This is a genomic window from Nocardioides sp. cx-169 (genome assembly GCF_021083605.1).
Lineage (GTDB): Bacteria > Actinomycetota > Actinomycetes > Propionibacteriales > Nocardioidaceae > Nocardioides.
In genome coordinates this window covers 168168-223386 of the sequence record NZ_JAJNRO010000002.1, presented here as the reverse complement: position 1 = coordinate 223386, position 55219 = coordinate 168168, and the positions used below count along the sequence as shown (strand labels likewise).

General features: G+C 72.6%; 56 protein-coding genes and 5 pseudogenes (2 of these 61 only partly in view). 34 read left to right on the top strand and 27 right to left on the bottom strand.

Translation table 11 applies throughout. The features are described 5' to 3' along the window. The 5 genes from LRP67_RS02240 to LRP67_RS02220 form a co-directional block, all read left to right on the top strand. Window positions 1-629, top strand: partial view of an ABC transporter substrate-binding protein gene (locus LRP67_RS02240; RefSeq protein WP_231268529.1) — the 3' portion only. It extends 475 nt beyond the left edge of the window; only the last 629 of its 1104 coding nucleotides appear in the window; the start codon falls outside the window, past its left edge; it ends in the stop codon at window positions 627-629. Continuing rightward, window positions 626-1423, top strand: a complete 798-nt coding sequence (locus LRP67_RS02235) for an ABC transporter ATP-binding protein (RefSeq protein ID WP_231268528.1) — start codon at window positions 626-628, stop codon at window positions 1421-1423. Before LRP67_RS02240 ends, LRP67_RS02235 begins: the two co-directional genes overlap by 4 nt. Window positions 1424-1434: 11 nt before the next feature. Further along, a complete protein-coding gene (locus tag LRP67_RS02230; RefSeq protein WP_231268527.1) occupies window positions 1435-2295 on the top strand; it encodes an ABC transporter permease in 861 nt (286 codons plus the stop codon). A 73-nt stretch (window positions 2296-2368) separates the two neighbouring features. Beyond that, window positions 2369-3697 (top strand): NtaA/DmoA family FMN-dependent monooxygenase, encoded by a 1329-nt coding sequence (locus LRP67_RS02225; protein ID WP_231268526.1) that lies wholly within the window; start codon window positions 2369-2371, stop codon window positions 3695-3697. 195 nt (window positions 3698-3892) lie between these two features. After that, entirely contained in the window at window positions 3893-5347 is a 1455-nt protein-coding gene (locus tag LRP67_RS02220; protein WP_231268525.1) for an MFS transporter, read from the top strand. Window positions 5348-5469: 122 nt separating this feature from the next. Here the strand turns inward: LRP67_RS02220 and LRP67_RS02215 are convergent, their stop codons facing one another. Both LRP67_RS02215 and LRP67_RS02210 read right to left on the bottom strand, forming a co-directional pair. Next, entirely contained in the window at window positions 5470-6009 is a 540-nt protein-coding gene (locus LRP67_RS02215) for a flavin reductase family protein (RefSeq protein ID WP_231268524.1), read from the bottom strand. Continuing rightward, a complete protein-coding gene (locus LRP67_RS02210; RefSeq protein ID WP_231268523.1) occupies window positions 6006-6569 on the bottom strand; it encodes an NADPH-dependent FMN reductase in 564 nt (187 codons plus the stop codon). The genes LRP67_RS02215 and LRP67_RS02210 overlap by 4 nt, the downstream gene beginning before the upstream one ends. Window positions 6570-6922: 353 nt before the next feature. Here LRP67_RS02210 and LRP67_RS02205 point away from each other — a divergent pair, with 353 nt between their 5' ends. Next, window positions 6923-7402 (top strand): nuclear transport factor 2 family protein, encoded by a 480-nt coding sequence (locus LRP67_RS02205; RefSeq protein ID WP_231268522.1) that lies wholly within the window; start codon window positions 6923-6925, stop codon window positions 7400-7402. Here the strand turns inward: LRP67_RS02205 and LRP67_RS02200 are convergent. Continuing rightward, window positions 7399-7899: a nuclear transport factor 2 family protein gene (locus LRP67_RS02200; protein WP_231268521.1), complete on the bottom strand. Its 501-nt coding sequence runs from the start codon at window positions 7897-7899 to the stop codon at window positions 7399-7401. The genes LRP67_RS02205 and LRP67_RS02200 overlap by 4 nt on opposite strands. Continuing rightward, window positions 7896-8750: an LLM class F420-dependent oxidoreductase gene (locus LRP67_RS02195; protein WP_231268520.1), complete on the bottom strand. Its 855-nt coding sequence runs from the start codon at window positions 8748-8750 to the stop codon at window positions 7896-7898. The genes LRP67_RS02200 and LRP67_RS02195 overlap by 4 nt, the downstream gene beginning before the upstream one ends. Window positions 8751-8904: 154 nt before the next feature. Between LRP67_RS02195 and LRP67_RS02190 the strand changes: the two genes are divergently transcribed. Beyond that, complete coding sequence (locus LRP67_RS02190; RefSeq protein WP_231268986.1) at window positions 8905-9714, top strand: IclR family transcriptional regulator; 810 nt, start codon at window positions 8905-8907, stop codon at window positions 9712-9714. Here the strand turns inward: LRP67_RS02190 and LRP67_RS02185 are convergent. From LRP67_RS02185 to LRP67_RS02175, 3 genes are read right to left on the bottom strand one after another with little or no spacing between them, the layout of a single operon-like run. Beyond that, the gene (locus tag LRP67_RS02185) at window positions 9686-10477 is read right to left on the bottom strand and encodes an SDR family oxidoreductase (protein ID WP_231268519.1); all 792 of its coding nucleotides are present in this window, start codon (window positions 10475-10477) and stop codon (window positions 9686-9688) included. The genes LRP67_RS02190 and LRP67_RS02185 overlap by 29 nt on opposite strands. Continuing rightward, a complete protein-coding gene (locus tag LRP67_RS02180) occupies window positions 10474-10821 on the bottom strand; it encodes a hypothetical protein (RefSeq protein ID WP_231268518.1) in 348 nt (115 codons plus the stop codon). The genes LRP67_RS02185 and LRP67_RS02180 overlap by 4 nt, the downstream gene beginning before the upstream one ends. Further along, window positions 10821-11966 (bottom strand): Rieske 2Fe-2S domain-containing protein, encoded by a 1146-nt coding sequence (locus LRP67_RS02175; protein ID WP_231268517.1) that lies wholly within the window; start codon window positions 11964-11966, stop codon window positions 10821-10823. Before LRP67_RS02175 ends, LRP67_RS02180 begins: the two co-directional genes overlap by 1 nt. Before the next feature lie 203 nt (window positions 11967-12169). Between LRP67_RS02175 and LRP67_RS02170 the strand changes: the two genes are divergently transcribed. From LRP67_RS02170 to LRP67_RS02130, 9 genes are all read left to right on the top strand, one after another. Beyond that, window positions 12170-12802: a TetR family transcriptional regulator gene (locus tag LRP67_RS02170; RefSeq protein WP_231268516.1), complete on the top strand. Its 633-nt coding sequence runs from the start codon at window positions 12170-12172 to the stop codon at window positions 12800-12802. Beyond that, on the top strand, window positions 12799-13569 hold the full coding sequence (locus tag LRP67_RS02165) for an SDR family oxidoreductase (protein ID WP_231268515.1): 771 nt from the start codon (window positions 12799-12801) through the stop codon (window positions 13567-13569). Before LRP67_RS02170 ends, LRP67_RS02165 begins: the two co-directional genes overlap by 4 nt. A gap of 99 nt (window positions 13570-13668) precedes the next feature. After that, window positions 13669-15342 (top strand): class I adenylate-forming enzyme family protein, encoded by a 1674-nt coding sequence (locus tag LRP67_RS02160; protein ID WP_231268514.1) that lies wholly within the window; start codon window positions 13669-13671, stop codon window positions 15340-15342. Beyond that, window positions 15339-16619, top strand: a complete 1281-nt coding sequence (locus LRP67_RS02155; RefSeq protein WP_231268513.1) for an NADH:flavin oxidoreductase — start codon at window positions 15339-15341, stop codon at window positions 16617-16619. Before LRP67_RS02160 ends, LRP67_RS02155 begins: the two co-directional genes overlap by 4 nt. A 38-nt stretch (window positions 16620-16657) precedes the next feature. Beyond that, entirely contained in the window at window positions 16658-17611 is a 954-nt protein-coding gene (locus LRP67_RS02150; protein WP_231268512.1) for an ABC transporter permease, read from the top strand. Further along, complete coding sequence (locus LRP67_RS02145; protein ID WP_231268511.1) at window positions 17598-18680, top strand: ABC transporter permease; 1083 nt, start codon at window positions 17598-17600, stop codon at window positions 18678-18680. The genes LRP67_RS02150 and LRP67_RS02145 overlap by 14 nt, the downstream gene beginning before the upstream one ends. Beyond that, window positions 18677-19684, top strand: a complete 1008-nt coding sequence (locus LRP67_RS02140) for an ABC transporter ATP-binding protein (RefSeq protein WP_231268510.1) — start codon at window positions 18677-18679, stop codon at window positions 19682-19684. The genes LRP67_RS02145 and LRP67_RS02140 overlap by 4 nt, the downstream gene beginning before the upstream one ends. Next, a complete protein-coding gene (locus LRP67_RS02135) occupies window positions 19674-20669 on the top strand; it encodes an oligopeptide/dipeptide ABC transporter ATP-binding protein (RefSeq protein ID WP_231268509.1) in 996 nt (331 codons plus the stop codon). The genes LRP67_RS02140 and LRP67_RS02135 overlap by 11 nt, the downstream gene beginning before the upstream one ends. Next, on the top strand, window positions 20666-22081 hold the full coding sequence (locus LRP67_RS02130; RefSeq protein WP_231268507.1) for an amidase: 1416 nt from the start codon (window positions 20666-20668) through the stop codon (window positions 22079-22081). The genes LRP67_RS02135 and LRP67_RS02130 overlap by 4 nt, the downstream gene beginning before the upstream one ends. 73 nt (window positions 22082-22154) lie before the next feature. On the opposite strand, the gene LRP67_RS02125 is transcribed toward LRP67_RS02130, so the two are convergent. From LRP67_RS02125 to LRP67_RS22025, 3 genes and pseudogenes are all read right to left on the bottom strand, one after another. Continuing rightward, window positions 22155-23780 carry an ABC transporter substrate-binding protein gene (locus LRP67_RS02125; protein ID WP_231268505.1) on the bottom strand — a complete coding sequence of 542 codons (1626 nt, stop codon included), beginning with the start codon at window positions 23778-23780 and terminating at the stop codon, window positions 22155-22157. Between the two features lie 208 nt (window positions 23781-23988). Then, complete coding sequence (locus tag LRP67_RS02120; protein ID WP_231268503.1) at window positions 23989-24351, bottom strand: hypothetical protein; 363 nt, start codon at window positions 24349-24351, stop codon at window positions 23989-23991. 74 nt (window positions 24352-24425) lie between these two features. Then, window positions 24426-24509, bottom strand: a pseudogene (locus LRP67_RS22025) (TetR/AcrR family transcriptional regulator); the annotation flags it as partial. Window positions 24510-24557: 48 nt separating this feature from the next. On the opposite strand from LRP67_RS22025, the gene LRP67_RS02115 reads away from it, so the two are divergent. From LRP67_RS02115 to LRP67_RS21735, 4 genes are all read left to right on the top strand, one after another. Beyond that, window positions 24558-24773 carry an ATP-binding protein gene (locus tag LRP67_RS02115; RefSeq protein ID WP_269210965.1) on the top strand — a complete coding sequence of 72 codons (216 nt, stop codon included), beginning with the start codon at window positions 24558-24560 and terminating at the stop codon, window positions 24771-24773. Between the two features lie 78 nt (window positions 24774-24851). Then, window positions 24852-26429, top strand: coding sequence for a methylenetetrahydrofolate reductase C-terminal domain-containing protein (locus LRP67_RS02105; protein WP_308189682.1), 1578 nt, complete (start codon window positions 24852-24854; stop codon window positions 26427-26429). Continuing rightward, on the top strand, window positions 26426-27193 hold the full coding sequence (locus LRP67_RS02100; RefSeq protein ID WP_231268501.1) for a class I SAM-dependent methyltransferase: 768 nt from the start codon (window positions 26426-26428) through the stop codon (window positions 27191-27193). Before LRP67_RS02105 ends, LRP67_RS02100 begins: the two co-directional genes overlap by 4 nt. A gap of 97 nt (window positions 27194-27290) precedes the next feature. After that, window positions 27291-28391 carry a phosphatase PAP2 family protein gene (locus tag LRP67_RS21735; protein ID WP_231268499.1) on the top strand — a complete coding sequence of 367 codons (1101 nt, stop codon included), beginning with the start codon at window positions 27291-27293 and terminating at the stop codon, window positions 28389-28391. Between the two features lie 279 nt (window positions 28392-28670). On the opposite strand, the gene LRP67_RS02090 is transcribed toward LRP67_RS21735, so the two are convergent. The 5 genes from LRP67_RS02090 to LRP67_RS02070 form a co-directional block, all read right to left on the bottom strand. Further along, window positions 28671-29807 carry a CapA family protein gene (locus tag LRP67_RS02090; RefSeq protein ID WP_231268497.1) on the bottom strand — a complete coding sequence of 379 codons (1137 nt, stop codon included), beginning with the start codon at window positions 29805-29807 and terminating at the stop codon, window positions 28671-28673. 18 nt (window positions 29808-29825) lie between these two features. Then, window positions 29826-30620, bottom strand: coding sequence for an SDR family oxidoreductase (locus tag LRP67_RS02085; protein ID WP_231268495.1), 795 nt, complete (start codon window positions 30618-30620; stop codon window positions 29826-29828). 92 nt (window positions 30621-30712) lie between these two features. Then, window positions 30713-31279 carry a cysteine hydrolase family protein gene (locus tag LRP67_RS02080; RefSeq protein ID WP_231268493.1) on the bottom strand — a complete coding sequence of 189 codons (567 nt, stop codon included), beginning with the start codon at window positions 31277-31279 and terminating at the stop codon, window positions 30713-30715. A 78-nt stretch (window positions 31280-31357) separates the two neighbouring features. Continuing rightward, on the bottom strand, window positions 31358-32029 hold the full coding sequence (locus LRP67_RS02075; RefSeq protein ID WP_231268491.1) for a response regulator transcription factor: 672 nt from the start codon (window positions 32027-32029) through the stop codon (window positions 31358-31360). Between the two features lie 72 nt (window positions 32030-32101). After that, window positions 32102-32842 (bottom strand): BTAD domain-containing putative transcriptional regulator, encoded by a 741-nt coding sequence (locus LRP67_RS02070; RefSeq protein WP_231268490.1) that lies wholly within the window; start codon window positions 32840-32842, stop codon window positions 32102-32104. 196 nt (window positions 32843-33038) lie between these two features. On the opposite strand from LRP67_RS02070, the pseudogene LRP67_RS21730 reads away from it, so the two are divergent. The 5 genes and pseudogenes from LRP67_RS21730 to LRP67_RS21200 all read left to right on the top strand — a co-directional run. Continuing rightward, window positions 33039-33131: pseudogene (locus LRP67_RS21730) on the top strand (hypothetical protein); the annotation flags it as partial. 139 nt (window positions 33132-33270) lie between these two features. Further along, window positions 33271-33399: pseudogene (locus tag LRP67_RS22020) on the top strand (manganese catalase family protein); the annotation flags it as partial. A 73-nt stretch (window positions 33400-33472) separates the two neighbouring features. Then, window positions 33473-33987, top strand: a pseudogene (locus tag LRP67_RS21205) (putative manganese transporter). 43 nt (window positions 33988-34030) lie between these two features. Then, entirely contained in the window at window positions 34031-34501 is a 471-nt protein-coding gene (locus tag LRP67_RS02055) for a putative manganese transporter (protein ID WP_231268489.1), read from the top strand. A 106-nt stretch (window positions 34502-34607) separates the two neighbouring features. Next, on the top strand, window positions 34608-34742 hold the full coding sequence (locus LRP67_RS21200) for a hypothetical protein (protein WP_269210963.1): 135 nt from the start codon (window positions 34608-34610) through the stop codon (window positions 34740-34742). Between the two features lie 39 nt (window positions 34743-34781). Here LRP67_RS21200 and LRP67_RS02050 read toward each other — a convergent pair whose 3' ends face one another. Continuing rightward, window positions 34782-35489 (bottom strand): hemerythrin domain-containing protein, encoded by a 708-nt coding sequence (locus tag LRP67_RS02050; protein WP_231268488.1) that lies wholly within the window; start codon window positions 35487-35489, stop codon window positions 34782-34784. A 152-nt stretch (window positions 35490-35641) separates the two neighbouring features. Beyond that, window positions 35642-36598, bottom strand: coding sequence for a YafY family protein (locus tag LRP67_RS02045; protein WP_231268487.1), 957 nt, complete (start codon window positions 36596-36598; stop codon window positions 35642-35644). Between the two features lie 101 nt (window positions 36599-36699). Between LRP67_RS02045 and LRP67_RS02040 the strand changes: the two genes are divergently transcribed. Further along, entirely contained in the window at window positions 36700-37122 is a 423-nt protein-coding gene (locus LRP67_RS02040; protein WP_231268486.1) for a VOC family protein, read from the top strand. A 117-nt stretch (window positions 37123-37239) separates the two neighbouring features. On the opposite strand, the gene LRP67_RS02035 is transcribed toward LRP67_RS02040, so the two are convergent. The 3 genes from LRP67_RS02035 to LRP67_RS02025 form a co-directional block, all read right to left on the bottom strand. Beyond that, complete coding sequence (locus tag LRP67_RS02035) at window positions 37240-38331, bottom strand: ABC transporter ATP-binding protein (RefSeq protein ID WP_231268484.1); 1092 nt, start codon at window positions 38329-38331, stop codon at window positions 37240-37242. A gap of 107 nt (window positions 38332-38438) precedes the next feature. Further along, window positions 38439-39092, bottom strand: coding sequence for a response regulator transcription factor (locus tag LRP67_RS02030; RefSeq protein ID WP_231268483.1), 654 nt, complete (start codon window positions 39090-39092; stop codon window positions 38439-38441). Then, a complete protein-coding gene (locus tag LRP67_RS02025) occupies window positions 39080-40330 on the bottom strand; it encodes a histidine kinase (RefSeq protein ID WP_231268481.1) in 1251 nt (416 codons plus the stop codon). Before LRP67_RS02025 ends, LRP67_RS02030 begins: the two co-directional genes overlap by 13 nt. Window positions 40331-40462: 132 nt before the next feature. On the opposite strand from LRP67_RS02025, the gene LRP67_RS02020 reads away from it, so the two are divergent. From LRP67_RS02020 to LRP67_RS02010, 4 genes and pseudogenes are all read left to right on the top strand, one after another. Further along, window positions 40463-41218, top strand: a complete 756-nt coding sequence (locus tag LRP67_RS02020) for an ABC transporter ATP-binding protein (protein WP_231268480.1) — start codon at window positions 40463-40465, stop codon at window positions 41216-41218. Between the two features lie 754 nt (window positions 41219-41972). Then, window positions 41973-42272 (top strand): annotated as a pseudogene (locus LRP67_RS22015) (FtsX-like permease family protein); the annotation flags it as partial. Between the two features lie 327 nt (window positions 42273-42599). Further along, window positions 42600-43670, top strand: coding sequence for an FtsX-like permease family protein (locus LRP67_RS22010; protein ID WP_374107390.1), 1071 nt, complete (start codon window positions 42600-42602; stop codon window positions 43668-43670). Window positions 43671-43799: 129 nt separating this feature from the next. After that, window positions 43800-44060 carry a PspC domain-containing protein gene (locus LRP67_RS02010; protein WP_231268476.1) on the top strand — a complete coding sequence of 87 codons (261 nt, stop codon included), beginning with the start codon at window positions 43800-43802 and terminating at the stop codon, window positions 44058-44060. 7 nt (window positions 44061-44067) lie between these two features. Here LRP67_RS02010 and LRP67_RS02005 read toward each other — a convergent pair whose 3' ends face one another. The 3 genes from LRP67_RS02005 to LRP67_RS01995 are packed head-to-tail and all read right to left on the bottom strand — an operon-like array spanning window position 44068 to window position 46466. Beyond that, entirely contained in the window at window positions 44068-44415 is a 348-nt protein-coding gene (locus LRP67_RS02005) for an MmcQ/YjbR family DNA-binding protein (protein ID WP_231268475.1), read from the bottom strand. A 34-nt stretch (window positions 44416-44449) separates the two neighbouring features. Continuing rightward, window positions 44450-45913 (bottom strand): YdiU family protein, encoded by a 1464-nt coding sequence (locus tag LRP67_RS02000; protein ID WP_231268474.1) that lies wholly within the window; start codon window positions 45911-45913, stop codon window positions 44450-44452. A 22-nt stretch (window positions 45914-45935) separates the two neighbouring features. Continuing rightward, entirely contained in the window at window positions 45936-46466 is a 531-nt protein-coding gene (locus LRP67_RS01995) for a pyridoxamine 5'-phosphate oxidase family protein (RefSeq protein ID WP_231268473.1), read from the bottom strand. 131 nt (window positions 46467-46597) lie between these two features. Here LRP67_RS01995 and LRP67_RS01990 point away from each other — a divergent pair, with 131 nt between their 5' ends. Beyond that, window positions 46598-46969, top strand: coding sequence for a VOC family protein (locus tag LRP67_RS01990; RefSeq protein ID WP_231268472.1), 372 nt, complete (start codon window positions 46598-46600; stop codon window positions 46967-46969). Here LRP67_RS01990 and ppgK read toward each other — a convergent pair. The 4 genes from ppgK to LRP67_RS01970 all read right to left on the bottom strand — a co-directional run bounded on the left by ppgK (window position 46956) and on the right by LRP67_RS01970 (window position 52723). Beyond that, the gene (gene ppgK, locus LRP67_RS01985; protein ID WP_231268471.1) at window positions 46956-47702 is read right to left on the bottom strand and encodes a polyphosphate--glucose phosphotransferase; all 747 of its coding nucleotides are present in this window, start codon (window positions 47700-47702) and stop codon (window positions 46956-46958) included. The genes LRP67_RS01990 and ppgK overlap by 14 nt on opposite strands. Further along, the gene (locus tag LRP67_RS01980; protein ID WP_231268468.1) at window positions 47693-48403 is read right to left on the bottom strand and encodes a helical backbone metal receptor; all 711 of its coding nucleotides are present in this window, start codon (window positions 48401-48403) and stop codon (window positions 47693-47695) included. The genes ppgK and LRP67_RS01980 overlap by 10 nt, the downstream gene beginning before the upstream one ends. A gap of 144 nt (window positions 48404-48547) precedes the next feature. Then, a complete protein-coding gene (gene icmF, locus LRP67_RS01975) occupies window positions 48548-51778 on the bottom strand; it encodes a fused isobutyryl-CoA mutase/GTPase IcmF (RefSeq protein WP_231268467.1) in 3231 nt (1076 codons plus the stop codon). Window positions 51779-51829: 51 nt separating this feature from the next. After that, on the bottom strand, window positions 51830-52723 hold the full coding sequence (locus LRP67_RS01970) for a hypothetical protein (RefSeq protein WP_231268466.1): 894 nt from the start codon (window positions 52721-52723) through the stop codon (window positions 51830-51832). 61 nt (window positions 52724-52784) lie between these two features. On the opposite strand from LRP67_RS01970, the gene LRP67_RS01965 reads away from it, so the two are divergent. The 3 genes in view from LRP67_RS01965 to lysX are tightly spaced (each overlapping or abutting the next) and all read left to right on the top strand, a layout consistent with a single transcriptional unit that may run on beyond the window. Next, window positions 52785-54107 carry an LssY C-terminal domain-containing protein gene (locus tag LRP67_RS01965; RefSeq protein WP_231268465.1) on the top strand — a complete coding sequence of 441 codons (1323 nt, stop codon included), beginning with the start codon at window positions 52785-52787 and terminating at the stop codon, window positions 54105-54107. Then, on the top strand, window positions 54104-54802 hold the full coding sequence (locus LRP67_RS01960; RefSeq protein ID WP_231268464.1) for a DUF998 domain-containing protein: 699 nt from the start codon (window positions 54104-54106) through the stop codon (window positions 54800-54802). Before LRP67_RS01965 ends, LRP67_RS01960 begins: the two co-directional genes overlap by 4 nt. Further along, on the top strand, window positions 54799-55219 hold the start of the coding sequence (gene lysX / locus LRP67_RS01955) for a bifunctional lysylphosphatidylglycerol synthetase/lysine--tRNA ligase LysX (protein WP_231268463.1). Its footprint extends 2912 nt past the window's final position; the window shows 421 of its 3333 coding nt (coding positions 1-421); it begins with the start codon at window positions 54799-54801; the stop codon falls past the right edge of the window. Before LRP67_RS01960 ends, lysX begins: the two co-directional genes overlap by 4 nt.

Here is a 55219-nt window from a genome sequence, read left to right as displayed (position 1 = left end):
ACGCCTTCATCACCGAGAGCTTCAAGGAGTACGGCCTGACCCTGGACGACGTCGACCAGATCGAGACCAGCTACGGCGTCACCCCGATGAAGGCGCTCGAGACCGGCGAGGTCGACGCGATCCTCTACTGGCCGGGCATTCTCACCAGCTGGGAGCAGGCTGGCTACCACCTCCGCTGGCTCGAGGCCGACTGGAGCGAGGCGTACGACGGCTTCGGCCTGGTGGCCGCGACCACGACGGTCGAGAAGGACCCCGAGCTGATCGAAGGCGTCTCCCGTGCCCTCGCCAAGTCGGCGGTCTACCTGCAGCGCTACCCCGAGAGCGCGGTCAGGATCTTCTGGGAGATGTTCCCCGAGCGGGCACCGCTGCCCGGTGGCGACGAGGACGAGAAGCTCGCCGAGGACCTGGCGATCCTGGACTCCACGCTCGTCTCGATGAAGGCCGATGAGTACCCCGAGGACCACACCTGGGGCATCCAGACGCTGGAGCGCTGGACCGGTCAGGTCGCCTACGCCAAGGAGGGCGGACTGATCACCGGTGACCCCGACCCGACGCAGTTCTTCTACGCCGACCACATCGAGGCCGCCAACGACTTCGACCGTGCAGACATCGAGGAGGTGAAGAAGTGACCGTCCTGGACCATGCCACCACACGGCGGACCCACAACGGCGCCATCAAGCTCGACTCCGTCACGATGGAGTTCAAGACCCGCGACGGCAAGGGCATCCGTGCCGTCGAGAACACCAGTGTCGAGATCCCGTCGGGACAGTTCGTCTCCGTCCTGGGACCCAGCGGCTGCGGCAAGTCGACCTTGCTGCGAGTCATCGCCGGCTTGGTCACCCCGACGGCAGGGGCCGTCGCCATCGGCGGGGAGAAGGTCTCCGGACCCAGCCGCAAGGTGGGGATCGCCTTCCAGTCCCCCGTGTTGTTCCCCTGGTACACCGTGGCGCAGAACATCGCGATGCCGGCGAAGCTGGACAAGCGCCGCTCGAACGACGGGCTGCGCGAGCGGGTCGAGGAGCTGCTCGACATGGTCAAGCTCTCCGCGCTCGGGGACAAGTACCCCAGCGAGCTCTCCGGCGGCATGCGGCAACGGGTCGCCATCGCCCGCTCCCTGATCACCGACCCCGACGTCATCTTGATGGACGAGCCGTTCGGCGCCCTCGACGCGATCACCCGAGAGCACATGAACGACGAGCTGCTGTCCATTTGGTCGCAGTCCGGCGCCACGGTCTTCTTCATCACCCACGACATCTCCGAGGCGGCGTACATGTCCGACCGCGTGCTGGTCATGTCGCCCCGACCCGGTCGTGTCATCGCCGACATCCAGGTCGACCTGCCCCGCCCGCGCACCGAGCGCACCCGGGGGACCCCCGAGTTCGCCGCCCTCGCCGCCGACATGCGGCAGTACATCAGCCACTAGGGAGAAGCGTCATGACTGATCACGCACTCGGCGTCCACACGCCGGTTCCGGCGCCGGCGTTGGGCCGGCCGGCCCTCGCCAGCAGGTACGCCGGCTCGGCGCTGCTCTGGGCGCGCAAGGCGGTGGTCGGCGCCGTCTACATCGTCGTTGCGCTGGCGCTATGGCACCTGGTTGTCGTCGCGCTCAGCATCGACCCGCTGGTGGTGCCGAAGCCGTTGCCGGTGCTCGAGGCGCTGTGGAGCCAGCTGCAGTCGGCGGTGGTCTACGGCGCCATGTGGGTGACCTTCCAGGAGGCCATGATCGGGTTCGCCGCCGGTGCCGGTCTGGGCATGCTGATGGCGGTGCTACTGGCCGAGTCGGATCTGGCGTACAAGATCCTCAACCCCTCCATCGTGGCGTTCCAGGCACTGCCGAAGGTCGCGCTCACCCCGTTGTTCATTGTCTGGTTCGGCTTCGGGATCTGGTCGAAGGCGATCCTGGTCGCCTCCTTCGTGTTCTTCCCGGTGCTGGTGAACATGTACACCGGCCTGCGCTCCTCATCCGCGGAGGAGGACGAGCTGATGCGGGTCAGCCACGCCTCGCGCTGGCAGCGGTTCCGTCACCTGCGCTGGTACAAGTCGCTGCCCTTCCTGTTCGCCGCCTTCGAGACCAGCTTCGTGATGTGCCTGACCGGCGCGGTCTTCGCCGAGTTGATGGGCTCCGGCAAGACGGTCGGCCTCGGCACCCTGGTCCAGCTGTACACCTCGCGCATGGACATGCCCGGGCTGTTCGCCATCATCGCGCTGCTCTCGCTGTTCGGAGTGCTGCTCGACGTGTTCGTGAAGCTCGGCAAGCGGTTCTTCCTGGCCTGGGACCGCGCTCCCGCGCGCTGAGGCCGCCCCATCACGTCCCGCCACCCCTGCGACTCGCATCGTCGCCCCACAGTCCGTCCCGAGAGGAACCCCCATGTCCGAAGTCGACCGCATCCACCTGATCTGTGACATCTCGCTGATCCACACCAACTCGAAGTGGCGCTACCCCGGGTCGTGGGAGGGCTACCCGATGTACGGCGACCCGGGTCTCTACTTCGAGATCGCCAGGATCCTGGAGCGTGGCCGGTTCGACGGCGCGTTCTTCGCCGATGTGGCGGGGACGCCGATCGTGAACGGGTCGATGGACGACACGATCGAGCTCGGGGTCGCGTGGCCGCGGCACGACCCGATCCCGATGGTGGCGGCGATGTCGGCCGTGACCCAGCACCTCGGGTTCGTGACGACGATGTCGATGACCTACAACCACCCGTTCCACACGGCGCGGATGATGGCGAGCCTGGATCACGTGACGCGGGGCCGGGTGGCGTTCAACGCGGTGGTCTCGGGGTTCCCGCAGGAGGCGCAGAACTACGGCTACGAGACGACGCCGGACCACGGCTGGCGCTACGAGCGGGCCTCGGAGTTCCAGGAGGTGATGGCGAAGCTGTTCGACTCGGTGGAGCCGGACGCGATGGTGTGGGACCGGGAGACCGGTCGCGTGGCCGATCCGAGCAAGGTGCACCGGATCGACCATGAGGGCGAGCACTTCAAGGTGATGGGTCCGCTGCCGGTGGCGCCCTCGCCGCAGGGGCGCCCGATGCAGGTGATGGCGGGTCAGTCCGCCGCCGGGATCGAGCTCACCGCGCGCTACGCCGAGCTGCAGTTCGCGATGGGCTCCACCGACGAGCTGCGTGCCGCTCACCGCAAGACGCTGGACGAGGCCTGTCTCGCGGTCGGGCGTGACCCCAAGGAGGTCAACCCGCTTTGGGCTGGCTACTTCGACGTCGTCTCCGACGACTACGAGGCCGCGGAGAACCGTCGCAAGTACCTTGAGCAGTTCCCCGCGAAGGCTCCGCACGTCTTCCTCTCCCAGTGGTGGGGCCTGGACGGCTACGTGATGGACCCCGGAGGCACCGTCCACGAGACGATCGCCGAGGTGAAGCGGCTCGGTGTCGGGCCGAACTGGGGCTACCTGGACATGGCGCTGAGGACCACGCCCCCGGAGATGACCATCGAGGAGTACGCCCTCGACCGGCTCGACGACGGCACCGGCTTCGTCGGTACGGCCGAGCAGATCGCCGACCGGATGGAGTCCGCCTTCTACGCCGGTGGCGGACGTGGAGGGTTCATGTTCGCGCCACGCTCGGGAGTGCCGGCGGGCATCGAGCGTTTCGTCGACGAGGTGATCCCGATCCTGCAGCGCCGCGGCCTGTTCCGCACCGAGTACGAGGGCCGCACCATGCGGGAGAACATGTTCGGCTGAGGCCCGCCCACGGGGCTGGACCACCGCGGGTCCAGCCCACCCCCCACGCAGTCGTCACCCGGCCGCGCGTTCGAGCGCGCCCCCAGAACGGAGCCACCATGTCGGAGTCAGAGCTGACCCACCTCGTCTGTGACCTCTCGTGATCCCCCAGCGCCCGGCGGTGCTGTCCCGGGACGAGAGCACGGTGAGCCACGCGTGAAGGCATCCTCCACCCCCGCGTTGAACGCCGGCCGGAACCTGGCCGTCGGCTCGCTGATGCTCTCGATGTTCTTCGCGATGGCGTCAAACACGATGGTCCTCACCGGGCTCCCCCGGATCATCGAGGACCTCGACGGAACGCAGACCCAGTACACCTGGATCATCACCACGTCCCTGCTCACGCTCACCGTCGGCACCCCGGTATGGGCGAGGCTGTCCGACCTGTTCAGCCGCCAGCGGCTGATGCAGGTGGCCGTCGTCGTCTACGCGCTCGCGACCGCGGGAGCCGGCCTCGCACAGGACCCGTGGTTTATCGTCGGCTGCCGTTTCTTCATCGGAGTGGGAGCAGGTGGGATCGTCACCCTGGTCCAGCTGATGGTCACCGACCTGACGACTCCCGAGGAGCGGCCGCGCTACTTCGGCTACCTCGGCGCCAACATGGCGGTGGCGACCGTGGCCGCGCCCGCCCTCGGGGGACTGGTCGTGGACCTCGGCGGTTGGCGCTGGTGCTTCTTCTCCACCGTCCCCGTCGCCTTCCTCTCGCTCGGCATCCTGCAGCTGGGCATGCGCGGCCAGCATGCCGTCGCGGTGCGGCAGCCGCAGCGAGCCCCGTTCGACCTGAGGGGGGCGGCGCTGGTGACCAGCACGACCCTGCTGCTGATGGTGTGGCTGACGGTCGTCGGGCCTGAGGTCGGCTGGGCCTCGAGCACGAGCATGGCGGTCCTTGCCGTCGGCGCCGTCGGCGCCGTCGCGGTGGTGCTGGTGGAGCGCAAGGTGGAGAGCCCGATGTTGCCCCTGCATCTGCTCCGTCATCCGGAGATCCTCAAGGTGCTCGGTGCCTCGGTCGCCGTGGGGGCCGCGACCTTCGGCGGGGCCGTCTACGTCGCCCAGTACCTGCAGGACGCACGAGGTCTCTCGACCGGCACCGCGGGCCTGCTGATGGTGCCGATGGCCGCCGCGACCTTCGTCTCCTCCATCCTCGCGGGCCGGATCATCTCGCGCAGCGGCAATTACAAGCCCGTCGTCGTCGCGGGCGCCGCTCTCTCGGCGCTCGGCGCCGCACCGCTCGCCTTCCTGGCGCTGGACACCTCGCTGTGGACGGTCGCGCTCGCCACGACCGCTCTCGGGTTCGGGCTCGGTGCCGTCGGTCAGCAGCTCATCGTCGTCGCGCAGCAGCACCTCAGTCCGGCCGAGCTCAACATCGGCTCGGCCCTCGTGATGTTCGTCCGCAACGTCGCCTCTGTGCTCTGTCTGTGCGTCTTCAGCGTGGTGGTCGCCGGTCGGCTCGACGCCACACCTGGGCCGGCTGGGTACGCCGAGGGTGCCGCGCTCGTCTTCGCCATCACGACCGGCGCCGCCGTGGTCGGCCTGGTGCTGCTGGCCATGCTGAGGCGGGCGCCGGCGCGGCTTCCCTCGGCGATCCCAAAGGCGGACCCAGAGCCCGTTGGCTGACGGGCGGCGGTGACCCCTCCCGTGCTCCACCCTCGCGCGCGCCGACCCGCCACGGGACGGAAGGGACGCCGGGCCGCCACCGCTGTGTTGCGGTGACGACCCGGCGTCGCGGGGGGGGGGGGTCAGTTGGTGATGTCACTGGTGCTGCAGTAGCGGCCCTTGAAGTAGAGCAGCGGGGCAGCGGTGGGCCCCGTGGGCCGACTCATCTCGACTACGCGCCCGATGACGATCAGATGGTCGCCGGCGACGTGCTCGGCCTCGATCTCGCAGTCGAGCCACATCAGGCAGTCGTCGACGATCGGATTGTTGCTGCGGGCAGGAGCCCATCCGATGCCGTCCCACTTGTCGGTCCCGGACCGGGCGAACTGGTTGGACACGTGGTCCTGGTCATGGGCCAGCACGTTGACTGCGAACTTCCCGGTCTCGCGGATGGGCGGGTAGCTCGTCGAGGTCAGCATCACGCTGAACGACACGAGCGGCGGTACCGCCGACACGCTGTAGAACGACTGGCAGGTGAACCCGACCGGGACCCCCTCGGTCTCCCCGGTGATGACGGTGATCCCGGATGCGTAGTGACCGACGGCGTTGCGGAACGCCAGGGGATCGATCAGCTCGGTCTGGATCTCGCGACAGATCTCATGGTCGCCTCGAAGCGTCGTCATGCGGTCACCCCCATCGGGACCTGGTCACCGGTGGTGCGCGCTTGGCGGAGTTCGTCGGCGAAGGTGCCGAGGACCTCGAAGGTCGCCCGGTAGCCAGTCGCCGCCGCGCCCATCAGCTCATCGAGCCGGTCCATGTTGCTGGTGACGAAGTAGAGCCCACGGAGCGGGACGCTGGCTCCGAGCTCGGTGAGCAGCGGAGCCAGGTTGACGTCCGGGCCCATCGAGTGCGCGAGATCCGCGCCCGTCATGACCGGGATGGCCACCACGCCGCGCAGGCCGTTGGACGGGTAGCGGTCCAGGAAGGCCTTGAGCAGGCCGGTGTACGTCGCCTTGTAGGTGGGTGACGCGACCAGGACCAGGTCGCTGGCGGCGACCCGGGCGTTGAGCTCTGCCATCGTCGCCGAGGGCCACGCGAAGATCTCGCTGGTGTGCTCCGCGAGATCGATGACCTCCAGGTCGTAGCTTCCCGGCGCCAGCAGCTTGTGCGCCAGTGCCTCGGCGACCTGCCGTGTCCGAGACCCCGCCTTCGGGTTCCCCACGACGATCGTGACGTGCATCATCTTGTCGTACCTCCATCTCACCGGTTGTCAGGCAGACGGGTCGACCGAGTTCCGCAGCGCGCAGCCGTGGAGTGCGAGGACGACCTCGTCCATGTCCACCACCGGGGTCTTGTGGCCCGGTGGGCCTGCAACGGCTCACGTTGCTGCCGCTCACCTTGCCGCATCGTTGTTTCCGAGGCATTACGCCCACTGGGCGAAATGGGGACCCCTTCCGGCCGACCGTCCTGGCACCCACCTTCGCCGCCCACGCCGATCCGCCTCGCCGGTCGACGTCCGGTCGTGCCGGCCCACTAGGTCCCACTGAACGGTCGCTGCCCGGCCGACGGAGCGCTTCGCTGCCTACCGTCGCGTGCATGGCCCCCCACGACGACATCGCCGCGATCAGTCGGCTGAAGTACCGCTACCTGCGGTGCCTCGACACCAAGCAATGGGAGGACTTCGCGACCTGCTTCGCCCCCGATGCCACCGCGGACTACAACGGACTGGTCTTCTCCGAGCCGACGGCGCTGGTCGACTTCATGCGCACGAACATGGGCGCGGGCGTGCTGACCATGCACCAGGCACACCACCCCGAGATCGAGGTCGCGCCCGACGACGCCGAGGACGCCGGCACCGCGACCGGCACGTGGTACCTGCACGACAAGGTGATCGTCGACGCGCACCGGTTCGCGCTGGAGGGCGGGGCGTTCTACTCCGACCGCTACGTGCGCGGCGCCGACGGCGGCTGGCTGATCCAGCACACCGGCTACCGGCGCACCTTCGAGCTCACCTGGGACCTGGACGACCCGGCGCGGGTCAGGGTGGCCGGTCCCGAGGCGCGGGCGCGCGGCTAGGGGCCGGGCGTGGTGGCCGCGAGCAGCGCCCGCGCGGCCGGCGTACCGTCCAGGCCGCGGGTGGTGCGCCGCGTGGTGCGCCACACCCCGGCCGTGCGCACGAGCTCCCAGCGGTTGGCCCCAATGCGGGCCACCTGGGTCCGAGCCTCGTGGCGCACGAGCAGGACCGATTCGCAGATCGCGACGGCACGGTCCCCGTCGACGATCACGTGGGCGGGGCCGAGGAAGTGGCTGCAGCCTCGCGAGATCAGCTCCTGGTGGGCGTCGGAGCGCACCATCGCCTCGATCTGGGCGCGGTCGCCCATGAACCACTCGTCGACGTCGTAGACGCCGTCCTCGGTCCACAGCGCCGCGACGCGCTCGGCCTCGCCGGCGTCGACCAGCGGCCCGTACGACGCCACGAGCCGCGCGATCTCCTGCTCGTCCTCCAGCGCTCTCAGGCGCGCCTCGAGGGCGGCCAGACGGGCGTCGGTCGTCCCGGGCTGTTCCTCGGTCACTGGTCCTCCTCCAGCCGGGCCAGGGCCTCCAGCTGCTCGACGTAGTGGTCGGCGGACGTCGCGGCGACGTGCACGGTGACCAGGGTGGCGCCTGCGGCGCGGGTGCGGTCGAGGGCGCGTCGGGTGCGATCGGGCTCGCCGATCGGGTCGATGGGGCGTCCGGCGCCCAGGACGACCTCGAAGCCGGCGGGCAGGTCGGTGGCGGCGAGCATCTCGCGCAGCCGGTCGTGGTCGAGCCCGAACGGCATCCAGCCGTCGCCGAGCGTGACGGCGCGGCGCAGGCTGCGCGGCGTGTATCCGCCCACCCACAGCGGCACGCGGTCCTGCACGGCGTGCGGCTCCACGACCAGGCCGGAGTAGGAGAAGTGGGGGCCGTCGTACTCGGGAAACCGTTGCCCCAGCGAGCCCCGCAGGGCGCGCATCGCGTCGTCGGCGACCGCGCCGCGGGCGGGGAAGTCGGCGCCGACGAGCGCGAACTCCTCTTCGACGGAGCCGACCCCGACCCCCAGCACGAGCCGGCCGCCGCTGACCAGGTCGAGGGTGCCGTAGCGCTTGGCGACTTCGAGCGGGTGGTGGTAGCCGAGCACGAGCACCTGGGTGACCAGCCGGATCCGGCTGGTGCGCGCGGCGAGGTAGGACAGGGTGGCGAGGGGGTCCCAGTACGTGCCGCCGCGCTGCTCGGCGACCTCGATCGGCACCGCGACGTGCTCGGAGCAGGTGAGGTGGTCGAAGCCGAGCCGGTCGGCGGCCTCGGCGATCCGGGTGAGCTCGGCGATGCCGGCGGCGCGCTCCCACGCGGAGTTGAAGCCGGGCAGCGCCGTGACGACGGGACTGGTGAGGCCGAGGCGCATGCCCGGCATCCAAGTCGGGGTTGTCCGCGAGGGATCGGAGCACTCCCGGTGAGCGGAACTAGAACGAATTCTAGAAATGCGTTCCGATCCGGATCGGTCACTGCTACCGTCAAAACTAGAATTGGTTCTAGTCGTGGAGGTGCCCGTGGCGACGATGACGTCCGAGCGGACCGAGAGCGGGCTGCCGCCCTCGATGGTCGAGCGGATGACGCTGATCCTCGACCGTTTCACCGAGCGCGAGACCCGACTGAGCCTCGAGCAGATCGCCGGCGCCACCCGGCTGCCTCGCTCGACGGCCCACCGCATCCTCGATCAGCTCGTCCGCCTGGAGTGGCTCGAGCACTCGAGCACCGGCTACGGGCTGGGACGTCGCTCGCTCGTGCTCGGTGGTGGGTCCGGAGACCACGGCGAGCTCCGCTCGGTCGCCTCGCCCTACCTGCACGACCTGCTGCTGCGCACCGGTGCCGTGGTGCACCTCGGCGTCCTCGACGGCGCCCGGGTGGTCTACCTCGACAAGCTCGGCGGCCGGTTCGCCACCAGCGTCCCCTCCCGCGTGGGCGGCTCGGCGCCGGCGTACTGCACCGGCCTCGGCAGGGCGATGCTGGCCTGGCTCGACGCCGAGACCGTCGACGCCCTCGTCGGCGACCACCTGGCGCTGCGCACCCCCGCCACCATCGGCGAGGTCGGCTCCCTGCACCACGAGCTGGCGCGCGTCCGGTCCCGCGGCGGGCTCGCCCTCGAGCGCGGGGAGTGCTTCCCCGGCATCGCCTGCGCCGCGGCCGCCGTACGCGGTCCCCGTGGCCCGATCGGCGCCGTCTCGGTCGTGACCTCGGCCGGCACCCCGCTCGAACGCGTCGCACCGCTGGTGGTCGACGCCGTCCAGCGCATCGCGGCCGACATCTACCCCGACCTGTCGGACTCGGACCGCGGCCGGGTCAGGTGCGGGGCACCAGCAGGCGCATGATCTTCTCGGTCCCCAGCACCAGGCGGGCCCGGTCTGTCCCGCTACGCCGCTCGACGGTCTCCTCGTTGCCGGCGACCACGTGCACCGGCCCGCTGCCCAGCGCCGCCAGCCCTTCGGCGGCCACCTCGGCCGGGTCGGCGACGTGCAGGCCAGGCAGGTCGAAGTCCAGGCCCGCCCGCTCCATCGCCGGGGTGCGCGTGAGCCCGAGGACCAGCTCGAGCACGTCGACGCCGTCGCCGCGCAGCTCGGCCCACAGCCCTTCGGCGAAGATCCGTCCGAATGCCTTCGCGGCGCCGTACACGCTCTCGGTCGAGGTGCCGACGTAACCGGCCAGAGACCCGACGAGCAGCACGCCTCCTCGGCGCCGGGCCGTCATCGGGCCGACGAGACCGTGGGTCAGCCCGAGCATCGCGATGACGTTGAGGTCGACCACGTGCATCGCCGCGCCGAGGTCGCCGTCGGAGAACGGAAGCACGCTGGTGTTGGCGCCCGCGTTGTAGACCAGCAGGCCCACCTCGACGTCGGCCACCGCCGCGACGACGGTGCCGACCGCGTCCGGGTCGGTCAGGTCGACAGCCAGGGTGCGCACCTCGGCCCCGAGCGCGCGGGCGCTCTCGGCCGTGGCCTCCAGCGGCTCGGGCCGCCGCGCGACGAGCAGCAGGTGGAAGCCGTCGGCGGCGAGCTGCAGCGCCATCTCGGCGCCCACCCCCTCGGAGCCGCCGGCGACCACGGCCCACGGGCCGTAGCGGAGCACGTCGGTCATCGAGGTCCCGCCGGGGGAGTCGTCGGGCCGCCGTCGGCGAGCACCTCGACCTGACCGCGGGCCGCCGCCTCGCGGACGGTGTCGCGCAGCGCCGCGCACCCGTCGAACGCCTGCCGGTTGGGCCGGTCGCTGGTCGGTCGGCTCGCGGATCGCTCGTGGCAGCGCCGCAGGGCCGCGGCGCTCCACTGGATCGAGGTCTGCTCGGGGCTGCTCTTGCGCACCGTGACCTCGGCGCCGCAGGCGGTGCAGCCGACCGGGCGCATCGGCCCGTCCTCCAGGCGTACGTCGTCGCGCGCGGCCGGGGCAGTCGGAGGGGTGGGCGGGGCCGTGGTCCGGTCGGACATCAGCCCGGGAACGCGTCGCGGGCGGCGAGGTTGTCCTGGACCTCGCGGTGCCAGGCCTCGTTGGCGCGGGTGGTGTCGATCTCGAACTCGAAGCGGTCGGTCATCTCGGGGGCGACGTCGGCGGCGTCGACGTAGAACTGCTGGTACCAGCGGCGCAGCTGGTAGACCGGCCCGTCCTCCTCGCAGAGCAGCGGGTTGTCGATGCGGGCCTTGCTCTTCCAGATCGCGACGTCCTGCTCGAACCCGTAGCGGATGAACTTGCCGGTAGTCGCCGCCATCGCCTCGGCGTCCTCGTCGGAGATGCCCTCCTTCTTCTCCACCATGATCCCGTACTGCAGCACGAACGAGCTCTCGTCGATCGGGTAGTGGCAGTTGATCAGGATCGTGTCCACGTCGAGGTCCTCGTAGTGGTAGGTCACCTCGTCGATCATGAACGACGGGCCGTGGTAGGCGGCGACCGACGACGTGCCGAGCACGACGGGATTGCGGGCAGACGGACGTGCGGGGCGTACGTCCTCGCGGCCGGCCCCGTCCATGTACTGGTGCGCCGTCGTGCCCTCGAAGACGTTCTTGAAGTAGGTCGGGAACGAGTAGTGCACGTAGAAGAAGTGCGCCATGTCGACGACGTTGTCCACGATCTCGCGGCAGTTGGCGCCGTCGACGACCGTCTCGTACCAGAGCCACTGGGTCCACCGGTCGTCGCCGACCTGCGGGATCCGCGGGATCGTCACGTCGGCCGGTGGCGGATTGCCCTCGGGGTCGTTCCAGAGGAAGACCATCCCGTCCTGGACCAGGGTCGGCCACGCCGCCGTGCGGGCGCGCAGCGGGACCCGGCGGGCGTAGGGGATCTGCTTGCAGCGCCCGTCACCTCCCCACCGCCAGTCATGGAAGGGGCACGCGATCTCGTCGCCCTTCACCGTGCCTTGCGACAGGTCCCCGCCCATGTGGCGGCAGTAGGCGTCGAGGACGTGCAGCGCGCCGTCGGAGCCGGCGAAGACCACGAGCCTCTGCCCGAAGGCGTCGACCCGGTGCGGTCGACCGTCGGCCAGGTCACGGGTCAGGCCCAGGCAGTGCCAGCCCCGGGCGAAGCGTCGCGGCGTGGGGTCGACCTCGATGTGTCGCACCGCCTGGTCGTGCTGGGTCATGTCGCCTCCGGACGGCTGGTGTTGGGGCCCCGCGGGGGACCGGGCGGGCCGGCTGCTGCGACCGCACGACGACTCTCGGTGCGGTCGGCGCAGGCTGCTCGACGAGGTCCCACTCACCGGTAGTCGGGGCCGGGTCCGGAGCGCCCGGCCCGCAGGATGGGAGGGGTCCGGCGACCGCGCCGCGACCAGACCAGGAGGTGGCCGTGCCCCGCATCACCGAAGCCCGGCAGCCGGCCGAGCCGAGCTCGGCGGAGCAGAAGGACCGCTACCGCCGGATGCTGCGCGCGGCCAGCCGGCTCGGCGCCATGCACGGGCTCGAGCGGATGCAGATGCACGACGTGGCCAAGGAGGCCGGCGTCGCGATCGCGACCCTCTACCGCTACTTCCCCTCCAAGACGGACCTGTTCGTCGCGGTGCTGCACCGTCAGGTCGACCAGCTCGGCCTGGACGACGTCGTCGCGCCGCGGGACGGTGCCAGCCCGGGCTCGCGCGCCGACGCGGTGGCCGATGTGCTGGTCGCCGCGAGCCGTCGGATGCTCGCGCGCCCGCAGCTGGCCACGGCCATGCTCCAAGCCAACAACGCCGCGCAGCTGCAGGGCGCTCGCGAGTACACCGAGGCCAACGCGGCCTTCCACCGCATGCTCCTCACCGCGCTCGGGGTCGGCGACGAGCCGGAGGACGAGGATCTGCGGATGGTCCGCATCGTCGAGCAGACCTGGTACGGCGTCCTCGTCTCGACCCTCAACGGCGTCATCGACCTGCCGCAGGCCGAGCAGGACATCCGCCTGGCCGCCCGGCTGCTCCTCGGCCCTCGTTACGACGCGACGCCGCTGTGAGCCGCGTCGTCGCGGTCACCGGCTCGGCGTCCGGCATCGGCGCGGCCACCGCCGCCTTGCTGCGCGAGCGCGGCGACCGGGTGATCGGGGTCGACCGGGCCGGCGCCGGTGTCGACGTCGTCGCCGACCTCTCCACCGCGCCGGGCCGCGCCGAGGCCGTCGCGGCGGTGACCGACCTGACCGGCGGTGTCCTCGACGGCCTGGTCACCTGCGCCGGCCTGAGCCGGGCCGGTGCTCCGCAGGTCAGCGTCAACTACTTCGGCACCACCGAGGTGGTCGACGGGCTACGTCCGGCGCTGGCCGCGTCGAGCGCGCCGCGGGTCGCCCTGGTCGGCTCCATCTCGGCCATCCAGCCCCACGACGCCGCGCTGGTCGACGCCTGCCTCGCCGGTGACGAGCCAGCCGCCCTCGTCCTGGCCGAGGCGGCGCTCACCGACGGCCGGTCGCACGAGATCTACTCCTCGACCAAGGCGGCGCTGTCGCGCTGGCTGCGCCGGGTCAGCGTCACGGCCGACTTCGCCGGTGCCGGGATCGCGCTCAACGCGATCGCTCCCGGGGTCGTGCTCACGCCGATGACCGCCGAGCTCGTCTCCGACCCGCAGTGGCGGCAGGTCATGGATCGTGCCGTCCCGATGCCGCTCAACGGCTACGCCTCGCCCGAGACCATCGCGTACGCGCTCGCCTGGCTGCTGTCGGCGGAGAACTCCCACATGGCCGGCCAGGTCGTCTACGTCGACGGCGGCGCCGAGGCCCTCGCCCGCCCCTGAGCCGTCGCGGCTGGGCGCTCCGGTCCCCGAGGCCGGTCCCGGTCTCGGTCACCGGGAGGGCCGCGGGCCGACCCGCCCCGGTCGGCCCATCCTCTGGGTGTGAGCCAGACCACTGACGCGGACGCCACGACCGAGGAAGCCGCCGCTGCGCGCGCGGCGATCGCCGCTATCACCGGCCCGGGCGGGCCCAGCGAGATGCGCACCGAGCAGGTCCTCGGCGCCCCGGTCGCGGTGTTCGTCGACCGCCACCGCGCCCTGCACGAGGTGCTCGCGGCCTCGGTGCGCCACGGCGACCGGCCGTACGTCGTGTCGTTGGAGGCCACCCTCACCTTCGCCGAGCACGCCCGCCGGGTCTCCTCGCTCGCCCAGGCGCTGCGCGAGGAGCACGGGGTGCGGCGCGGTGACCGGGTCGCGATCGCGGGCGCCAACACCACGGCGTGGATCGAGTCGTTCTGGGCGGTGGTGTCGATCGGCGCGGTCGCCGTCGGCTGCAACGCCTGGTGGTCGCCGCGCGAGCTGGCCCAGGCCCTGGAGCTGACCACCCCGGTGCTCGTGCTGGCCGACGAGCGCCGTCGCGAGGCGTCAGGGTCGACCGGCGTGCCGGTGCTCGACCTCGAGGCCGGCCACGAGCGGCGCTGCACCGCCCATCCCGAGGCGCCGCTGCCGTCGGCCGACGTCGGGGAGGACGACCCGTGCGTCATCCTGTTCACCTCGGGCACCTCGGGCCGCCCGAAGGGCGCGGTGCACACCCACCGCAACCTCTGCGCGGTGCTCGGCTTCCACCGTCACAACGACGTGCTCAGTGCGACGTTCGGCGACCCGGTGGCCCCGCAGGACAAGGTCTACCTGCTGGCGATGCCGCTGTTCCACATCGGCAGCCTGCACAACCTGGCGGTGCCTCGGCTGGCCGGCGGCGGCACCGTCGCGCTTCATCTCGGCGCCTTCGACCCGGCCCGCGTGCTCCAGCTGGTGCAGCAGGCGCGGGTGACGCACTGGGGAGCCGTACCCACCATGGCCAACCGGCTGCTCGCCTTCGAGCGGGTGCGCGACTACGACACCTCCTCCCTCTATGCCTTCTCGCTCGCGTCGGCGCCCTCGTCGGTGGCGTTCCAGGAGCGGCTGCGCGAGCACCTCCCGTTCGCCGGCGCGCTCGTCGACAGCTACGGGCTGACCGAGTCGTGCACGGCGGTCGCCGTCGCGACCCCGGCGGACCTCCTCGAGTCGCCCGGCACCCTCGGTGCGCCGATCATCGGCGTCGAGATGGAGGTGCGCGACACCTTCGGTGAGCCGCTGCCCGCCGGAGTCGAGGGCGACATCTGCGTGCGCAGCGCCTACAACATGCTCGGCTACTGGGACGACGACGCGGCGACCCGGGCGGCATTCGACGACCGGCGCTGGCTGCGCACCGGCGACCTCGGCACCATGGACGAGAAGGGCAGGATCCGGCTCTCGGCCCGCCGGTCCGACCTGATCATCCGCGGCGGCGAGAACGTCTACCCCGCCGAGGTCGAGGGCGTGCTCGCCGAGCACCCCTCGGTGGCGGAGTGTGTGGTCCTCGGGGTCCCTGACGACGACCTCGGTCAGCAGGTCGCCGCCGTCGTGGTGATCCGTGAGGGCGCCGCGACCGACGACCTCGAGCACGCGCTGCGGGCCCACGTCGGCTGCGAGCTCGCGCACTACAAGGTGCCGACCCAGTGGCGGATCACCGACGAGCCACTGCCGCGAAACGCGACTGGCAAGGTCCGCCGTCCCGCCGTCAGCGTCGTCTCGTGACCAGCACCAGGGGCCCGGTGGACCAGCCCGCCGTGCCGGAGGTCTTCACCCCCGGTCGGATCGGACCGCTGCGCCTGCGCAACCGCACGATCAAGGCCGCGACGTACGAGGGCCTCAGCCACCGCGGCCAGGTCACCCAGGACCTTGTCGACTTCCACGTCGCCTACGCCCGCGGCGGCGTCGGGATGACCACGGTCGCCTACTGCGCCGTCGAGAAGGACGGACGCACCGACCGCCATCAGGTGGTGTGGAGCGACGAGGCGATGCCCGGCCTGCGGGCGCTGACCGACGCCGTGCACGACGCCGGAGCCGCCGTCTCGGCGCAGATCGGCCACGGCGGCCCGGTCGCCGAGTCGCGCAGCAACCGGTCGCCGGCCCTGGCCCCGAGCCGGCGTGCCAACGTCATCGCGATGAACACCTCGCAGGCCGCCACGGTCGCCGACCTCGAGCGGATCGTCGCCGCCCACGGCCGGGCCGCCGCGATGGCCGTCGACGCGGGCTTCGACGCCGTCGAGGTGCACCTGGGGCACAACTACCTGGCCAGTGCGTTCCTCAGCCCCAAGCTCAACCGCCGCACCGACGACTACGGCGGCAGCCTGGGCAACCGCGCCCGCCTGGCCCGCGACGTGATGCGTGCGGTGCGCGACGCGGTCGGCGACCGGATCGCCGTCATCGCGAAGCTCGGCATGGACGACGGGGTGCCCGGCGGCTTCTGGATCGACGAGGCCATCCCCGTCGCGCAGTGGCTCGAGGCCGACGGCACGCTCGACGCCCTCGAGCTGACCGCGGGCAGCTCGTTGCTCAACCCGATGTACCTCTTCAAGGGCGACGTGCCGCTGGCCGAGTTCGCCGGGATCATGCCGCAGCCGATCCGCGCCGGCGTCCACCTCGTCGGCCACCGCCTGCTCAAGAGCTACCCGTACCGCGACGCGTTCCTGCTCGAGGACGCCCGCCAGGTGCGCGCCGCCGTCGACCTCCCGATGGTGCTGCTGGGCGGCGTGACCGACCGGGCGGTGATGGACACCGCGATGGCGGAGGGCTTCCAGTTCGTCGCCATGGCGCGCGCGCTGCTCCGCGAGCCCGACCTGGTCGACCGGCTGCAGCGCGACGCCGGCGCCCGCTCGCTGTGCGTGCACTGCAACAAGTGCATGCCGACCAACTACACCGGCGTCCGCTGCGTCCTGGTCGACCGCCGGACCAGCCGCGGAGCCCTGTGGGGCAAGACCGAGGGGTACGCCGCGCCGCCCCCGCCGGGCGCTTCCGCTGAGTGGGACTGATCTCAACGGCCTCGCGGGGCCGGTGCGAGGTTCGGTCGGTGATCCGGCGTCTCCTGCTCTCCGTCGCAGAGCTGGTCGCTGTCCTGCTGATGGTCAGCCTCGGGGTGTTCGGGCTGCTGGCGCTGGTCCCCGGCGACCCGGCCGTGGCCGTGCTCGGCGAGGGGCGCGCACCCGAGGAGTACGACGCGTTGCGCCGCCAGCTCGGCCTGGACGAGCCGTTCTGGAGCCGCTACCTCGACTGGCTCGGCGGTGCCGTCACCGGCGACCTCGGCACCTCGTTGGTGCCACCCCAGGGGCCGGTGCTCGACCGCATCGTCTCGGCGCTGCCGGTCAGCGTCGAGCTGGCCCTGCTCGGGCTGGTGATGGCCGTGGCGATCGCCGTACCGCTGGCCATGTGGTCGGCCTCGCACCCCGGAGGCCGCGCCGACCGGTCGATCGGCGCGGCGACGTTCGGGCTGCTGTCGATGCCGTCGTTCCTCGTCGGTCTGCTGCTGATAGCGCTCCTGGTCAACACCCTCGACCTGTTCCCGCGCAACGAGTGGGTGCGCCTGGGCGAGAGCGTCAGCGGCAACCTGCACCACGCGTTCCTGCCCGCCCTGACCATCGCGCTGATGGAGGCCGCGATGTTCACCCGGATACTGCGCAACGACCTCGTGACCACGCTGCGCGAGGACTTCATCCTCTCGGCCCGGGCCCGCGGCATGACCCCGCTGCGGATCCTGCTGAGCGACGCCCTGCGGCCCTCGTCGTTCTCGCTGGTCACCGTCCTCGGCCTCAGCATCGGACGCCTCGTGGGGAGCACCGTCATCGTGGAGTACCTCTTCGCCCTGCCCGGGATGGGCAAGCTCGTCATCGACGCCGCCAACCAGGGCAACTACCCAGTGGTGCAGGGCGCGGTGCTCGTCGTCGCCGTGGTCTACGTCGGCAGCAACACGCTCATCGACCGGTCCTACGGACTCCTCGACCCACGGACCCGTCGTGCTCGCGTCTGACCCGGTGCTGCCCGATGTCGCGCCCGTCGAGCCCGTCGCCGGCGCGGTCCCCGCTACCCCTCCACGTCGGGGTCGGCTCGTGGCCACCGGTGCCGCGCTGGTCGTGGTCGGCGCCGGCCTCGCCGCCTGGTCGGTCGGCAGCGACGCCGTGGTCACCGCCGTCCGCGCGGCGCTGGTCGTCGCCGGAATGCTCTGCGTGGTCGCTGGGCTGGGCCGGCTCGCGCGGGGCCTGCTCGGGCGCCCGGTGGACGTCGTCCTGTGGCTCGGCGTCGCCTGGCTGGTGCTCGTGCTCGGCGCGGGGGCCCTCGCGCCCTGGCTCCCCCTGGGCAACCACGACGACTCCGTCGCCGGACTGAGCGAGCCGATCTTCGCCGCGCCCGACCTCGGCTCCGACCACCCGCTCGGCACCAACAACTACGGCCTCGACGTGCTCTCACGTGCCATCCACGGAGCGCGTACGTCGATCCTGGTCGCCCTGCTCGCGGTGCTCGTCGGCACCACGGTCGGTGGCCTGGTCGGGATGGTCTCGGGCTTCCTGCGCGGCACCACCGACCGGGTGGTCGGCGTGCTCTCCAACGCGCTGCTGGCCGTGCCGCCGCTGATCCTGCTCATCGCTCTCGGCGCGGTGCTCGAGCCCAGCGTGCGCAGCATCGCGTTCGCGCTGTCGCTGCTGACGATCCCGAGCATGGTGCGCCTGGCCCGGGCCAGCACGATCGCCGTCGCCGAGCGCGAGTTCGTGCTGGCCGCCCGCGCGATGGGTGCCAGCCGTTGGCGGCTGCTGCGCCGTGAGGTGCTGCCCAACGTCGTCCTGCCGGTGCTCTCCCTCGCGGTCGTGATGATCTCGGTCCTGGTCGTGGCCGAGGCGTCGCTGTCGTTCCTCGGCATCGGTATCGAGCAGCCGGCGCCCACCTGGGGCAACATGATCGCCGAGGGCCAGGGAGGCGTCATGGAGGAGCATCCGTACCTGGTCGTGGTGCCGGCCGTCTGCCTCTTCCTCACCGTCTTCTCCTTCAACCTGCTCGGCGAGAGGGCGCAGAAGGCCTGGGACCCGAGGAGCGCGAAACTGTGACCGCCACCGACCCCCTCCTCGTCGTCGAGGACGTGCGCACCGTCTTCCACACCGCCCGCGGCGATGTCCGTGCCGTCGACGGCGTCTCCCTCACCCTCGCGCCGGGGGAGATCCTCGGCCTGGTCGGGGAGTCGGGCTCCGGCAAGTCGGTGCTCGGGCGCACCGTGATGGGGCTGGTCGCCAGCGGCCCGATCACCACGGTGAGCGGCCGGGTCCGCATCGGGGGCCAGGACGTGCATGCGCTGCACCCGCGGCACCGCCGCCGGCTGTGGGGACCCGAGGTGGCGATGGTCTTCCAGGACCCGATGACCTCGCTCAACCCGGTCAAGAGGGTCGGCACCCACCTCACCGAGACGCTGCGCCGCCACCTGCGCTGCTCGCGCGCCGAGGCCGCCGACCGAGCGGTCGACCTGCTGCGCCAGGTCGGCATCCCCGAGCCGGCCCGCCGGGCCCGGCAGTACCCGCACGAGCTCTCCGGCGGCATGCGCCAGCGCGTCGTGATCGCCGCCGCGCTGGCCTGCGACCCGCGGCTGCTCATCGCCGACGAGCCCACCACCGCCCTCGACGTGACCGTCCAGCAGCAGATCCTCGACCTGCTCGCCTCGCTCGTGCGCGACCGGACGATGGCCATGATCCTGGTCAGCCACGACCTCGGCGCGGTCGTCGGCCGCACCGACCGCATCCAGGTGATGTACGCCGGCCGCACCGTCGAGTCCGGCGCGACCCGCGACGTCTTCGGCGCCGCCCAGCACCCCTACACCGACGCGCTGCTCGGCTCGATCCCACGGCTGAGCGACCCCCCGCACACCGTGCTGCGCTCGATCGAGGGGAGCCCGCCCGACATGGCCCGACCGCCCTCGGGCTGCCGCTTCGCGCCGCGGTGTCCCCGGGCCACGGACCGGTGCATCGACGACCTCCCGGAGCTGGTGCTCGGCGCCGACGACCGCCTGGTGGCCTGCCACCACCCGGTCCATGAGTCGTCAGGAGCCGGACATGGCCGGTAGCGGAACCGCCCACCTGCGCCCCGAGCGTGACCTGGCGCTGGCCGTCGACGACCTCGTCGTTGAGTTCCGGGTCGCGGGCGGCACGGTGCACGCCGTCTCCGGCCTGCACCTCGACCTGCTGCCGGGCGAGACCCTCGGCATCCTGGGGGAGTCCGGCTGCGGAAAGTCCAGCGCCGGGCGTGCCCTCATGCAGCTGCCGCCGCCCACGTCGGGCACCGTGCGGCTCGGCGACACCGAGCTGACCGCCCTCTCGCCGCGCGACATGCGGCGGGCGCGGGCCCGGATGCAGCTGGTGCTGCAGGATCCGGTGTCCGCGCTCAACCCGCGCCGCCGGGTCGGCGACATCGTCGTCGAGGGGCTCGAGATCTGGGGTTGGGGCGATCGTGACCGCGCCCGCGTCGTCGACGAGCTGCTGACCTCCGTGGGCCTGGACCCCGAGACCGTGCGCGACCGCCGACCGCACGAGCTGTCGGGGGGCCAGTGCCAGCGCGTGGCCATCGCCCGCTCGCTCGCGCTCGACCCCGACGTGCTCATCTGCGACGAGCCGGTCTCCAGCCTCGACGTATCGGTGCAGGCGCAGATCCTCAACCTCCTCGAGCGGGCCCGCGAGCGCTTCGAGCTGAGCATGGTGTTCATCGCGCACGATGTCGCAGTGGTCAAGAACATCAGCGACCGGGTCCTCGTGATGTACCTCGGCAAGACCTGCGAGGTGCTGCCCTCGGCCGCTCTCGAGGCCTCGGCGCGGCACCCCTACACCCGGCTCCTGCTCGACTCGGTGCCCAGCGCCGCTGACGCCGACCGGGTGCCCCAGCCCGCCCGCGCGATCGAGCTGCCCTCGCCCCTCGACCCGCCGTCCGGGTGCCGCTTCCGCACCCGCTGCCCGCTGGCCACCGAGCGCTGCGCCGTCGAGGAGCCGGTGCTGCGGGAGCTGGCGCCGGGACAGTTCGTCGCCTGCCACCACGCCGAGCCCCAGGGGCCTGCATGACCACGTACGCCGACGCCACCGCGACCGCCGCCGCGATCCGGTCCGGCGAGGTGTCGGCCCGCGAGGTCGTCGAGCGCGCCGTCGCCCGCATCGAGGAGCACGACGCGGTCCTCGGCTGCGTGGTCTCCGAGCGGTTCGAGCGGGCCCTCGCCGAGGTCGACGCCGGCCTGCCACCCGGGCCACTGCACGGGGTGCCGCTGCTGGTGAAGGACCTCGGCATGCGGGTGGCCGGTCTGCCTGCGACCCGCGGCAGCCGGTTGTGGGCCGACGACGTCGCCACCGTCGACAGCGAGCTGGTGCGCCGCTACCGCGCCGCCGGCATGGTCGTGCTCGGCACCAGCAACAGCCCGGAGCTCGGGAAGAGCGCGAGCACCGAGCCGCTCCTGCACGGCCCGACCCGCAACCCGTGGTCGACCGGCCGCTCGGCCGGCGGGTCCTCCGGTGGCTCCGCGGCCGCCGTCGCCGCCGACCTGGTGCCGCTCGCCCACGGCAACGACGGCGGCGGCTCGCTGCGGATCCCCGCGTCGATGTGCGGGCTGTTCGGTCTGAAGCCGAGCCGCGGGCGCGTCACGACCTTCCCGGCGGCCAGCAGTCTCGCGGCCCCGCTGACGGCCAACCACGTGCTCACGCGCTCGGTGCGCGACAGCGCCCTGCTGCTCGACCTCACCAGCGCGCCTGTGCGCGGCGACGCGTTCGCCGCCCCCACGCCCGCGACGCCGTTCGCCGAGCAGGCGGCCCGGCCCCCGGCCCGGTTGCGCATCGGGCTGGTCACCCGGCGCGCCGACGGCGGCGCCGTCGACCCGCAGGTGGTCGAGGCGATCCGCACCACGGCAACCCTGTGCGAGGACCTGGGCCACGTCGTCGACGAGGTCGCACCGGCGTACGACGCCGGGCTGGCGACCACGGGATTCGCCACGCTCATGGGCGTCTCGCTGCTCGCCGAGGTCGGGCATCGGCTCGGCGAGCTCGGCCGCGAGCTGCGCGAGGACGACCTCGAGCCGTTCACCCGGATGCTGCACGACCACTATCGCGCCACCATGACCGCGGTCGAGGTGCACGACGCCCACGTCGCGGTCCAGGAGGTCGGCTGGCAGCTGGGCGCGATCTTCGAGCGTGTCGACCTGCTGCTCACCCCGACGCTGCCGCTGCCCGTGCCGGAGCTCGGTGTCCTCGACACGAGGCGGCCGGAGGTGATGTGGCAGGTCGCCGGCGACTACTCGTCGTTCACAGCGGTCGCCAACGCGACCGGCATGCCCGCGCTCTCCCTGCCCTGCGGCCTCGACCGCGACGGCCTGCCGCTGGGCGCACACCTGATGGGCGACCTCGGCGCCGAGGGCACCCTCCTCGCCCTCGCCGCCCAGCTCGAGCAGGCCGGCCCCTGGCCGCTCGTCGCTCCGGCGTACGCCGGCTGACGCCCGCGCCCGACCAGGCCGAGACCACGAAGCCCCCACCCGGAGGCCGGGCGGGGGCTTCGTCGATGTGGGCTCAGCCCTTCCAGGCGTCGCCGAACAGCAGCATCGTCTCCGAGGTCGAGGTGATCCCATGGACGTCGTCGTTCCAGGGCTGGAAGAACGCGCCCGCGCCCATCGCGACGCCGGGCACGGTCTCCTGCCACAGCTCGTTGATCTGCGTCAGCAGCGCGGTGGCCTCGTCGCCCTCGGCCGCCTGCAGCTGGGCGATCAGCTCGTCCATCTCGGGGTTGGCGTAGCCCGAGGGGTTCTGCGGCGAGGCGCCGATCAGGTTGGTGGCCAGGCGGGAGTAGGGGTCTTCGTCGGGGATGCTCATCGCCGAGACCGCCAGGTCGTAGTCGTGGGTGACGTAGATCCGCTGGGTCTGGTCAGCGATGTTGCGCAGCAGGTCGGTCTTGACGGTGAATCCCGCCGCTTCGAGCATCGCCTGGATCGTCACCGCGCCGGTCTGCGAGGCCTGGTCGGACTGGCCGATGTAGGTCAGGGTGCCGTCGTACCCGTCGGCCTTGGCCTCCGCCAGCAGCGACTTGGCCTTCTCCAGGTCGTAGTCCGACGTCTCGACCTCGGCGAAGTAGGGCGCGCTCGGCGAGTAGATGTTGCGGCCCGGCAGGCCGGCGCCGCCGCTCACCCGCTCGGCATAGACGACCGGGTCGATGGCGTGGTTGATGGCCTGGCGGACCCGTACGTCGGACGCGGCGCGCCCCTCGCGGTTGTTGAGCCAGAACATCGTGGCCAGGCCGCTGGGCGACATGATCCCCGCGAAGCCGTCGTTGCGGGCCTTCTCCAGGGTCTGCGGGGCGCGGATGTTGGCCGCGTCGACGGTGCCGTCGGTGAGCGACTCGAGTCGGGCATCGTCGCTGCCCAGCCATACGAAGCGCAGCTCGTCGAGGTGCGGCGCCCCGCCCCAGTAGTCGGGGTTGGCGGCGAGCACGAGCTCCTCGGCCGGCTGATAGCTGTCCATGACGAACGGCCCGGCACCGATGGGCTCGAAGGCGTCGGGCCCGCCGGCGTACGCCGCGGGCGCCACGACCATGCCGGGTCCGCTGGCCAGCATGTTGGGAAAGGTGATCCACGGCTGGTTGAGCGTGAACACCACCGTCGAGTCGCCCTCGGGCCGCATGTCCTTGATGTTGGTGGCGAGCAGGAGCGTGTTGTAGCCAGCGTTCTCCATGTAGTAGCCGAGGCTGCCGACCACGGCGGCCGCGTCGAGCGGGGTGCCGTCGGAGAACGTCACGCCGTCGCGGAGCGTGAGGGTCCAGGTGACGTTGTCGTCGGTCGTCAGTGACTCGGCGAGCCAGGGCTCGAAGCTGTCGCTGGCCTGGTCGTAGCGCATCAGGACGTCGTAGACCGCCGCGAGGGCGTTGCCGCCGGCCGCGCCGTTGGGGATGGTCTTGGTGGGGTCGAGGCTGCGGGCCTCGGAGTAGTCGGCCAGCGTGAGCGTGCCGCCCTGCTGCGGCTCACCCGGGTCGTCGGTGACGCCGACGACGCCGGCGGCGTAGATCTCCTCCTTGGTCAGCGCGGATGATCCCCCGTCCCCGTCCCCGTCGTCGTCCTCGCTGTCCGAGCTGGCGCATCCGGCCACGAGCAGCGAGCCCGCGAGGAGTGCGGTGGCGATGCGGCTCCGTGTCGTGAAGCGGTTCACTGATCCTCCAGTGGGTCGTCCCGGCGTCTCGGGACGCCCGGATCGTGTGTGATGCGTCACGCTAGGAGCGGCCGTGCTTCGCTCTCCGATGCGGTCTCACTCACCGGGAGGTGGTCGCACGGCGGGTCCACGGCCATCAGGGCCACGCGAGCGCGCCTTGAGGGACGCGGTCCCTAGCCGGCGCCTGCGGTGGCTGCCGCGTCGTCGGTCATGCGGCGCACCACCTCCACGATGGCGCTGCACAGCTCGGCGCGGGTGGCAGCGAGGGCTGGAGCGCCGGGGAGGCGAGATGCCAGGTCTGCGCGACGGACAACACGATGGCGAGGTACGTGCGGGGTGACAGCGAGCCCGTCCGGCCGAGGCCCCGGTCGGTCAGGACCGCCTCCTTCTCGGCGTAGGAGTCCACCTCGGCCGCGGTCGCCTCGGGCCGCTCGAGCTGTCGCCACATGCTGAGCCGGAAGACCGCCGGGTCGTCCATGAGGGCGTCGAACATCGAGCCGGCGTAGCCCGGCAAGTCGTCGGGGTCCAGCGGCACCGCGGCGATGAGGCGCTGGAGGGCGCCAGCGACCACGAGGTCGAACAGCGTCCCTTGTTGCCGAAGTAGAGGTAGATCCTCCGCTTGTTGGCCGCGGCGGCCGCGGCGATCCGGTCGACCCGGGCCCCGCTGAGCCCGAGCTCCGCGAACTCGGCCGTCGCCGAGTCGAGCAGACGCCGCTGCGTGGCAGACATCCTGGTCGGGGACCGCGGGCCGGGGTCGCGCCGGATCAGCGCGAGCGCATGTTCGAGCCCTTCCAGCGGCTCTCGGACTCCGCGCCCGGTGGACGGGGGCTGGGCCTGGCGGTCGCCCGGGGGCTCGCCGAGGCCATCGACGGCGTGCTCTCCGCCGAGGAGACTCCCGGTGGCGGCCTGACGATGGTGCTGTCGCTGCCGAGGGCCCCCTCGCCGAGCCCGGCACCGCTCCCATCGCCGGAAGTGGAGGGATCCGCGTCATGAGCCCCAGCGTCCTGGTCGTCGACGACGAGCCCGCCCTGGTCCGTGCCCTGAGCATCAACCTGAGCCGCGGGCTGGCAGGTGCACACCGCCGGCGACGGCACCAGGGCCGAGGCGCTCGACCTGGGGGCCGACGACTACGTCACCAAGCCGTTCGCCATCGGCGAGCTCCTCGCCCGACTGCGCGCCGCCGTACGACGCGCCGAGAGCGGGACGCCGACCCCCGCCGTGCTCGAGGTCGGTCCGCTGGTCATCGACATGGGGCGCAAGAACGTGGCCAAGCAGGGGGTCGACGTCCGGCTCAGCCCGACCGAGTGGGCCTTCCTGGAGCTCCTGGCGCGCAACGTCGGGACGCTGGTGCCGCGCCAGCAGATCCTGCGTGAGGTGTGGGGGCCGACCTATGAGCGAGAGGGCCACTATCTGCGCGTCCACATCGCCCGGCTGCGCCGCAAGCTGGAGGACGACCCGGCGCATCGTCGGTACCTCCTGACGAGCTCGGGCTGGGCTACATCCTGGAGCCGTGAGCGGCGTCGGTCTCGGGGCGGGCGGAGCCGGCGTCACGTAACGTGCGAGCACAGGCCGCGGCAGTGCCCGCGGCGTTTCGATCCCCGGGAGGCGCGTCGCATGGCTGGCGGTCACGTCGACGAGCGCGAGGTCCCCTCGTGCCCCAAACGCATGGTGTTCGGCCCCTGCGGGGGAGTGCACGACGACGGCTCCTGCGAGGTGGACGCGCGGCCGTGCCCGTTCGCAGCTCCGGGCGCCACCGTGGTGCGCTGGGAGCGGGAGGCGCCCGTGCGCCCGGCTCCGGAGAGCACGCTGCTCGCGGCCGCGCGAGACGGCGCGGCCGTGGTGACCGACCTGACGATCCCGCCCTTCGACGCCGCCGGGCTGGGGGACGTCGTCGAGGCGCTGAGCGGGTCCTGCGACGCCGTCCTCGTCGGCGAGCACCAGAACCGCCCGGACTTCCCGCCCTCCCTGATGGCCGCGCTCGTGACGCAGGCCGGCGGGGTGCCCTGGGTGACCCTGGCCTGCCGGGACCGCAACCGGGTGGTCCTGGAGCAGGAGTTGGCCGGTCTCGCCGTGGCGGGCGTCGACGGGGTGCTGTGCGCGACCGGCGACGCACGGGCCGCCGGGATGCGGCCGGAGGTCACCCAGGTCTTCGACCTCGACGGCACCCAGCTGGCGGCCCTTGCGTCCCAGACCGGTCACGCGGTCGCCGTGCCCGAGGCGCCGTCCGCCGCCCCCCGCCATCTTCGTCCGGCCCGCCTGGTCCAGAAGCAGGCGGCCGGGGCGCACCTGGCGGTCCTCAACCACGTGGGCAGCCCGGCGCAGGTCGCGGGCTTCGTCGCGGCGGCCCGCGCCGAAGGGCTCACGATCCCGGTGATCGCGGGCGTGGCCGTCTACACCGACGAGAGGTCGGCGAGGGTGCTGCAGCGCTTCCCCGGCCTGGACGTCGACCCGGCGCAGGTCGAAGGGGTGCTGGGTGCATCCGATGTCCGCGAGGCGGGTATCGAGACCGCGGTGCGGGAGGCCAGGGCGCTGCTGGCCGTCGCGGGGGTCTCGGGAGTCAACCTGTCCGGGCTCGCGTCGGAGGAGGGCGCGCTGGCCGGCGCCCACGTCAAGGCCGAGATCGGCCGCCGGATCAAGGAGGGGCGATGATCGAGGCTGAGCCGATGATCGACGAGTTCGACACCGTGGCGTCCTGGACGGCGTCCGCCGTGCGGGAGTTGGGCGAGGACCACGCCCTGCCGGCTGCCTGCCGGGGGAGCGGTAGCCCTGCCGCCCTCGACTGGCTGGGCTCCGCGATGGGGCTCGGCGAGGGCGCGCGACTGCTGGACTCGGGGGCCGGCGTGGGCGGCCCCTCCGAGTACGCCGCACGGTCGTGGCAGGTCCGACCGCTCCTCGCCGAGCCGATGGAGGGCGCCTGCCGGGCCTCGCGCTCGCTGTTCGGCCGCCCCGTCGTGGTGGCCGACGGCGCCGCCCTGCCGTTTCGCGACGGCAGCGTCGAGGCGGCCTGGTCGCTGGGCGTGCTCTGCACCCTGGCGGACAAGCCCCCCTACCTCGCCGAACTCCGGCGCGTCGTGGTGGCGGGGGGCGCCGTCGGTCTGCTCGTCTACGAACGGGCGGTGGACTCGCTGCCCGACCAGCCGGAGGGCAACCACTTCCCCAGCCACCAGGAGCTCCTCGACGAGCTGGGGGCGAGCGGCCTCGAGGTGGTCGGGCAGACGCTGCTGACCGACCTCCCCGGCACACCCGACGACTGGCAGGAGGCCGCGGACCGCGTGGAGGACCTGATCCGAGAGCGGCACGGCGACGACGAGCGCTGGCAGCGCGCCCAGGAGCAGCAGGACACCATCGTCCGCCTCATCGGGGAGGGACTCGTCGTCGGTCGCCTGGTCAGCTGCGTCGCCGCCCCCGCGTAGGCTCAGACGCCTGGGTGTCGCCTCGCCGTCGGCCGTGGTGGGGGCGGCGAATATCGTGGTTGCGTACGAGCCGTCTTCGACCGAGGAGCCAACGAACGTGACCGAGGGGACCTCGCCGGGCATCCGCCCTGGGCCCGCAGAAGGCCGACGGCGTCCGGTGTGGCTCCCGCTCGTCGTGATCGCCCTGGCGATCGGCACGGCGGCGGCGGTGGGCAGCGCCGTGACCGGCGAGCCGATCGCGGACCCGGAGGGCAGCTTCCTGGGGCCGTCGTGGGTGCGCCTGCCGGTCCTGTGTGGAGCCGCGGTCCTGGCTGACCTCCTGCCGCGCGCGCTCTGGGTGGGCCGGCTCCACCCGGGGCGGACCAGGGCGGCCGTGCGCGAGCGCCTCACCACCCATTGGACGCGCGAGCGCCTGCAGCTGGTCGTCGTCGGGATCTCGTGCTTCTACGTCGTCTACGTCTCCTACCGCAACCTCAAGTCCCTGCTGCCCGTGATCAGGTCCGAGAAGTACGACCGCGAGCTGCATCTGCTGGACCGTGCGCTCTTCTTCGGCAACGATCCCGCCCCGGTGCTGCACGACCTGCTCGGCACCAACATCGCCGCGCATCTCCTGTCCAGCGTCTACCTCGCCTACATCCCGCTCGTCGCCATCCTGGTGACGATCTGGCTGGTGTGGTCGCGCAACACCGGCTTCGGCTGGTGGTTCGTCACGTCGCAAGGGATCGCGTGGACGCTGGGGGTGCTCTGTTACTACGCGCTGCCCACGGTGGGTCCGGGCCTGGCGTACCCACCGCTGGTCGCCGACCTGGCCCACACCGGGACCACCGACCTCATGGACTCGCTGGTCAACGCGCGACACGGCTTCCTGTGGGGCGAGCACGACCACCAGGGGGTCGCGGGATTCGCGAGCCTGCACACGGCGATCTCGCTGCTGTGGGCCCTGATGGTCCAGCACACCGTGCGCCATCGGGGCCTGCGGATCCTGTTCTGGGTCAACTTCTTCGCCACCGTGGTCGCCACGCTCTACTTCGGCTGGCACTACGTCGCCGACGACATCGGCGGCGTGGCGATCGCGGTCGTCGCGTTCTACCTGGGGGCGCGGTGGACCGGCAACGACGTCGGGCGCAAGCACGGCCTCGACCCGCCGGAGGTCGAGCCGGGCTCCCGGCGCCAGGTGCAGGACGAGCCAGCGGCCTGACCCGACCGCTCCCCGCTGAGACCGCGACGCCTGGCCCACCGCAGACAGGAACCGCGAGGCGAGCGCCTCGACTCCCCACGTCTCGGCGCGTCGTCCGGTCAGCACGGAGAAGAAGACAGGCCCGACCAGCTGAGCTGTGCCGTGCTCGAGGCTGGTCGAGAGGGTGGCGGGGGCGAAGGCCCGCGCGATGACGACCGCCGCGCTGTTGCCGAGGACGTCCTGGGCGGCGCCTACGGCGCTGGCGTGAAGGACACGTGAGCGCACCCCGGTCGGTCTCCGCTACGGCGCCAGGCCGGCGCACCTGCGCAGCGCCTCACGGTCGGCCTCGAAGGCCGGACGATCCGACGGGGCGAGGGCGGCGGGGAGGCCGTCGGGGCCGATGCGGGCGGGCTGCCACGTCGCGGAGACCACCCGGGCGCTACCGGCGCGGGTGCGGCCAGGACGGACGGTGAGCGTCAGTACGCCGGTCGGCTCGGCGTCCTGGGTGTACCAGGCGTAGTTGCCCAGTCCGTAGGCCACGTAGCCCGCGCCCAGCCGGCCGTCCCCCTGGAGGCGATGGGCGTGGCTGCCGGCGACGACGTCGGCACCGGCGGCGATGAGGTCGGCGGCCAGTGACCGTTGCTCGTCGGTCGGGCAGCTCTCGCCCTGCACGCCCCAGTGCAGGTAGGCGACGACCACGTCGGCGGTGCGGTCGGCGGCCGCGACGGCGCGCAGGAGCCGGGCGGGGTCGACCGCGTCGGCGGTGCCGGGGGACGAGGCGGTCGCCGCCCACTGTCCCGTGGGGTCGGCGGTGGGGTCCTCGCCTGCGACGGTGGCTGCGATCGTGGCGACGACCGCGTCGCCCACGAGGGTGCGCGCGGGGCGGAAGGCCTCGTCGGCGTCGCGGCCCAGCCCCACGACCGCCAACGGCGGGTCGGCCGAGCGGGCCGTCGCGATCGCCTCCAAGGCCCCCGGCAGCGGGGCGCGGCCGAAGTCCAGCGCGTGGTTGTTGGCCTGGCTCGCCACGTCCACGCCGGCCGCGGTCAGCGCCCTGAGCGCCGAGGGCGGCGCCTGGAAGGTGTAGCGCTTGCCCGCCTCGGGGCGTCCGCCGGAGCCGATCGAGGTCTCCAGGTTGAGGACGGCGACGTCCGCCGCGGCCAGGGCCCTCGTCGCCGGTGCCAGCGCCGTCGCCGGGTCGGCCAGCCTTCGGCGCAGCGCACCCTCGAAGTGCACGTCTCCCGCCAGTGCGATCGTCACCGGCCGCGGCCGCGCCTCGGGTGTCCTCGGCACCGTGGGACGCGGCCCGGGCTCGGGGACGGGAGACAGCGGCGTGAGTGCACCCGTGGGCGGGTCGCCGGAGGTCTCCTGCGTGCAGGCGACCATGGCGAGGGCCAGCGCGCCGGCAACGAGCGAGCTCGCGAGCCAGCGGGACCTCATCTGGCGAGCGTACGGCGCTCAGTCCTGGGGCTTGGTCATCCGCGCCATGAGCGGGGTGGCCAGCGCGTCCGGAAGGTGCGTGCCGAGCTCGGCCTGGATGCGGTTGGCGAAGGAGCCGCCCACGACGCTGGAGCGGCCCTTCAGCATGGCCTCGACCCCCTCGCGCGCCACGTCGGCAGGGTCGTCCTTGTCCTCCATCTGGCCGATCTTGGTGTCCTCCATGTCGGCGCGGGAGAAGAACTCGGTCTCGGTGGGGCCCGGCATCAGCGAGGTCACGGTGACCCCGGTGTCCTTGAGCTCCTCGCGGATGCCCTCGGCGAAGGAGTGCACGAACGCCTTCGAGGCGGCGTACGTCGCGTGGTAAGGCCCGGGCGCGACGGCGGCGATCGACGACGTCACCAGGATCCGGCCGTCACCGCGCGCGACCAGGTCGGGCAGCAGCAGCTTGGCCAGGTGGATCGTCGAGCGCACGTTGAGGTCGATCAGGTGGAGCTCGTCCTCGAGCGGGGTCTGGTCGAAGCGGCCGCCGACGCCGACGCCGGCGTTGAGGATCACCGCGTCCACCGGCGCGCCCTGCTCCTGGGCGGTGCGCGCCAGCTGCTCCACCCCCTGGGCGGTCGCGAGGTCCACCTGGACGGGGGTGACGGTCCGCCCGTCGCGGGAGAGCTCGGCGGCCGCCGCGTGGATGGCCGGCTCCTCGGCGGCGATGACGACGTCGTACCCGCGCTCGACGAGCTCCGCGGCGAGCGCGCGGCCGATCCCGGTGGAGGCGCCGGTGACGACGGCGAGAGGTGCTGTGGTGTCGTTGGTCATCTGCCGCCGGTAACCACCCGACCCCGTTTCACCGCTGACCCGTCACAGACTTATCGACGGGTCAGCGGGGATTGGGTGAGGTTGGTGACGCGTCAGCGGTTCGCCCAGCGCTTCTCGACCTCGGCGGCGGTGCGGACCTCCTGGCGGTAGCGGTCGGCGAGCTGGGCGAGCGTGTCGTCGTGGAGGTCGCGGTCCACCGAGGCCGTGGCGTCGCTCACGAAGGTCACCGCGAGGTCGTGGGCGAAGGCCTCGATCGCGGTGGCGGCCACGCAGGACTCGGTGGAGACCCCGCACAGGACGACGTGACCGACGGACTCCTCGCGCAGGACGTCGAGCAGGTCGGTGCCGAAGAAGGCGCTGTCGCGGGTCTTGGACACCAGCCTCGCCCCCTCGGTCCTCAGTCCCTCGACCGGCTCCGCGCCGGTGCTGCCCTCGAGCGCCATGCCCTGGCCGTCCTCACGCATGCTCATCGTCCAGGTGCTCCCGCCGGGGTCGTGGACGGTGCGCACCTCGATGACGGGGACGCCGCTCGCGTGCGCCGCGCCGACGAGGTCGTTGCACGCCGCGACCAGGTCCTCGCGACAGCGCTCCAGCTCGTCGTCGGCGAAGTAGTCTCGCTGCAGGTCGATCAGGACGAGCGCCTCGCGCCCAGCTGTCACTTGTCTTCTCCTCTCCTGGCCCGAGTCTCGGGCAGCAGGAGTGGTACCCGGACCGGGCGCCTGCGATGCGCCCCGCGGCTACTCCTCGGTGACGACGCGCTTCTCGGTCACGCCGAAGCCGTGCTCGAGGGCCCAGCGGGTGGCCTGGCTGCGCCGGTTGACGCCGATCTTGGCGTACGCGGTGCGGATGTAGGTCTTCACCGAGTTGATGCTCAGGTAGACCGTGGCGGCGATCTCCTGGTTGCTCATGCCCTTGGCGATCAGGGCCATCATCTCCGACTCCCGCGCGCTCAGCCCGAGCTCGGCGCCGGGCCAGGTCGCGCCGGCACCGTCGGTCGGGATGTCCTCCTCCGCCACCAGGTCCGGGTCGGGGAACACCCGCTCGCCGGCGTGGATGGCCTCGAGCGTCTCGATGAGCTCCTCCGCCGACAACGTCTTGGAGACGTAGCCGGCCGCGCCGTCGGCCACGGCGCGCTCGACGGCCCGAGGGTCCGGGGTGACGCTGAAGATCACGACCTTGGGGCCGCCCGGCCGCACCAGGTCGGCGACGTCCATGCCGTCGCCCGGCACGTAGCCGAAGGCGTCCAGCAGCACCACGTCGACGTCGGAGACGACCGGCTCACGGTTGTCGAGCTCGACCACGTGCACCCGGTCGGAGTGGGCCGCGAACATGGACGCGAGGCCCTGGACGACGATCTCGTAGTCGTTGACGATCGCCAGCCGGAGCGGGCGGGTGCCGGTGTTCGTCACGAGCGGGTCCGATCTCTGGGATTCCGCCGCCGGTCGGATACCGGCGGCTGGAAGGTCACGCGGCCCTGCGCCTCACACCGCGGGCACGTCGACCGGGCGGCCGAGCAGCGGCGCCACCATGGTGCGGATCACGGGCGACGGACGCAACCCCAGGTCGTGGGCCAGCAGGGTCCGGTAGGCGTCGTACTGGCGCAGCGCCTCCGCGTGGTTGCCCTCCGCCAGGTGGACCGCGATGACACTGCGGTGCGCGCTCTCACGCAGCGGCTCGGCCTGCACCGCCCCGAGCCCGGCCGAGAGGGCGTCGGTGAACCGCCCACGCCGGCGCAGGGCGTCCGAGGACCGCTCCAGTGCGTGCAGCCGCTTCTGCCGGAAGCTCTCCTGCTCCACCTGCAGCCAGGGCTCGTCCCAGGCGGGCAGCAGGTCGCGGGTCAGCGGGGCCAGGTCGTCGAGCGCCGTGGGCGGCGGCTGGTCCTCCGTGCAGAGGGCATGGGCCTGCGCCTCCACGTCCCACAGGTCGACGTGGACGTCGCCGGAGAGGCGCACCGTGGTGGTGGTGCAGATGACGAGCGTCCGTCCCCGGGGGCGGGGCAGGCGCCACAGGACCGAGCGCAGGCTCGACGCCGCCCGGCCGGGAGGCGCCTGCGGCCAGAGCCGCTCCGCGAGGGTGGTGCGCTGGACGGGGCGCCCGCGCTGGAGCACCGCGAGTCGGGCGAGCAGGCGCTGGGCCGGCAGCGACGTCCGGAGCACGTCACCGGCGAAGGAGACCTCGAAGTCCTCCAGCAGCCCGAGGCGCAGGTTCGGGTGCTCTGTCACTGCCGCCTCCCGTCGTGGTGTCGAGCCCATGGGCAGCCAGGTGCCCTCGCCGGGCCCCGGCCTCCCTCACCCGGCGGGGTGATTCCCCGGTGACGGCGTCGCGACGGACCGGCGTACGCGGGAGGACGGGACACGGCGCGCCGGAAGGGTCGTCGGCATCGGGAGCGACCGGCGCCCCCACTGCGGAAGGACCCTCATGTGCCGGCACAGCATCAACCTGCAGTTCGACGTCAAGCCCGAGCGCCCCGACGCGCTCTTCGCCGCCAAGCTCCAAGGGCTGGTCGGCGGCCAGTTCGGCGAGATGACCGTGATGATGCGGTACCTCTGGCAGGGCTGGAACTGCCGCATCCCCTGGCAAGTACAAGGACACGAGTGCGCCGTCGCAGACCCAGGCCGACGCGGCGGCCGCCAATCCCGCCCTGGCGGCGGTGCTCGGTGGGCAGAACGTCCAGCATGCGATCGTCACCGGCGGGGCGGCGATGCCGACCAACAGCCAAGGCATCGCGTGGAACGGCGGCTACATCGTCGGCAGCGGCAACCTGCTCGCCGACTTCCGCCACAACGTCGCCGCCGAGGCGCAGAGCCGGCTGCAGACGGCCCGGGTCTACAACATGACCGGGTGGGCGTCTTGTGGCGCTGCTCGTGGCGCCCTTCGGCTGGGCCCGCTTCCGCTGGGCACACCGGCTCGACGACGCGCTCGTGCGGCACCTCCGCCTCGGCCCCCTGATGGCCGCGGCGCTGACGGTGCCGCCCGGGTGCGGCGGGGCGATCGTGGTCATGGCGGTCTACGCGCGGGGGGGGTGTCGTACGGCGCCGCCATCGCGGCGCTGGTCGCCACGATGGGGGACGCATCCTGGGTCCTGCTCGCCGCCGATCCGGTGCTGACGCTGCAGCTGAAGGTGCTGCTCGTGACCGTGGGTGCGCTGTCCGGGTACGTCGTCGACGCCCTGGGCATCGCGCCGCGGCGGCGGGTGGCTGTCGTCGTACCGGCCGCCCGGCCTCTGCCTGTGGATCCGGTGCCGCGCGAGCCCGTGCTCGTGGCCGCCCGGCGTGTGCCGGCCGCGGTCCGGCTCCACGAGCTGGGCGTGCTGCCGGCGCTGCTGTGGCTCAGCCTCGGCACCGGCGCCACGGTGGCGTGCCGGTGACTTCCAGCTGCTCCGGCCGGACAATCTCTCCCTGGTCCTCGGTGTGGCGGGCACGGCCGTCGCCGTCGTGGCCTTCGTCCGCGGGGGCTGCAAGCTCGCCGACGACGACGACGACTGGACCGCCCACCCGACCTCGATGACCCAGGTGCTGCACCACGGCGGCCACGAGATCGCGTTCGTCACCGTCTGGGTGGCCGTCGCCTACCTCGCCTGGTCACTGGTCACGCACCTGACCGGCTTCGACGGCTCCCAGCTGCCGCTGTTCGGCGTCGCCGGCGTCGTGGTCGGGGCTCTGGTGGGTCTGATCCCCGGCTGCGCGGTCCAGATCGTCTTCGCCGGGATCTTCCTGGCCGGCGGCATGCCGCTGTCGACCCTGGTCGCCAACACGGTGAGCCAGGACGGCGACGCCCTGCTTCCCCTGCTCGCCCTGGAGCATCGCTCCGCGCTGCTCGCCACCGTGCTCACCACCGTGCCGGCCCTGCTGGACGGCGCAGCACTGCTCGTCCTCACCTGAAACCCCTGGAGGCCCCTATGCCCCGCATCCTCAGCACGACTCGGACTCGGCTCCACCTTGTCCTCGCCCTCGCCGCCCTCGCCGCCCTCACCGGCACCACCCACGCGTGCTCGTCGCCGCCGCCGTCGTGGTCGTCGTCGTGCTGCGCGTCTGGGTGCGCACTGAACTGGCGTCGTCCAGTTTCACCGGGCACCCGGTGAAACTCGCGCTTCCCGTACGGAACTTCATGCGGGAGGCATGAGTTTCACCAGGCACCCGGTCAAACTCACGGCACCCGCGGCTAACCCCGGTGCGTGCTGCGGTGCTCGCCGCGGCGCAGTACCCCGACCCGCTCGACGCGGCCGGCGGCGCGCGCCATGGCCTGGCTGGTGGTGCGCAGCCGGGTGGCGGTGCCGTTCGAGGTACGGCGGGCGGCCGCGTCGACGAGGTCCCTGGTGTGGTCGATGACCGTCAGCGGCAGCGCAGCCAGGGCGTTGCCGGGGGGCCGACGGGCGACGACCGGATGCGGACGGGTTGGCGCGGTGCGGCGTACGGCCTCCCAGGCGACGCCGAGCTGACGCAGCCGGGCCGGCCCTGCGGCCTCCTGCAGCCGCGGCAGCAGCTCGTCCTCCTCGTCACGCACGTCCTCGCGCAGGACCTCGACCAGGCGGTCGAGCACCTCGCGCCGCTCGCTCGGCGACAGGGAGCCGTCCTCGAGACGGCCCCAGAGCTCGTTGACCTCCTGGTGCTCCAACTCGACCTGCAGGGTCAGCTGATGTCCCTCCGGCAGCAGGCGTCGCAGCTCGGGCCACAGCACCGACTCCTCGGCGAACGCGTGCGGGAACACGAGCCGGGCGATGCGGTGCAGCACCCGCTCCTGCTCGACGCCCGAGGTGCCATCGAGCTGGTGCAGCAGCCGGTCGAGGCGCTCGTGGTCGCGCTTCTGGCGGGTGAGGACGCTCCAAGGGCCGCCGAGCTGGTCGACGGTCTGGTGGGCGAGGGAGGTCATGGCGTGCTCCTGAGACGGTCGGGGAGCACGGCTGGTACCCACGGGCATCGGCTGCATGCTCGCGGTCCTGCGCAGGCGCCCGCCGCATGTGACACGTCGCTATTGGGTCTACCACGTTGAAATATCGACGTGGTAGACCGTCGAACGACGTGTTACATGCTGCTCTCTGCGGCCCGCACCAGCCGCTCGCCCAGGCGGGCCATTGCGTCGCGGAGCTCGGAGGGACCGACGGCGGTGACCTCTGCGTCGTAGCGCGCCACCGCCCCGGCCAGCCCCGCCCATGACCATGAGCCGAGCACCAGCCGGGAGTGGTCGGGACCGAGCTCCTCGACCACCCCGTCCATCGCGTACGGCGCGACGTCGCGCGCGGGCAGGGTGAGGACCACCTCGCCGGTGCAGGGCCAGTCGGGGGTGTCGGAGCCCCGGAACCGGCCGGCGACGAACGCGCCGGTGTCGCCGCCAGGTACCTCGCGCGGCACGAAGCGCGGGCCCGTCGGCGTGCGCGGGTTGAGCCGGTCGACGCGGAAGGTGCGCCAGTCGTCGCGGTCGAGGTCCCACGCCAGGAGGTACCAGCGGCCACCACGGACCACCAGGTGGTGCGGCTCGGCCTGACGGGGTGGGGCGTCGGCGTCGCCGTAGTCGAACCGCAGCACCTCGCGCGCCCGCACCGCGCTGCTCACCGCGACGAGCACCTCGGGCTCGACCTCGCCGCCGGTGTGCGCCGGCATCGGCGTGACCTGCACCGCGTCGATGCGGTGCCGCAGCCGCGGCGGCAGGACCTGGCGCAGCGTGGTGAGGGCCCGGGTCGCCCCCTCGGCCACGCCCGCCCCGCTGGCAGCGGCGGTCCGCAGCGCCACCGCGAGCGACACGGCCTGCTCGTCATCGAAGAGCAGCGGTGGCAGCTCGCTGCCGGCGTCGAGGCGGTACCCGCCGTCGGGACCCTTGACCGCGCGGACCCGGTAGCCCAGGTCGCGCAGGCTGTCGACGTCGCGCCGCACCGTACGAGGGCTGACCTCCAGCCGCTCGGCCAGGATCTGGGCCGGCCAGTCGCGGCGCACCTGCAGGAGCGAGAGCAGCGCCAGCAACCGGGCGGAGGGTCGGTGGGTCATGACCTCAGTCTCGTCGAGGTAGCGGTCAGGATCTGGCCGCTATCTCGACGATGCTCCTCCCGTGTCCCGGATCGACCGGGCCGAACACACGAGGAGCACCGATGAGCATCACTACCGTCACCCACCTGAACCTCCGCGGCGATGCCCGCGCCGCGCTGGAGCACTACCGCTCCGTCTTCGGCGGCGAGCTGGTCGCGGTGACGTACGCCGACGCCCAGGCCGTCTCGGACCCGGCGGAGGCCGACTGGCTCATGTGGGGTCAGGTCGCCTCGGCCGAGGGCTTCCACGTCATGGCCTACGACGTCCCGTCCGCGCGCCCGTGGAGCCAGGGCGAGGACCCGTTCTTCGTGTCCGTGCGGGGCATGGACGTCGAGGAGATCACCCGCTACTGGGAGCGCCTCAGCGACGGCGCCGACGTACTCGTGCCGCTCGCGCCCGCGGCCTGGGCGCCGCTCTACGGGATGGTGCGCGACCGGTTCGGGGTCACCTGGGTGCTCGACGTGGCGGTCGAGTACGGCGGGTAGCCAGCAGCGAGTTTCACCGGGTACCCGGTGAAACTGGCGGCTTCCGTAGGAAACTTCATGCCGGATGCGCGAGATTCACCGGGTGCCCGGTGAATCTCGCGCGACCGACAGCCCGCGTCAGGCGCTGAGCCGAGCCCCGCTGGCGGTGTCGAAGACGTGCACCTTGTCGGGGGTGGTGGCCAGCTTGACGGTCGCGCCCTTGACCAGGTCGCGACGGGCCTCGACGCGGACGACCATCTGGTGCAGCATGTCGGAGCCCTCGACGGCGGGGGTGCCGTAGAGGAAGGCGTCGGCGCCCAGCTCCTCGATCACCGCGACCCTGACCGGGTAGCCGTCCTCCTCGTCGCCGACCACGCGCCACGACTCGGGGCGGACGCCGAGCGTCACCTCGCCGTCGGCGCGACCGAGGGCCTCGCGGTCGACCAGCAGCTCGTGCCCGTCCACCTCCACCCGGCCGTTGGCGTTGACCTTGCCGGTCAGCAGGTTCATGGCGGGGGAGCCGATGAACCCGGCGACGAACAGGTTGGCCGGCCGGTCGTAGAGCGCGAGCGGGGTGTCGACCTGCTGCAGGATGCCGTCCTTCAGCACGGCGACCCGGTCGCCCATGGTCATCGCCTCGACCTGGTCGTGGGTGACGTAGACCGTCGTGATCCCCAGCCGCTGCTGGAGCGCCGCGATCTGCGTGCGGGTGGAGACGCGGAGCTTGGCGTCGAGGTTCGACAGCGGCTCGTCCATGCAGAACACCTGCGGCTGGCGCACGATGGCGCGGCCCATGGCCACGCGCTGGCGCTGGCCGCCGGAGAGCGCCTTCGGCTTGCGCGAGAGGTACTCCTCCAGGTCGAGCAGCTTGGCCGCCTCCTGGACGCGGGTGGTGCGCTCGGCCTTGCCGATCCCGGCCATCTTGAGCGCGAAGCCCATGTTCTCGGCGACGCTCATGTGCGGGTAGAGGGCGTAGTTCTGGAACACCATCGCGATGTCGCGGTCCTTGGGAGGGACGTGGGTGATGTCGCGATCGCCGATCCTGATCGTGCCCGCCGTCACCTCCTCGAGGCCCGCGAGCATGCGGAGCGAGGTGGACTTGCCGCACCCGGAGGGGCCGACCAGGACCATGAACTCCCCGTCCTCGATCTCGAGGTTGAGGTCGTCCACCGCGGGGGTCTCGGACCCCGGGTAGATGCGTTGTGCGTGCTCGAAACTCACTGAGGCCATGGCGGAGCCATCCCTTCACCGGCAGGTACGTGCCGGACGATCCGTAGTGGAGGGTCGACCGGGTGATCCCGGTCACACGGCACGCTAGCCGCTGAGGACGGGCCTGGCTAGGACCTCAGGTAGGTCAGGGTCGCCAGCACCCGGCGGTGGCCGCTGTCGGAGGTGGACAGGCCGAGCTTGGCGAAGATGTTGCCGATGTGCTTGCTGACGCCGGTCTCCGACAGCACGAGCTCCTCGGCGATGTCGTTGTTGGACTTGCCCTCCGCGACCAGCGAGAGCACCTCGCGCTCGCGCGGCGTGAGCGAGCGGATCGGGTCGTTGCTGGAGCGCCGACTCAGCAGCTGGGCGATCACCTCGGGGTCCATGGCGGTGCCGCCGCCGAGCACCCGGCGCAGCGCGTCGACGAACTGGCCGACGTCGCCGACGCGGTCCTTGAGCAGGTAGCCGACCCCACCGGAGCCACCGGACAGCAGCCGCCCGGCGTACTGGTCCTCCACGTGAGCCGAGAGCACGAGCACCGGGAAGTCCGGCACCCGCTCGCGCAGCTCCAGCGCGGCCCGCAGCCCCTCGTTGGTGAACGTCGGCGGCATCCGTACGTCGAGCACGGCGCCGTCGATGCCCTCGTCGCGGTGGGCGTCGAAGGCGGCGAGCAGGTCGTCGGCGTTGTCGACGGCCTCGACGACGGTGAACCCCTCGCTCTCGACGAGCAGGGTCAGGCCGGCGCGCAGCAGCGCGTCGTCCTCGGCGATCAGGATCCGCACGGCAGCTCCACCTTCACGGTCGTCGGTCCACCCACCGGGCTGGTGAGGTGCAGGGTGCCCTCGAACGCCGAGGCCCGCCGCGCGATCCCGGCCAGGCCGCTGCCCGCCTCGGCCGAGGCGCCCCCGACGCCGTCGTCGCGGACCTCCACGACCAACACCTGCTCGTCGTCGTGCAGCTCGGTCCGCAACGAGACGGCGACGCGGGAGGCGCCGGAGTGCTTCATCGCGTTGGTCAGCGCCTCGGCGAGGACGAAGTACGCCGCCGACTCGACGGCGGCCGGCGCGCGGCGCAGGCCGCTGACGTCGAGCGTGCAGGGGATCGTGGCCCGGCTGGTGAGCGACGACGCGGCGTCGCCCAGGCCGAGCTCGTCGAGCACCGGCGGGTAGATGTCGTGGACGGCGGTGCGCAGCCCGGCCAGGGCCTCGCCCGCGGCGTCCTGGGCGCGCTCGAGCAGGGGGAGGGCCGTCGTGGCGTCGGTCTCGAGCGCGCGGCGGGCCATGCCCAGCATCATCACCACCGACACCAAGCGGTTCTGGGCGCCGTCGTGCAGCTCGCGCTCGATGCGACGCAGCTCGGCGGAGTGCGCGTCCAGGGCGGCGGCCCGGCTCGCGGACAGGGCGTCCACGCGCTGCGCGAGCACCTCCGAGCGGGGCGGCTCGAGGACGGCGAGGGTCCCGCGCGCGATGCGCCGCGCGGCCCACGGGGTGAGGATCCAGGCCGCGGTCCCGTACAGCAGGCCGAGGCCGATGGTCAGCCAGGCGTCGCGCCAGCTGTCGATCGGGAAGGCGAGTGAGAGCGGCAGCTGGTCGGGGAACAGCCACCACCAGGGAGCGCCCACGACGTAGAGGACCGCCGCGAAGCTCATCGACACCAGCAGGATCGACACGACGAAGACCAGCGTCACGTGCAGCAGCAGCCAGCGCAGGTTGCGGCGGGTCTGCGGCGCGCGCAGGTCGTGCTCGGCCTCGCCCAGGTCCGTCGTACGGCGGTCGGGCGCGGCGGCGAACCGCGCGGCGGCCGCGTGGGCCCGGGTCGCGAGCCGGTGCACGAGGTCGAGCGTGGGGGCGCCCCCGGTGCGACCGCTCAGCAGGGCCGCGAGGGGCAGCGAGAGGAGCGCGACGAGCAGGACCGCGATCGATGCGGGCCACCCGACGACCTCGAGGGCGAGGTAGCGCAGGTCGCGCAGACGCTCGCGCAGGGCCCGACGCGACGGGCCGGGCCTCCTCGACTCGGTCACCTGTCCATCCTCCCGGCCGCGGGGGCCTTTGTCGGTAGGGCTGGCTACACCATCAAGAGGGTGGTCAGCACGGTCGAGACGAGCGTCCCCGAAACCTAGCGTCGTAGATATCCCACGACGAAGGAAAAGACCATGTTGACCCAGGACCTGATGTCCCCACCGACCACGGCGCTGTCGCTGCGCAGCGTCACCAAGACCTACGGCTCGGGGCACCGCCCCGTGACCGCGCTGCGCGCTGTGTCCGTCGAGATCCCGACCCAGTCCTTCACCGCCGTGATGGGCCCCTCGGGCTCCGGCAAGAGCACCCTGCTGCAGTGCGCGGCCGGCCTGGACCGCCCCGACAGCGGCACCGTCGTCGTCGGCGGCACCGAGATCTCCGCGATGCGGACCAAGGCGCTGACGGTCTTCCGTCGCGACCACGTCGGCTTCGTGTTCCAGGCCTACAACCTGCTGCCCCACCTCTCGGTGGAGCAGAACGTCACCCTGCCGCTGCTCCTCAGCGGCCACGACGTCGACCGGGTGTGGCTCCAGCACATCCTCGAGGCGGTCGGTCTCGCCGACCTGACCCGGCGGATGCCGGCAGAGCTCTCCGGCGGCCAGCAGCAGCGGGCCGCGATCGCCCGTGCGCTGGTCACCCGGCCTGCCGCGGTCTTCGCCGACGAGCCGACCGGCGCCCTCGACTCCACGACCGGCCACCAGGTGCTCGAGCTGCTGCGCCAGACCGCCACCGAGCTGGGCCAGACCGTCGTCATGGTCACGCACGACCCGGTCGCGGCCGGGTACGCGGACCGGGTGCTGTTCCTCGCCGACGGCGAGATCGTCGGTGCCATGGACAAGCCCGACGCGCGTCGCGTGGCCGAGCACATGACCACGATGGGCGGTCACTGAGATGTGGGGCCTGGCTCTGGCCGGGATCCGCCGCCACCGCGGCGGGTTCGCGGGTGTGTTCGTCGCGGTGCTCCTCGCCTCGACGCTGATGACCGGCCTGGGCGTCCTCCTGGAGTCCGGCCTCCGGGGCGGCGTGCCGCCAGAGCGGTACGAGTCAGCCGACGTGATGGTCGGCGGTCGCCAGTCACTGCCGCTCCCGGAGGACCTCGAGGTGCCGTTCCCCGAGCGGGTGACCCTGCCGAGCACCAGCGTCGAGGAGCTCGCCGCCCTGCCCGGCGTCGCGGACGCCGTGGCCGACATGAGCGTGCCGCTCGCGACCGTCGACGGCGCGGAGGTCGACGCCCACGGCTGGGCCTCGGCGTCGCTCGGCTCCGACGAGCTGGTCGACGGGGACGCCCCAGCCGACGAGCGCGAGGTCGTGGTCGCCAGCGGGTCCGGGCAGCAGCCCGGAGACGAGATCGTGCTCAGCCACGGAGGCGAGCCGGCGACGTACACGGTGAGCGGCACGGTGCGCGCCGACGTTGCCACGGTGTTCCTCAGCGACAGTCGGGTCGAGGAGCTCTGGCCGCACTCCGGCCAGGTGGGCACCGTCGGCCTGGTCGCCGAGCCCGGCACCGACGCCGAGGACCTGGCGGAGACCGTCGAGCGCGAGGTGGACGGCGTGGAGGCCTACACCGGCCGCGAGCGGGGCGACCTGGAGTCGCTCGAGGCGCTGTCGGCGCGCGGCCAGCTGATGTTGTTGAGCAGCTCGTTCACCGGCGTCGCGCTGATGATCGCGCTGTTCGTGGTGGCCGGCACCCTGTCGCTCGCCGTCGCGCAGCGGCGCCGCCAGTTCGCGCTCCTGCGCGCCGTCGGTGCCCTGCCCGGCCAGGTCCAGGGGCTGATCCGGCGCGAGGTCCTCGTCGTCGCCGGGGTGGCCGCGCTGCTGGGCGCCGCGCCCGGCTATTGGGCGGCCCGCGTGCTCGGTGCGCAGTTCACCAAGGCCGGCGTGATGTCGGAGGACTTCGCCCTGGCCTACAGCCCGCTGCCGGCTCTCGGTGCGGTGCTGCTCAGCGTGGGCGCCGCGGTCGCGGCGGCCTGGGTGGCCGGACGTCGTACGGCGCGGATCTCCCCCGTCGAGGCTCTCGCGGAGGCCGACGTGGAGACGCCGGGGCTGTCCCGGTCGCGCATCGTCGGCGGCGTGGTCCTCATCGCCGGCGGACTGGCGGCCGCAGGCGCGCCGTTCATCTTCGCCGGGGCGGCAGGCCTCGTGGCCGCGGCCAGCTCCTCGCTGCTGCTGCTCTTCGGGGTGGGCCTGCTCGGTCCGCTCCTGGTCCAGCGCCTCCTCGACGTCGCCCACCGCGTCACCGGGCGCAGCTCGTCGCCGGGGGTCACGCTCGCGATGTCGAACCTGCGCGGCTACAGCCGTCGTACGGCGTCGGCCGTCGTGCCGCTGGCGCTCGCGATGTCGTTCGCGTGCGTCCAGCTGTTCCTCCCCACGACCGTGGACGCGGAGGCCTCGGCCCAGTCGCGCGACGGGCTCAGCGCCGACCTCGTCGTCGCCGCCCCCGCGGGCATCTCGCCCGGCACGGTGGAGCAGGTGGCCGGCATGAACGGTGTGAAGAGCGTCAACCCGGTCGTGCGCAGCGGGGTGCTGCTGTCCGGCACCACGTTCGGCGACCCGACCGTGGAGCCCTTCGCCGCGCAGGGCATCGACCCCGCGACGGCGCCGGGCACCCTCGACCTGGACGTGCAGGACGGCTCGCTGGAGCGGCTCGGTGATCCGGACACGATCGCCCTGAGCAGCGATGCGGCGCACTTCCTCGGCGCCGAGGTCGGGGAGACGATCGGCTTCCACCTGGGCGACGGCACCGAGGCCGACGCCGACGTGGTCGCGGTCTACGACCGTGGCCTGGGCTTCGGCGACGTCACGATGGACGGGGCCACCCTGCGCGAGCACACCACCGCCGGCCTGGACGACTACCTGCTCGTGACGACCGAGCCCGGCGCCAGCGTCGAGCAGGACCTCGGGGAGCTCGGCCTGGTCGCCGAGACGCCGGACGCCCTGGCCGAGGACGGCTCGGAGGCCCGGGACTCCCAGGCCTGGGTCAACCGGATCGCGCTGATCGTGATCCTCGGCTACGTGGCGCTCTCGGTGGTCAACGGCCTGGTCATGGCCACCCTCGGGCGGAGGCGTGAGCTCACGCTGCTGCGGCTGGTCGGAGCCCGCGACCGGCAGGTGCGGACGATGACGCTCCTGGAGTCACTGGCCACCGGCGCCCTCGCGGTCGTCCTCGGCACCGTGGTCGCCGTACCGCCCCTGATCGGCATCGCGCTCGGCGTCTCCGGCCGGCCGCTGCCGACGATCGAGCCACTCGCCTACGCCGCCATCGCGGTCGGGGTCGTGGTCCTGGGGGTGGTCTCGGTCTGGGTGCCGACGCGCACGACGCTGCGCACGCGACCCTCGCTGTGACCCCGGGTCCGGCCCCCGAATCTGGGGGTCGGACCAGGGTCGCACCCGATGGGGTGCGGCGGGGGTGCGAGCAAGACTGGGGTCGCAGGGGAGACACCCCGGCAGCGATCCGAAGGAGCACCCCCCGCCATGAACACCGTCAGCAGAGCCTTCGCTCGACAGGGCTTGGTCCGACCGCGCGGCAGCCGCATCCTGGGCGGCGTCTGCGCCGGCATCGCCCGGCGGCTGGGGATGGGGGAGTGGACGGCCCGGCTGCTCTTCGTGCTGGTCCTCATGGTCCTCCCCGGCAGCCAGATCCTGGTCTACCCGATCCTCTGGATCCTGATGCCGTCCGAGGACCAGGTCGTGGAGGCCCCTCGTCCGCCCGCCCCGGGAGGTCCGCTCCGCTGACGTGGCCTCAGCTCGGCAGCCGGTCGGCGCGCTCGGTGACGAGCGCGGCCGGCGCGGTGAGGCGCCAGGCCTCGAAGGTCAGCTCGGCCAGCTCGTCGCGGGCGACGCCGTCCAGGTGGACGACGACCCAGCCGAAGGCGCCGGCCGTGAACTGCACCTCGAAGACCTCCGGCCGCTCGGCCACCAGGGCGAGCTGCTCGTCGAGGGTCTGCTTCAGCCCGACCGTCGCGGTGGGCTCCCACAGGTAGCCGAAGGTGTGGGAGGCGACCCGGAAGCGGTGGTAGCGGCCGTGGTCGCTGCCTCGGACGCCGGGCAGCTGGCCGACGAGGTCGAGGAAGTCGGCGATCGTGCTCATCGACGCCAACGCTAGAGGGTCGCGGGGACAGGCCTCAGGTCCCGCAGTAGGTGGTGTAGTGGCCGAAGTCCTCCGGGGCGGGCTCGGCGTAGCGCTCGAGCCCCGGCCGCTCGTCGTACGGCGCGGAGAGGGCCTCGAGCAGCCGCTGGAGCGGGACGAGGTCGCCGTCGGTGCCGGCCACGAGCGCCTCCTCGACCAGGTGGTTGCGGGCGACGTAGACGGGGTTGGCGCGGTCCATCCTCTCGGCGTCGGGGCCCAGCGCCCGCCAGCGCTCCACCCAGGCGTCGAAGCCCGCCAGGTCGAGCACCTGGTCGCGGGCCGGCGCGACGTCGCCCCGGGCCGCGCGGCCCAGCGCCCGGAAGAAGCCGGTGTGATCGACCCGGTCGGCCTTCATCAGCTCCACCACGTCGCCGATCAGGGGGGTGGCGACCTCCTCGGCGAGGCCGTCCGGCAGGCCCAGCTTGGCGCGCATCCCGTGGCTCCAGGCCTCGGAGTATGCGGGGCGGAAGGTGCCCAGCGACTCGACCGCCAGGGCGACGGCCTGCTCCTGGTCGTCGTGGATCAGCGGGAGGAGGGCCTCGGCGAGGCGGGCGAGGTTCCACTCCGCGACGAGGGGCTGGTTGCCGTAGGCGTAGCGCCCGGTCTCGTCGATCGAGCTGAACACCGTGGCGGGGTCGAAGGCCTCCAGGAACGCGCAGGGCCCGTAGTCGATGGTCTCGCCGGAGATCGTCATGTTGTCGGTGTTCATGACGCCGTGGACGAAGCCGACCAGCATCCACTGCGCGACGAGCGACGCCTGGGCGGCGACCACGGCCTCGAAGAGCGCCCGGTACGGCGACTCGGCGTCGGCGGCACCCGGGTGGTGGCGCGCGATCGCGTGGTCGGCGAGCCGGCGCAGGAGGTCGGCATCGCCCTGGGCGGCGGCGTACTGGAAGCTGCCCACGCGCAGATGACTGCTCGCGACCCGCGCCAGCACCGCGCCGGGCAGGACGGTCTCGCGGCGCACCGGGCGGCCGGTCGCGACCACGGCCAGCGAGCGGGTGGTGGGGATGCCGAGGCCGTGCATGGCCTCGCTCACGACGTACTCGCGCAGCATCGGGCCGACCGCGGCCAGCCCGTCGCCCCCGCGAGCGAACGGCGTACGGCCCGAGCCCTTGAGGTGCAGGTCGCGCAGGGTTCCGTCGGCGGCGGTGAGCTCGCCGAGCAGCAGCGCGCGGCCGTCGCCCAGACGTGGGCTGAAGCCGCCGAACTGGTGGCCGGCGTAGGCCTGGGCGACCGGCCGCGCGCCCTCGGGCAGGTGGTTGCCGACGAGCAGGCGCACTCCCTCGTCGGTCCGCAGCGAGGCGGGGTCCAGACCGAGCCCTGCGGCGAGCGGCTCGTTGAGCGCGAGCAGGGTGGGCGAGGGGGCCTCTTCGGCACGCCACTCCAGCGCGAGTTCGGGCAGCTCGCGCGCGAAGCGGTCTCCGAGGGCGACGGCAGTGGCGGGGGCGAGGCTCACGCCCTCGAGCCTACGTCGTGGCTCAGAGCGCCCACCGGGTCGCGCCGCCCGGCTCGACGGTGGCCACCGCGGTCATCGAGCGGACCTCGACGCGGTAGACGTGCCACGGCGGTGGGCCGGCCGAGGGGGCGCTGAAGTCAGCGGTGAGGGCTGTGCCGGTCTCGTCGACCCGGCACGGCCAGCCGCCCGCGGCCCACTCCGATGCCCGCCTCGCCACCGCCTCGGGGTCGCTCACCCGCGCCGCGGTCCCCTCCATCACCAGGTCGAAGTCGTGGGTGGCGACCGCCAGGGCGCAGCGCGCGTCGCGCGCGAGGTTGCGCGCCTTGCGGGTGGTGGCGCCGGTCTCGAACCAGACCGCCCCCTCCGCCCAGAGCGCGCCGATGCCGGTCACGTGCGGGGCTCCGTCGGCGTCGACGGTGGTGAGCCAGCAGGTGTGGCGATCGGGTCCCCCCGAGCCCGGCGCCTGCGAGAGCCCGGCATCGAGTCGTGCCGTGACCGCGTCCAGGTCGAGGGGCGCGAGGTCGTAGTGGGCGGCGAGGTTCGTGACGTCCATGTCGGTAGGACCTCCCGGCCCGGCCGGACTCATCGGCACCCGTGGCTCGCATGCGGACAGAACCTGACCTGAGTGCCACCTAGCGTGGCTCCGAGGTCCCCAACAGCGGGGCCCGGAGCAAGGAGCAGACCATGGACTTCAGGATCGAGCTGATCCCCCTCGCGGTGCGAGACGTCGACCGGTCGGTCGCGTTCTACGGCGAGGGGCTCGGCTGGAGCGTCGACCACGACCAGGTCGTCTCGCCGGAGCTGCGCTTCGTCCAGGTGACCCCGCCCGGGTCAGCCTGCTCGATCTGCTTCGGCGTCGGGCTGGACATGATGCCCTCGGGCTCGGCGCAGTTCATCCAGGTCGTCGTCGAGGACGCCGACGCGGCGCTGGCCTACCTGCGCGACCGCGGCGTCGAGTGCCAGGGGGTCGACGACCAGCCCTGGGGCCGCTTCGTCCGCTTCGACGACCCCGACGGCAACAGGTGGGCACTGCAGCAGCTCGTCAGGAGACGTTGAGGGCGGCGCCGATGATGCCGGCCCGATTGCGCAGGGTGGCGGGGACGATGGGGGTGTCGATGCCGATCAGCGGCAGGAAGCTGGCGGCGTGCTTGCTGACGCCGCCGCCGACGACGAGCAGGTCGGGGGAGAAGAGCTGCTCCAGGGCGCGGTAGTAGCGGGTGAGCCGCTCGGCCCACTGCTCCCAGGACAGCGACTCGCGCTCGCGGGCGCTGTTGGCCGCGCGGCTCTCGGCCACGGCCCCGTCCAGCTCCAGATGGCCGAGCTCGGAGTTGGGGACCAGGACGCCGTCGTACAGAAAGGCGCTGCCGATGCCGGTGCCGAGCGTGGTGACGATGACCAGTCCGGACTCGCCCCGGGCGGCGCCGAAGCGGACCTCGGCGAGGCCGGCCGCGTCGGCGTCGTTGACCGTGCGCACCGTCCGGCCGGTCGCCTCGGAGAACAGCGCGTCGGCGTCGGTGCCGATCCAGGAGGCGTCGATGTTGGCGGCACTGCCCACGACGCCGTGTCGTACGACGCCCGGCACCGTCACGCCCACCGGGCCGTCCGCGTCGGGCAGCTGGGCCAGCAGGTCGACCAGCACCTGCGCCACCCGCTCCGGCGTCGAGGGCGAGGGGGTCGCGATGCGCACCCGCTCTCCGGCGAAGTCGCCGGCCTGGAGGTCCACGGCCGCGCCCTTGATGCCGGAGCCGCCGAAGTCGACGCCGACGGGGTGGTGCTCGTTCAGGTCCATGGACCGGATAGTACGGAGCCCAGCACCCGGTGCGCCTCCAGCAGCGACGGGCCGTACCAGGTGAGCAGGCGGCCGCTGACAAGGCGGCTGGGGGTACGGGTGAAGGCCTCGGGGCCGTCGGCGCTGGTGAAGACGTAGGGCTCGTCGGGCAGCAGCACCAGGTCGGCGCCGGCGGCGTCGATCTCCTCCCGGGCGACGTGGGGGTAGCGCTCGGGGTGGTCTGCGAACACGTTGCCGATGCCGAGCCGCCGCAGCAGGTCGCCGGTGAAGGTGGAGCTCCCGACGACCATCCAGGGGTCCCGCCAGATCGGCACGGCCGCCGTGCTGCTCACCGGCGGCAGCGCACCGCACCACAGCTCCCGCGCCTCGGCGAGCCAGTCGGGACGGGGCCAGCCGAGGACGTCGTCGAAGAGCTCGTCGTACGCCGCCACCGCGTCCGGCACGGTCTCGATGACGGTCACGTGCACCCGGATCCCGCTCTCCCGCAGGCGTCGTACGTCGAGCTCGCGGTTCTCCTCCTTGTTGACGATGACCACGTCCGGCTCCAGCGCGCGGATCGCGGCGAGGTCGGGGTTCTTGGTGCCGCGCACCCGGGTCACGTCGAGGTCGGCGGGGTGAGTGCACCAGTCGGTCGCGCCGACGAGTGCGTCCGGTCGGGCCTGCGCCAGCGCCTCGGTGATCGAGGGGACGAGGGAAACCACTCGCTCTGCCTGGGGCGGTGGATTGGTCACTTCTTCATCCTCACTCGGTTTCGAGACGCCTCGTTCCGCCCTCGCAGGCTCGGTCGGAGCGCGGCTCCTCAACCTCCTCGCTGATCGGGACCCTCGCAAGCTCGGCTCCCGCGCTCAGACGTTCCTTCGGTATTGGCCGCCGACCTCGAAGAACGCCTCGGTGACCTGGCCGAGGGAGCAGACGCGGGCGGCGTCCATCAGGACGGCGAAGACGTTCTCACCGGAGATCGCGGCTTCGCGCAGGCGGGCGATCGCCGCGGCCGCCTCGTCGCTGTGGTCGGACTGGAAGCGACGCACCCCGGCGAGCTGGGACTCCTTCTCGGCGTCGGTCGCGCGCGCGAGCTCGATCTCCTGCGGGGCCGCGCCGGACTCGGCCTTGCGGAAGGTGTTGACGCCGACGATCGGCAGTGAGCCGTCGTGCTTGCGGTGCTCGTAGAGCATCGACTCGTCCTGGATCCGGCCGCGCTGGTAGCCCGTCTCCATGGCGCCGAGCACCCCGCCGCGCTCGTTGATGGCGTCGAACTCGGCGAGGACGGCGGCCTCCACGAGGTCGGTGAGCTCGTCGATGATGAACGACCCCTGGAGCGGGTTCTCGTTCATCGCCAGGCCCCACTCGCGGTTGATGATCAGCTGGATCGCGAGTGCCCGGCGCACGGACTCCTCGGACGGGGTCGTGACGGCCTCGTCGTAGGCGTTGGTGTGCAGCGAGTTGGCGTTGTCGTAGATCGCGATCAGGGCCTGGAGCGTCGTACGGATGTCGTTGAAGTCCATCTCCTGCGCGTGCAGGGAGCGACCGGAGGTCTGGACGTGGTACTTCAGCTTCTGCGAGCGCTCTCCCGCGCCGTACCTCTCCTTCATGGCCACCGCCCAGATGCGACGGGCGACGCGGCCGATGACGGAGTACTCGGGGTCCATGCCGTTGGAGAAGAAGAACGACAGGTTGGGCGCGAAGTCGTCGATGTCCATGCCGCGCGCGAGGTAGGCCTCGACGTAGGTGAAGCCGTTGGCGAGCGTGAACGCCAGCTGGCTGATGGGGTTCGCCCCGGCCTCGGCGATGTGGTAGCCGGAGATGGAGACCGAGTAGAAGTTGCGCACCTGGTGGGCGATGAACCACTCCTGGATGTCGGCCATCATCCGCAGCGAGAACTCGGTGGAGAACAGGCAGGTGTTCTGGCCCTGGTCCTCCTTGAGGATGTCGGCCTGCACGGTGCCGCGGACGTTCGCGACGGCGTGCGCGGCGAGCATCGCGCGCTCCTCCTCGGACGGCGCGCGGCCCTCCTTCTCGCGGAACGCGTCGACCTGCTGGTCGATCACGGTGTTGAGGAAGAACGCCAGCACCGTGGGCGCGGGGCCGTTGATGGTCATCGACACCGAGGTCGACGGTGCGACCAGGTCGAAGCCGTCGTAGAGGACCTTCATGTCCTCGAGTGTCGCCACCGAGACGCCCGAGGTGCCGACCTTGCCGTAGACGTCCGGGCGCGGGTCCGGGTCGCGGCCGTAGAGCGTGACCGAGTCGAACGCCGTCGACAGCCGCTTGGCGTCCCCGTCGGCCGAGAGGATCTTGAAGCGGCGGTTGGTGCGTGCGGGGTCGCCCTCGCCGGCGAACATCCGCGCGGGGTCCTCGCCGTCGCGCTTGAACGGGAACACGCCGGCGGTGAACGGGAAGAACCCCGGGAGGTTCTCGCCGCGCCAGAAGCGCACGAGCTCGCCGTGGTCGGCGTAGCGCGGCAGCGAGACCCGCGGGATCTTGTTGCCGCTGAGCGACTCTCGGGTCAGGGCGGTGTGGATCTCCCGGTCGCGGACCTTCACCACCTGCTCGTCGCCGGAGTAGGACTCCACGACCGCCGGCCACCGCTCGATCTGCTGGGCGACCTCGGCCGGCAGGGCCTGCCGGGCCTTCTCCAGCAGGGCCGGTACGCCACCGGCGTCCAGGCCCTCGTCGCTCGCCAGCTCGCCGGCGACCAGCTCGAGGCGCTGCACGCGGCGGGCCGCCTCGGCCAGCTCGGCGGTGCGCGCGTGGTAGCCGCGCACGGTCTCGGTGATCTCGGCGAGGTAGCGCACGCGGTCCGACGGCACGACCTGGCGGATGCCCGAGGAGTGCCGCACGTCGACCGGGGGCAGCGTCCCCTCGGCCACCGGCAGGCCGCGGTCGGCCAGCACCCCGCGCAGGTGCTGGTAGAGCGCGGTGACCCCGTCGTCGTTGAAGGTGGCCGCCGAGGTGCCGAACACCGGCATCTGGTCCGGCTGCTGGCCGAAGGCCTCGCGGTTGCGCACGAGCTGGCGACCGACGTCGCGCAGCGCGTCCTTGGCGCCGCGGCGCTCGAACTTGTTGATGGCCACGAGGTCGGCGAAGTCGAGCATGTCGATCTTCTCCAGCTGGGAGGCGGCGCCGAACTCCGGTGTCATCACGTACATGGAGGTGTCGACGAACGGCACGATCGCCGCGTCGCCCTGGCCGATGCCGGGGGTCTCCACGACGACCAGGTCGAAGCCGGCGCCCTTGATGACGTCGATGACGTCGGCCAGGTGCTCGGGCAGCTCGTGGGCGCCGCGTGTGGCGAGCGAGCGGAAGAAGATCCGGTCCCCGTCGAGGGAGTTCATCCGGATCCGGTCGCCCAGCAGCGCGCCGCCACCGCGCCGCCGGGTCGGGTCGACGGCGAGCACCGCGATGCGCAGCTTGTCCTGCTGGTCGAGCCGGAAGCGGCGTACCACCTCGTCGGTCAGCGACGACTTGCCGGACCCTCCCGTGCCGGTGATGCCGAGGACCGGGGTGCTGGTGCGAGCCCCCGCGGCGCGCAGCTGGTCGAGTACGTCGGCCGGCAGCTGGCCCCTCTCGGCCGCCGTGATCGCCCTCGCGATGGCGAACCGGTCTCCGCTGAGGACCTGGTCCGCGGTGACCTGGCGTCGGTTCCACAGGTCGAAGTCGCACTCCTGCACGACCTGGCTGATCATGCCCACCAGGCCGAGCCGCTGGCCGTCCTCGGGGGAGAAGATGGTGACGCCCGAGCCGCGCAGACGCTCGATCTCGGCGGGCACGATGACGCCGCCACCGCCCCCGACCACCTTGACGTGGTCGGCGCCCTGGGCCCGCAGCGACTCGACCAGGTACTCGAAGTACTCGACGTGGCCGCCCTGGTACGACGACACCGCGACGCCCTGCACGTCCTCCTCGATCGCCGCGTCGACGACCTCCTGCACGGAGCGGTTGTGACCGAGGTGCACGACCTCCGCGCCCTGGCTCTGCAGGATCCGCCGCATGATGTTGATGGAGGCGTCGTGGCCGTCGAAGAGGGCCGATGCGGTCACGAGGCGCACGGGATGGGTGGGGCGGTACAGGTCGGACATGGGTCCTCCGGAGGCTCACTGCTGGGGTGCCACCCAATATAGTAGGACGTCCTAGTAATTCCCACTCCGCGTCGTGGTCTCGGGGCGCCCCACCTCGGGAGGGCCGACCTCGCCGTGGCGGGCGAGCGCGATCGCGCCGGCGACCGCGAGGAAGAACCCGACGCCGGCGACGACCCCCCACCCCGGCCGCGGCTGGTCGCCGAGCAGCAGCAGCCCCACCAGGGCCGGCGCCACGGTCTCGCCGACGACGAGGGGGGCGGTGGCCTGGGTGACGCTGCCGCGCTGGAGGGCGACGGAGTAGGTGAGCAGCGCGACCACTCCGGCGACGGCGAGGGCGTAGGCGGCTGGACTCCTCAGCAGCGGGCCGACCTCGTCGAGCAGGTGCTGGGGCGAGAGGTCGCCGGGCAGCATGCGCGAGGCGACCGCCGTCGCCCCGAACGCGAGCCCCGCGACGGTGCCCAGCGCCCGGGCGCCGGACGCCCCGGTGAGCCGGGCGAGCGGGATGGCCGCCACGGCCAGGAGCAGGGCCGCCCCGAGCACGCCCCACTGCTCGGCGTCGCTGACGTCGACGCTGCGGTCCTCGGTGGCGGAGAGCCCGACCAGCACCAGCCCGCCGACCACCACGACGATCCCGATCCGGTCGGAGCGGCTCAGCGGCATCCGCAGGAAGAGGGCGCCCAGGACGGCCGTGACGGCCAGGAAGCTGGCCACCACCGACTGCACCACGAAGAGCGGCAGGCTGCGGACCGCGACCAGGCTCAGGAGGAACCCCAGGCCGTCCAGGCCGACGCCGCCGAGATAGGTCCCGGAGCGGAGCAGGCGGGCCACGAGCCGCGGGTCGAGGCCCTGCACCCGGTCGGCCCGGCGGGCCGCGACCGCCTCGAGCAGGGAGCTGACGCCGTAGCACAGCGCCGCCCCCGCTGCCGCCAGCAACCCGAGAAGCATCCACCCAGGCTAGACGTGCGCGGAAGGGTCCTCGTGCGCGTCGGTCGGGCACACTGGTGTGATGCCGAGCGCCAGCCGGCACGACCGAGTCCTCTCGTGGAGCGCTCTGCTCGACGGCTGGTTCTACGCGCTCTCGTGCGTGACGGGGCTCTGGTTCGCCTTGGTGCTGCTGCGCGACGGGGTCCGTCCCGGCTGGCCGACGCTCCTGTTGGTCGTCTTCTGGCTGTTCCTCAGCTACCTGGTCCTGCCGCGCCTGCACCGGATCCTCACCTCGATCTACCTGCCCGGCTACTTCGTCGGGCGCACGCGCACCAGCGACGGGCTGCTGGGTGACCCGGTGAACGTCGGCTTCCTCGGGGACGCCGCCCAGGTCCACGGCGCGATGATGCGCGCCGGCTGGACGATGGCCGACGAGCTCGACCTGCGCAGCGCCTGGGGCATCGTCCGTGGCGTCCTTCGTGGGCGCAGCTACGTCGGCGCCCCGGTGAGCCCGCTGCTCCTCTTCGACCGCAAGCAGGACTTCGCCTACGAGCAGGAGGTCGCCGGCAGCCCCACGCGGCGCCACCACATCAGGTTCTGGCGGTGCCCGGACGGGTGGCTGCTGCCGGGTGGCTTCCGGGCCGACTGGCTGGGCGCGGCGACCTTCGACCGGCGCGTGGGCCTGTCGCTGTTCACTCTCCAGTTCACCCATCGCATCGAGGAGGACACCGACGTCGAGCGCGACTTCGTCGTCGCCCGGGTGTGCGCGGCAGTGCCCGGGGCGCACGTCGGCGTGATCGAGAACTTCTCCTCCGGCTACCACCACCGCAACGGCGGCGGTGATCGGATCCGCACCGACGGCGACCTGCCGATCCTGGACCTGCGCGCCACGTCTCCCGGCCCCGGCGCCGCGGTGGCGACCAGCACTCCGCCGCAGACCGCCTCGGCGACGCTCCTGGCGCGGGCGAGGAGCGCCCCCGAGACGGTGCTCGTCGGCGGCGGGATCGCCCTCGCTCGCGCGACGACGTACGGCGTGGGCGCGACGCTGTACGCCATGCGGGAGCCCGTGACCCCGCTCGTGGTGGCGGTCATCGGGCTCGCCGTGTGCGAGGTGGCGCTGGCGCTGATGGTGCTGGCTGGGCGCAACTGGGCGCGGCTGCTGCTGGCCGCGGGCTGCTCGGTGACGGCCGCGGTCTCGATGGTCGTCTCCGTCGTGGGTCACGCGCCGCCGGTGGGAATAGGCGAGCTCCTCACGGCGGGCGGCAGCATCCTGGTGCTGATGGCGCTCTCGAGCCAGCAGGCACGCGAGTACTCGACGGGTCGGGTGGACGGTGCGGCCCCGGCGGAGGCGAACCCGTCGCCGGCACCTCCGTCCGGCGAGACCCGGCCGGAGGTGCCGCGATGATGCCCCGACTCAAGTCGCTCAGGTCGGCCGCCTTGGGCGTCGGCGCCGGCCTGCTCTACTCGAACTTCGTGCTCGACTGGGTACGGCGAGGCCCCGAGAGCCTGTCCCACGCGGTGAGCGAGCTGGCGGCCTCGGGGGAGCCGCTCGCCTGGGTCTACCGCGGCGGGGAGGTCGCGAGCGCGGCGCTGGTGCTGCCACTGCTGCCCTCGGTGCGTGCCGCACTGCCGCCCGGCCCGGGGCGTGAGGTCGTCACCGCCGCCACCGCCCTCTTCGCGCTGGCAGCCACGGTGGCGGCCGTCGTGCCCACCCCGTGCGGGCCGGGTGAGGTCCACGAGAAGGTCGACCGGCGACCCCGCAGCGACCTGCACGACAGCGCCAGCATCGTGGCCGACGCGGCGCTCTACACCGGGGTGGTCGCGGCCTGGGCGAGCACCCGTCGCCGCGGCCCCCGCTGGCTCCACCGCGCGGCCTTCAGGGTCGCGTGGGCGGGGGCGGGCACCAGCGCGGCGTACCTCCGCACGCGCCCCTCCGCGGACCTGCGCCTCGTGGCGGGTGTCAGCCAGCGGCTCGACATCGTCACGGTGAGCGCCTGGCTGTGCTGCCTCGGCGTCCTCGCGGCCCGGGCCCTCCCACGAGAGTCGCCCCGTGAGGCCCTCCCGGCTCCCTCCCACCTCGTGACAGGACGACGCGCATGAGCGACCCGAGCACCGAGCGGCGCCCGCGCCTGCACCTGCCCACCGACGACCGGTGGCCGGACCGCTTCGCGGGCACGATGTTCCTCTTCGGCACGCTGGTCGTCGTCGTCTCGCTGGTGCCGCCGTGGCACCGCTACTTCGAGCGCTCGACCGATCCGCTCTCCCTGCTGACGATCCCGGTCGTCCCGAGCCTGGGGTACGCCGCGCTGCTCCTGGTCACCGGCGTCGCGCTGCGCCGCCGGCTCCTCGCGGCGTGGTGGGTGGTGCTGCTGTGGTGGCTGGGTCTGCCTCAGGTCGGTCGGGTCCTCTCGATCCTCGAGGGGAAGGACGTGGCGCTCTCGGCCGGCGGTCTGGTGCTCGTCGCCGCGGTGATGGTCCTGGCGGTTCGCGTGCGGCAGCAGTTCGTGGCCCGTCGCG

What these genes read in the sequence shown, in the direction of transcription:
- LRP67_RS02230 (WP_231268527.1), top strand. Translation starts at nt 1,435, where the DNA reads ATGACTGATCACGCACTCGGCGTCCACACGCCGGTTCCGGCGCCGGCG.
- LRP67_RS02225 (WP_231268526.1), top strand. Translation starts at nt 2,369, where the DNA reads ATGTCCGAAGTCGACCGCATCCACCTGATCTGTGACATCTCGCTGATC.
- LRP67_RS02215 (WP_231268524.1), bottom strand. Translation starts at nt 6,009, where the DNA reads ATGACGACGCTTCGAGGCGACCATGAGATCTGTCGCGAGATCCAGACC.
- LRP67_RS02210 (WP_231268523.1), bottom strand. Translation starts at nt 6,569, where the DNA reads ATGATGCACGTCACGATCGTCGTGGGGAACCCGAAGGCGGGGTCTCGG.
- LRP67_RS02205 (WP_231268522.1), top strand. Translation starts at nt 6,923, where the DNA reads ATGGCCCCCCACGACGACATCGCCGCGATCAGTCGGCTGAAGTACCGC.
- LRP67_RS02195 (WP_231268520.1), bottom strand. Translation starts at nt 8,750, where the DNA reads ATGCGCCTCGGCCTCACCAGTCCCGTCGTCACGGCGCTGCCCGGCTTC.
- LRP67_RS02190 (WP_231268986.1), top strand. Translation starts at nt 8,905, where the DNA reads ATGACGTCCGAGCGGACCGAGAGCGGGCTGCCGCCCTCGATGGTCGAG.
- LRP67_RS02185 (WP_231268519.1), bottom strand. Translation starts at nt 10,477, where the DNA reads ATGACCGACGTGCTCCGCTACGGCCCGTGGGCCGTGGTCGCCGGCGGC.
- LRP67_RS02180 (WP_231268518.1), bottom strand. Translation starts at nt 10,821, where the DNA reads ATGTCCGACCGGACCACGGCCCCGCCCACCCCTCCGACTGCCCCGGCC.
- LRP67_RS02175 (WP_231268517.1), bottom strand. Translation starts at nt 11,966, where the DNA reads ATGACCCAGCACGACCAGGCGGTGCGACACATCGAGGTCGACCCCACG.
- LRP67_RS02135 (WP_231268509.1), top strand. Translation starts at nt 19,674, where the DNA reads ATGGCCGGTAGCGGAACCGCCCACCTGCGCCCCGAGCGTGACCTGGCG.
- LRP67_RS02130 (WP_231268507.1), top strand. Translation starts at nt 20,666, where the DNA reads ATGACCACGTACGCCGACGCCACCGCGACCGCCGCCGCGATCCGGTCC.
- LRP67_RS02115 (WP_269210965.1), top strand. Translation starts at nt 24,558, where the DNA reads ATGTTCGAGCCCTTCCAGCGGCTCTCGGACTCCGCGCCCGGTGGACGG.
- LRP67_RS02100 (WP_231268501.1), top strand. Translation starts at nt 26,426, where the DNA reads ATGATCGAGGCTGAGCCGATGATCGACGAGTTCGACACCGTGGCGTCC.
- LRP67_RS02090 (WP_231268497.1), bottom strand. Translation starts at nt 29,807, where the DNA reads ATGAGGTCCCGCTGGCTCGCGAGCTCGCTCGTTGCCGGCGCGCTGGCC.
- LRP67_RS02085 (WP_231268495.1), bottom strand. Translation starts at nt 30,620, where the DNA reads ATGACCAACGACACCACAGCACCTCTCGCCGTCGTCACCGGCGCCTCC.
- LRP67_RS02050 (WP_231268488.1), bottom strand. Translation starts at nt 35,489, where the DNA reads ATGACCTCCCTCGCCCACCAGACCGTCGACCAGCTCGGCGGCCCTTGG.
- LRP67_RS02045 (WP_231268487.1), bottom strand. Translation starts at nt 36,598, where the DNA reads ATGACCCACCGACCCTCCGCCCGGTTGCTGGCGCTGCTCTCGCTCCTG.
- LRP67_RS02040 (WP_231268486.1), top strand. Translation starts at nt 36,700, where the DNA reads ATGAGCATCACTACCGTCACCCACCTGAACCTCCGCGGCGATGCCCGC.
- LRP67_RS02035 (WP_231268484.1), bottom strand. Translation starts at nt 38,331, where the DNA reads ATGGCCTCAGTGAGTTTCGAGCACGCACAACGCATCTACCCGGGGTCC.
- LRP67_RS02020 (WP_231268480.1), top strand. Translation starts at nt 40,463, where the DNA reads ATGTTGACCCAGGACCTGATGTCCCCACCGACCACGGCGCTGTCGCTG.
- LRP67_RS22010 (WP_374107390.1), top strand. Translation starts at nt 42,600, where the DNA reads ATGTCGAACCTGCGCGGCTACAGCCGTCGTACGGCGTCGGCCGTCGTG.
- LRP67_RS02010 (WP_231268476.1), top strand. Translation starts at nt 43,800, where the DNA reads ATGAACACCGTCAGCAGAGCCTTCGCTCGACAGGGCTTGGTCCGACCG.
- LRP67_RS02005 (WP_231268475.1), bottom strand. Translation starts at nt 44,415, where the DNA reads ATGAGCACGATCGCCGACTTCCTCGACCTCGTCGGCCAGCTGCCCGGC.
- LRP67_RS01995 (WP_231268473.1), bottom strand. Translation starts at nt 46,466, where the DNA reads ATGGACGTCACGAACCTCGCCGCCCACTACGACCTCGCGCCCCTCGAC.
- LRP67_RS01990 (WP_231268472.1), top strand. Translation starts at nt 46,598, where the DNA reads ATGGACTTCAGGATCGAGCTGATCCCCCTCGCGGTGCGAGACGTCGAC.
- ppgK (WP_231268471.1), bottom strand. Translation starts at nt 47,702, where the DNA reads ATGGACCTGAACGAGCACCACCCCGTCGGCGTCGACTTCGGCGGCTCC.
- icmF (WP_231268467.1), bottom strand. Translation starts at nt 51,778, where the DNA reads ATGTCCGACCTGTACCGCCCCACCCATCCCGTGCGCCTCGTGACCGCA.
- LRP67_RS01970 (WP_231268466.1), bottom strand. Translation starts at nt 52,723, where the DNA reads ATGCTTCTCGGGTTGCTGGCGGCAGCGGGGGCGGCGCTGTGCTACGGC.
- LRP67_RS01965 (WP_231268465.1), top strand. Translation starts at nt 52,785, where the DNA reads ATGCCGAGCGCCAGCCGGCACGACCGAGTCCTCTCGTGGAGCGCTCTG.
- LRP67_RS01960 (WP_231268464.1), top strand. Translation starts at nt 54,104, where the DNA reads ATGATGCCCCGACTCAAGTCGCTCAGGTCGGCCGCCTTGGGCGTCGGC.